54 protein-coding genes and 2 tRNA genes (2 of these 56 running past the window's edge) are annotated in these 55,907 nt (G+C 62.5%); 16 read left to right on the forward strand and 40 right to left on the reverse strand.

The genetic code is table 11. From position 1 onward, the window contains the following. From nagZ to NKI46_RS09840, 4 genes are all read right to left on the reverse strand, one after another. On the reverse strand, window positions 1-941 hold the 5' portion of the coding sequence (gene nagZ, locus NKI46_RS09825; protein WP_352745977.1) for a beta-N-acetylhexosaminidase. 79 nt of this gene lie to the left of the window's left edge; the window shows 941 of its 1,020 coding nt (coding positions 1-941); its start codon is at window positions 939-941; its stop codon lies off the left edge, out of view. A 133-nt stretch (window positions 942-1,074) separates the two neighbouring features. Beyond that, on the reverse strand, window positions 1,075-4,488 hold the full coding sequence (locus tag NKI46_RS09830) for an SPOR domain-containing protein (protein ID WP_352745980.1): 3,414 nt from the start codon (window positions 4,486-4,488) through the stop codon (window positions 1,075-1,077). 103 nt (window positions 4,489-4,591) lie between these two features. Then, on the reverse strand, window positions 4,592-6,355 hold the full coding sequence (argS, locus tag NKI46_RS09835) for an arginine--tRNA ligase (protein WP_352745983.1): 1,764 nt from the start codon (window positions 6,353-6,355) through the stop codon (window positions 4,592-4,594). Between the two features lie 62 nt (window positions 6,356-6,417). Next, window positions 6,418-7,632 carry a deoxyguanosinetriphosphate triphosphohydrolase gene (locus NKI46_RS09840; RefSeq protein ID WP_023716245.1) on the reverse strand — a complete coding sequence of 405 codons (1,215 nt, stop codon included), beginning with the start codon at window positions 7,630-7,632 and terminating at the stop codon, window positions 6,418-6,420. Between the two features lie 76 nt (window positions 7,633-7,708). Between NKI46_RS09840 and erpA the strand changes: the two genes are divergently transcribed. From erpA to NKI46_RS09860, 4 genes are all read left to right on the forward strand, one after another. Beyond that, complete coding sequence (gene erpA / locus NKI46_RS09845) at window positions 7,709-8,056, forward strand: iron-sulfur cluster insertion protein ErpA (protein ID WP_027050337.1); 348 nt, start codon at window positions 7,709-7,711, stop codon at window positions 8,054-8,056. A 4-nt stretch (window positions 8,057-8,060) separates the two neighbouring features. After that, window positions 8,061-8,453: a VOC family protein gene (locus tag NKI46_RS09850; RefSeq protein WP_023681658.1), complete on the forward strand. Its 393-nt coding sequence runs from the start codon at window positions 8,061-8,063 to the stop codon at window positions 8,451-8,453. A gap of 8 nt (window positions 8,454-8,461) precedes the next feature. Then, entirely contained in the window at window positions 8,462-9,256 is a 795-nt protein-coding gene (xth, locus tag NKI46_RS09855) for an exodeoxyribonuclease III (RefSeq protein WP_023688213.1), read from the forward strand. Window positions 9,257-9,372: 116 nt separating this feature from the next. After that, entirely contained in the window at window positions 9,373-9,627 is a 255-nt protein-coding gene (locus NKI46_RS09860; protein ID WP_352745986.1) for a hypothetical protein, read from the forward strand. A gap of 201 nt (window positions 9,628-9,828) precedes the next feature. On the opposite strand, the gene NKI46_RS09865 is transcribed toward NKI46_RS09860, so the two are convergent. The 5 genes from NKI46_RS09865 to NKI46_RS09885 all read right to left on the reverse strand — a co-directional run bounded on the left by NKI46_RS09865 (window position 9,829) and on the right by NKI46_RS09885 (window position 18,158). Beyond that, a complete protein-coding gene (locus NKI46_RS09865; RefSeq protein ID WP_023714413.1) occupies window positions 9,829-10,653 on the reverse strand; it encodes a tetratricopeptide repeat protein in 825 nt (274 codons plus the stop codon). Beyond that, the gene (gene ilvD, locus NKI46_RS09870) at window positions 10,640-12,364 is read right to left on the reverse strand and encodes a dihydroxy-acid dehydratase (protein ID WP_023706010.1); all 1,725 of its coding nucleotides are present in this window, start codon (window positions 12,362-12,364) and stop codon (window positions 10,640-10,642) included. Before ilvD ends, NKI46_RS09865 begins: the two co-directional genes overlap by 14 nt. A gap of 289 nt (window positions 12,365-12,653) precedes the next feature. Continuing rightward, entirely contained in the window at window positions 12,654-13,868 is a 1,215-nt protein-coding gene (locus NKI46_RS09875; protein ID WP_023701680.1) for an OmpP1/FadL family transporter, read from the reverse strand. A 358-nt stretch (window positions 13,869-14,226) separates the two neighbouring features. Beyond that, window positions 14,227-17,010: a valine--tRNA ligase gene (locus tag NKI46_RS09880; RefSeq protein WP_352745989.1), complete on the reverse strand. Its 2,784-nt coding sequence runs from the start codon at window positions 17,008-17,010 to the stop codon at window positions 14,227-14,229. A 266-nt stretch (window positions 17,011-17,276) separates the two neighbouring features. Continuing rightward, entirely contained in the window at window positions 17,277-18,158 is an 882-nt protein-coding gene (locus NKI46_RS09885) for a PopZ family protein (protein ID WP_023833794.1), read from the reverse strand. Between NKI46_RS09885 and NKI46_RS09890 the strand changes: the two genes are divergently transcribed. After that, complete coding sequence (locus NKI46_RS09890; RefSeq protein ID WP_196814986.1) at window positions 18,100-18,339, forward strand: hypothetical protein; 240 nt, start codon at window positions 18,100-18,102, stop codon at window positions 18,337-18,339. The genes NKI46_RS09885 and NKI46_RS09890 overlap by 59 nt on opposite strands. A 146-nt stretch (window positions 18,340-18,485) precedes the next feature. Here the strand turns inward: NKI46_RS09890 and NKI46_RS09895 are convergent, their stop codons facing one another. From NKI46_RS09895 to NKI46_RS09910, 4 genes are all read right to left on the reverse strand, one after another. Beyond that, window positions 18,486-19,871, reverse strand: coding sequence for a TolC family outer membrane protein (locus tag NKI46_RS09895; protein ID WP_023667706.1), 1,386 nt, complete (start codon window positions 19,869-19,871; stop codon window positions 18,486-18,488). Window positions 19,872-20,055: 184 nt separating this feature from the next. After that, window positions 20,056-20,730, reverse strand: coding sequence for a protein-L-isoaspartate O-methyltransferase family protein (locus tag NKI46_RS09900; protein ID WP_023744773.1), 675 nt, complete (start codon window positions 20,728-20,730; stop codon window positions 20,056-20,058). A gap of 110 nt (window positions 20,731-20,840) precedes the next feature. After that, window positions 20,841-20,914: transfer RNA gene (locus NKI46_RS09905), tRNA-Cys, on the reverse strand. A 334-nt stretch (window positions 20,915-21,248) separates the two neighbouring features. Next, the gene (locus tag NKI46_RS09910; RefSeq protein WP_031203994.1) at window positions 21,249-21,509 is read right to left on the reverse strand and encodes a PGPGW domain-containing protein; all 261 of its coding nucleotides are present in this window, start codon (window positions 21,507-21,509) and stop codon (window positions 21,249-21,251) included. 231 nt (window positions 21,510-21,740) lie between these two features. On the opposite strand from NKI46_RS09910, the gene NKI46_RS09915 reads away from it, so the two are divergent. The 5 genes from NKI46_RS09915 (at window position 21,741) to NKI46_RS09935 (ending at window position 23,420) form a co-directional block, all read left to right on the forward strand. Then, window positions 21,741-21,815, forward strand: a tRNA-Asn gene (locus NKI46_RS09915). A gap of 171 nt (window positions 21,816-21,986) precedes the next feature. Beyond that, window positions 21,987-22,313, forward strand: coding sequence for a DUF6338 family protein (locus NKI46_RS09920; protein ID WP_023739022.1), 327 nt, complete (start codon window positions 21,987-21,989; stop codon window positions 22,311-22,313). A 20-nt stretch (window positions 22,314-22,333) separates the two neighbouring features. Next, complete coding sequence (locus NKI46_RS09925) at window positions 22,334-22,603, forward strand: DUF6338 family protein (RefSeq protein WP_023739023.1); 270 nt, start codon at window positions 22,334-22,336, stop codon at window positions 22,601-22,603. Next, complete coding sequence (locus NKI46_RS09930) at window positions 22,596-22,757, forward strand: hypothetical protein (protein WP_023739024.1); 162 nt, start codon at window positions 22,596-22,598, stop codon at window positions 22,755-22,757. The genes NKI46_RS09925 and NKI46_RS09930 overlap by 8 nt, the downstream gene beginning before the upstream one ends. Before the next feature lie 108 nt (window positions 22,758-22,865). Next, window positions 22,866-23,420 (forward strand): DUF8453 domain-containing protein, encoded by a 555-nt coding sequence (locus NKI46_RS09935; protein WP_023749168.1) that lies wholly within the window; start codon window positions 22,866-22,868, stop codon window positions 23,418-23,420. Between the two features lie 48 nt (window positions 23,421-23,468). On the opposite strand, the gene NKI46_RS09940 is transcribed toward NKI46_RS09935, so the two are convergent. After that, window positions 23,469-23,744 (reverse strand): hypothetical protein, encoded by a 276-nt coding sequence (locus tag NKI46_RS09940; protein WP_023739026.1) that lies wholly within the window; start codon window positions 23,742-23,744, stop codon window positions 23,469-23,471. Between the two features lie 336 nt (window positions 23,745-24,080). Between NKI46_RS09940 and NKI46_RS09945 the strand changes: the two genes are divergently transcribed. Both NKI46_RS09945 and NKI46_RS09950 read left to right on the forward strand, forming a co-directional pair. Then, on the forward strand, window positions 24,081-24,395 hold the full coding sequence (locus tag NKI46_RS09945) for a hypothetical protein (protein ID WP_023739027.1): 315 nt from the start codon (window positions 24,081-24,083) through the stop codon (window positions 24,393-24,395). A 29-nt stretch (window positions 24,396-24,424) separates the two neighbouring features. Then, window positions 24,425-24,652, forward strand: coding sequence for a hypothetical protein (locus NKI46_RS09950; protein WP_023739028.1), 228 nt, complete (start codon window positions 24,425-24,427; stop codon window positions 24,650-24,652). 37 nt (window positions 24,653-24,689) lie between these two features. On the opposite strand, the gene NKI46_RS09955 is transcribed toward NKI46_RS09950, so the two are convergent. The 3 genes from NKI46_RS09955 to NKI46_RS09965 form a co-directional block, all read right to left on the reverse strand. Further along, window positions 24,690-25,757, reverse strand: a complete 1,068-nt coding sequence (locus NKI46_RS09955; RefSeq protein WP_352745993.1) for a glycosyltransferase family 2 protein — start codon at window positions 25,755-25,757, stop codon at window positions 24,690-24,692. Further along, window positions 25,751-26,296, reverse strand: a complete 546-nt coding sequence (locus tag NKI46_RS09960) for a cupin domain-containing protein (protein ID WP_023681672.1) — start codon at window positions 26,294-26,296, stop codon at window positions 25,751-25,753. The genes NKI46_RS09955 and NKI46_RS09960 overlap by 7 nt, the downstream gene beginning before the upstream one ends. A 202-nt stretch (window positions 26,297-26,498) precedes the next feature. After that, window positions 26,499-26,654, reverse strand: coding sequence for a glycosyl hydrolase 108 family protein (locus NKI46_RS09965; RefSeq protein ID WP_023739029.1), 156 nt, complete (start codon window positions 26,652-26,654; stop codon window positions 26,499-26,501). 95 nt (window positions 26,655-26,749) lie between these two features. Between NKI46_RS09965 and NKI46_RS09970 the strand changes: the two genes are divergently transcribed. Beyond that, a complete protein-coding gene (locus tag NKI46_RS09970; RefSeq protein WP_352459121.1) occupies window positions 26,750-27,763 on the forward strand; it encodes a class I SAM-dependent methyltransferase in 1,014 nt (337 codons plus the stop codon). A gap of 49 nt (window positions 27,764-27,812) precedes the next feature. Here the strand turns inward: NKI46_RS09970 and NKI46_RS09975 are convergent, their stop codons facing one another. The 4 genes from NKI46_RS09975 to NKI46_RS09990 all read right to left on the reverse strand — a co-directional run bounded on the left by NKI46_RS09975 (window position 27,813) and on the right by NKI46_RS09990 (window position 30,762). Next, on the reverse strand, window positions 27,813-28,055 hold the full coding sequence (locus NKI46_RS09975) for a hypothetical protein (protein WP_023818106.1): 243 nt from the start codon (window positions 28,053-28,055) through the stop codon (window positions 27,813-27,815). A 373-nt stretch (window positions 28,056-28,428) separates the two neighbouring features. Then, on the reverse strand, window positions 28,429-28,623 hold the full coding sequence (locus NKI46_RS09980) for a helix-turn-helix transcriptional regulator (protein WP_023739032.1): 195 nt from the start codon (window positions 28,621-28,623) through the stop codon (window positions 28,429-28,431). Between the two features lie 105 nt (window positions 28,624-28,728). Then, complete coding sequence (locus tag NKI46_RS09985; RefSeq protein WP_023749166.1) at window positions 28,729-29,247, reverse strand: hypothetical protein; 519 nt, start codon at window positions 29,245-29,247, stop codon at window positions 28,729-28,731. A 210-nt stretch (window positions 29,248-29,457) separates the two neighbouring features. Further along, on the reverse strand, window positions 29,458-30,762 hold the full coding sequence (locus tag NKI46_RS09990) for a site-specific integrase (protein ID WP_023739034.1): 1,305 nt from the start codon (window positions 30,760-30,762) through the stop codon (window positions 29,458-29,460). A gap of 414 nt (window positions 30,763-31,176) precedes the next feature. Between NKI46_RS09990 and NKI46_RS09995 the strand changes: the two genes are divergently transcribed. Next, window positions 31,177-32,184 carry a dihydroxyacetone kinase subunit DhaK gene (locus NKI46_RS09995; protein ID WP_352745997.1) on the forward strand — a complete coding sequence of 336 codons (1,008 nt, stop codon included), beginning with the start codon at window positions 31,177-31,179 and terminating at the stop codon, window positions 32,182-32,184. Window positions 32,185-32,210: 26 nt separating this feature from the next. Next, on the forward strand, window positions 32,211-32,852 hold the full coding sequence (dhaL, locus tag NKI46_RS10000; RefSeq protein ID WP_023706016.1) for a dihydroxyacetone kinase subunit DhaL: 642 nt from the start codon (window positions 32,211-32,213) through the stop codon (window positions 32,850-32,852). A 15-nt stretch (window positions 32,853-32,867) separates the two neighbouring features. On the opposite strand, the gene derI is transcribed toward dhaL, so the two are convergent. The 15 genes from derI to oiaX form a co-directional block, all read right to left on the reverse strand. Then, window positions 32,868-33,305 carry a D-erythrulose-4-phosphate isomerase gene (gene derI / locus NKI46_RS10005; protein ID WP_023672592.1) on the reverse strand — a complete coding sequence of 146 codons (438 nt, stop codon included), beginning with the start codon at window positions 33,303-33,305 and terminating at the stop codon, window positions 32,868-32,870. Between the two features lie 26 nt (window positions 33,306-33,331). Continuing rightward, window positions 33,332-34,099, reverse strand: a complete 768-nt coding sequence (locus NKI46_RS10010; RefSeq protein ID WP_023701685.1) for a triose-phosphate isomerase — start codon at window positions 34,097-34,099, stop codon at window positions 33,332-33,334. A gap of 75 nt (window positions 34,100-34,174) precedes the next feature. Beyond that, window positions 34,175-35,113: a sugar phosphate isomerase/epimerase family protein gene (locus NKI46_RS10015; RefSeq protein WP_352459159.1), complete on the reverse strand. Its 939-nt coding sequence runs from the start codon at window positions 35,111-35,113 to the stop codon at window positions 34,175-34,177. Continuing rightward, entirely contained in the window at window positions 35,113-36,630 is a 1,518-nt protein-coding gene (locus tag NKI46_RS10020) for a glycerol-3-phosphate dehydrogenase (protein ID WP_023739038.1), read from the reverse strand. Before NKI46_RS10020 ends, NKI46_RS10015 begins: the two co-directional genes overlap by 1 nt. After that, window positions 36,627-38,186, reverse strand: coding sequence for an FGGY-family carbohydrate kinase (locus NKI46_RS10025; protein ID WP_023739039.1), 1,560 nt, complete (start codon window positions 38,184-38,186; stop codon window positions 36,627-36,629). Before NKI46_RS10025 ends, NKI46_RS10020 begins: the two co-directional genes overlap by 4 nt. Window positions 38,187-38,295: 109 nt before the next feature. Next, window positions 38,296-39,237 (reverse strand): D-ribose ABC transporter substrate-binding protein, encoded by a 942-nt coding sequence (locus NKI46_RS10030; RefSeq protein WP_081725422.1) that lies wholly within the window; start codon window positions 39,235-39,237, stop codon window positions 38,296-38,298. A gap of 39 nt (window positions 39,238-39,276) precedes the next feature. Next, window positions 39,277-40,410: an ABC transporter permease gene (locus tag NKI46_RS10035; protein ID WP_023739040.1), complete on the reverse strand. Its 1,134-nt coding sequence runs from the start codon at window positions 40,408-40,410 to the stop codon at window positions 39,277-39,279. 23 nt (window positions 40,411-40,433) lie between these two features. After that, on the reverse strand, window positions 40,434-41,972 hold the full coding sequence (locus tag NKI46_RS10040; protein ID WP_023833798.1) for a sugar ABC transporter ATP-binding protein: 1,539 nt from the start codon (window positions 41,970-41,972) through the stop codon (window positions 40,434-40,436). Continuing rightward, complete coding sequence (locus NKI46_RS10045) at window positions 41,969-42,616, reverse strand: DUF2291 domain-containing protein (protein ID WP_023697633.1); 648 nt, start codon at window positions 42,614-42,616, stop codon at window positions 41,969-41,971. Before NKI46_RS10045 ends, NKI46_RS10040 begins: the two co-directional genes overlap by 4 nt. Window positions 42,617-42,649: 33 nt before the next feature. After that, window positions 42,650-43,663, reverse strand: coding sequence for a sugar-binding transcriptional regulator (locus NKI46_RS10050; RefSeq protein WP_352746002.1), 1,014 nt, complete (start codon window positions 43,661-43,663; stop codon window positions 42,650-42,652). A 317-nt stretch (window positions 43,664-43,980) separates the two neighbouring features. After that, the gene (locus NKI46_RS10055; protein WP_023739043.1) at window positions 43,981-45,693 is read right to left on the reverse strand and encodes a glycerol-3-phosphate dehydrogenase/oxidase; all 1,713 of its coding nucleotides are present in this window, start codon (window positions 45,691-45,693) and stop codon (window positions 43,981-43,983) included. Continuing rightward, window positions 45,690-46,466: a DeoR/GlpR family DNA-binding transcription regulator gene (locus NKI46_RS10060; RefSeq protein ID WP_023672603.1), complete on the reverse strand. Its 777-nt coding sequence runs from the start codon at window positions 46,464-46,466 to the stop codon at window positions 45,690-45,692. The genes NKI46_RS10055 and NKI46_RS10060 overlap by 4 nt, the downstream gene beginning before the upstream one ends. Beyond that, the gene (locus tag NKI46_RS10065; protein ID WP_352511735.1) at window positions 46,463-47,986 is read right to left on the reverse strand and encodes an FGGY-family carbohydrate kinase; all 1,524 of its coding nucleotides are present in this window, start codon (window positions 47,984-47,986) and stop codon (window positions 46,463-46,465) included. Before NKI46_RS10065 ends, NKI46_RS10060 begins: the two co-directional genes overlap by 4 nt. Window positions 47,987-48,219: 233 nt before the next feature. Next, window positions 48,220-49,554: a four-carbon acid sugar kinase family protein gene (locus NKI46_RS10070; protein WP_352746005.1), complete on the reverse strand. Its 1,335-nt coding sequence runs from the start codon at window positions 49,552-49,554 to the stop codon at window positions 48,220-48,222. A gap of 4 nt (window positions 49,555-49,558) precedes the next feature. After that, on the reverse strand, window positions 49,559-50,809 hold the full coding sequence (gene oiaX / locus NKI46_RS10075; RefSeq protein ID WP_023746788.1) for a 3-oxo-isoapionate-4-phosphate decarboxylase OiaX: 1,251 nt from the start codon (window positions 50,807-50,809) through the stop codon (window positions 49,559-49,561). 186 nt (window positions 50,810-50,995) lie between these two features. Here oiaX and NKI46_RS10080 point away from each other — a divergent pair, with 186 nt between their 5' ends. Next, window positions 50,996-51,709, forward strand: a complete 714-nt coding sequence (locus NKI46_RS10080) for a transcriptional regulator NanR (RefSeq protein WP_023672607.1) — start codon at window positions 50,996-50,998, stop codon at window positions 51,707-51,709. Between the two features lie 2 nt (window positions 51,710-51,711). Here the strand turns inward: NKI46_RS10080 and apnL are convergent, their stop codons facing one another. The 4 genes in view from apnL to NKI46_RS10100 are tightly spaced (at most 2 nt apart) and all read right to left on the reverse strand, a layout consistent with a single transcriptional unit that may run on beyond the window. Beyond that, complete coding sequence (gene apnL / locus NKI46_RS10085) at window positions 51,712-53,550, reverse strand: D-apionate lactonase (protein WP_352746009.1); 1,839 nt, start codon at window positions 53,548-53,550, stop codon at window positions 51,712-51,714. Beyond that, the gene (locus NKI46_RS10090) at window positions 53,547-54,581 is read right to left on the reverse strand and encodes a Gfo/Idh/MocA family protein (protein ID WP_023681700.1); all 1,035 of its coding nucleotides are present in this window, start codon (window positions 54,579-54,581) and stop codon (window positions 53,547-53,549) included. Before NKI46_RS10090 ends, apnL begins: the two co-directional genes overlap by 4 nt. Before the next feature lie 2 nt (window positions 54,582-54,583). Then, window positions 54,584-55,648 (reverse strand): ABC transporter permease, encoded by a 1,065-nt coding sequence (locus NKI46_RS10095; protein WP_352746012.1) that lies wholly within the window; start codon window positions 55,646-55,648, stop codon window positions 54,584-54,586. After that, a protein-coding gene (locus NKI46_RS10100; RefSeq protein WP_352746015.1) for a sugar ABC transporter ATP-binding protein crosses the window boundary here: on the reverse strand, window positions 55,645-55,907 show its 3' portion. The gene runs 1,285 nt beyond the window's last position; 263 of the gene's 1,548 nt are visible here — the last part of the coding sequence; the start codon falls outside the window, past its right edge — the gene reads right to left on this strand; its stop codon occupies window positions 55,645-55,647. The genes NKI46_RS10095 and NKI46_RS10100 overlap by 4 nt, the downstream gene beginning before the upstream one ends.

Genomic DNA, 55,907 nt, shown 5'->3' on the forward strand with positions numbered 1-55,907 from the left:
GTCAGCGCCCGCTTGGCGCGCTCCAGCGATGTCCCTTCAAGTCCCGTGGTTCGCGATGCGATGCCCGCCATCTCCTCGAAAACGCCATTGCAGTGAAGGACCAGATCGCAGCCCGCCGCAAGGATCGAGGCCGCCTTTGTCGGGAAATCCCCAGAAAGTGCCTTCATCGAGGTGTCGTCGCTCATCAACAGCCCGTCGAAGCCGATCTCGCGGCGGATGATCTCGTCGATGACCTTGCCTGACGTGGTCGCCGGGTTGTTCGGATCGATGGCGCTGTAGACGACATGCGCCGTCATCGCCATCGGCAGATGGCTAAGCTCGCGGAAAGGGGCGAAATCATGCCGCTGCAGGTCGCTCAGCGAGGCATCGACCACAGGCAGTTCGAAATGCGTGTCGGCAAAGGCGCGCCCGTGACCCGGAATGTGCTTCATGACCGGCAGCACGCCGCCCGACATCAGCCCTTCCGCCGCCGCGCGGCCGAGTTCGATGACCGGGCGCGGCTCCTTGCCATAGGCGCGCGCGCCGATGACGTCGCTGGCGCCCTCGATCGGCACGTCCAGCACCGGCAGGCAATCGGCAGAGATACCGTAGCGTAACAGGTCGAAGGCGTGCAGCCGCGCCATCAGCCAGGCAGCGCGGGTGCCGGCATCATGGTCCTTGCGCCACAATGCGCCGAGCGCGCCGCCGGCGGGATAGTTCGGCGCCAGCGGCGGCCGCAGGCGCTGCACCCGGCCACCTTCCTGGTCGATGAACACCAGCGCATCGGGGCGCCCGATACAGTCGCGCATTTCGGCGACCAGATCGCGGATCTGCTCGGTTTCGCCGATGTTGCGCGCAAACAGGATGAAGCCCCACGGGCATTCATTGCGATAGAAACGGATTTCTTCGCGGGTCAGCGATTTCCCGGCACAGCCGAGGATCATGGATTTTGATTCGGTCATTCCACCAGTTTAGGGCTTCGCGCCGGCAAAGGGAATCTCCCCGGACGGCAAGCGCCTCAACCTCTCGCCCATCCACATGAAAAAGCCGGCGCGACCCTTGGGAACGCACCGGCTCTGATAATTGGATCCGGCCTTACCGAGACACGAAGCAGTTGCCGCCGGCAGCCTTGTAGCTGGTGCACAGATTGATCGCATCGTTGCGCGATTGCGCAGGCACCCGGACACGGTAGAAGGTGCCCTTGCCGGCGATCTCCGCCTTGACGATGTTGGCGGTGCGACCGGCGAGCACATTTCCATAGCGGCGCTGCAGGTCGGCGTAGTTGGCCTGGGCGCTTTCGACCGTCGGCTGCGAAGCGATCTGCATCGACCACGAACCGCCCGATGTCGAAGCCGTCGCCGGGATGGAGGCAACCTGGTCGGGCTTGACCTCGCCGACCACGTCGACCGGCTGGTCGGACGGGCGCTGCGGCGCCACGGCAACCGTCTGCGGCGTGTTGGCGGACTGGGTCTCAGCCTTCGGCGCAGCCGCCGGCTTCACCGGCTTGACCGGCTTGGCGGTCTCGGCACTTGCCTGGTCGCTATTTGCCTGATCGGCAGGCGCCACGGTGCCGGTCTGCTCGGCATCGGCCGAAGGGGCGACGTGCTGCGGCGCCGGGTCAAGCGGCTCAGTCGCCGCAACCTGCGGCGCGGCCGGCGTCGAGTCCTCGCGTGCCACCAACGAGCCGTCGGGCTTGACCACCATGGTCCGCACCTTGCGCGGGGCAACGGCGACCGTATCGGGGTTCTTCTCGGCTTCCTGCAGCACCTGCGCAATGCGGTCCTCGGATTTTGGCGCCGGCGCGACAGCCGCGTCGGGGTTGCCGGCAGCGTCGGGGTTGACGGCAGCTTCGGGGTTGCCGGCAGCGTCGGGGCCTGGGGCAGTGTCGTCGGGCGACAGATCGACGACGCGGCTTTCAGGCTCCTGCGCCTTCACATCGACCGGCTCTTCGGTGTTGGTGACCAGCTTCTCCTGAACCGGCTCGGCCGGCTTGGTGCCCTTGGCGACCGCATCATAAACCTTGTTGTCCTGGTTCGGCACCACGGCGCCGCCCGGATTTTCGGGCTTGACCTTGATCGGCCTGTTGTCGGCTTTGACAATGACCGGCGCATCGCTGCCGCCCTTGCCGCCGAACGACAAGGCGAAGGCGCCAAGGCCGCCGGCAATCGCAACCGCAGCAACGACCCCCGCGACCAGCAGCCCGCTCCTGCGCGGCCGTGCGGCTTCCTGCTCGGCGAGGCCCGGCACCGCCATTGCCTCGTCCAGATCCGGATCGTAGTCGAGTTCGTCGACCGCGAAATCGTCGGCCTGCGAAACCGGCTGGCTGCCGGGCAGATCGTCCATGTCGAAGCCGCCGGCGGAATCGGCGTGGTGAGCTTGCGTGGCTGCAAGCACTTCGGCTGGCCGCGCAGCATAGGCGCGCTGGTCGAGCTCGTGGCCCGAACTGAAGCCGGAACTGTAGGAATCGTCATCATAGCCGGCACTGCGTGCGGCAGTGGGCGGCGCCACTTCCACCGCGTTCATCTCGTTGAGCATGCCGGCGAATTCGGCGTCGATGTCGTCGTAGGCGGCCGGCTCGTCTTGCTCGAAGCTGAGTTCTGGAATGTCGAGGTCGTCGGCAATCGCCACCACACGCTCCGGCACATCGACCGTCTCGACATCCGGCATCTCGTCATAGGCCTGAGGCGGCGCCTGGCGCGATGGCGTCGGCGCCACATAGGCAGCAGCTGCAACCGGCTGGTCGCGATAGCTTGGCGCTGCCGCCGGCGGCATGGACGGCTTTTCTGCAAAAGAAGGTTGCGGCTGCGCTGCAAAGGAAGGCTGGGCCGGGGTGGGAGTCACGCGGCTCCACGAACGCGCCGGCTCCGGCGGCGTCGAGCGCCAGTCGCCAGCGACCGGTGCTGCCGTGTCATTACCGAGATCGATGCCCTTGGCGAGCGCCGCATCGAAGGCATGATCATCGAACTCGATCTCGGGCTCATGGCCCTCGAGTTCGCCGGCAAGCAGATCGTCGAAATCGGCATCGTCCGCCTGGGCCTCCTGAGGAGCCGGCGCGTGTTCGTCCAGGTCCCAGTCGAGATTATCGACCGGAGCGACCGGCGTTGCGACGGACCGCTGCACCGGGGCAACCGCCTCATAAGTCCTGGTGGGCTCGATGGCGGCAGCCCTGGTGGGCTCGGTGACGACCGGAATCGGCGCGACTGGCGCCGGGCGTGGTGTGGTCATGGCGCCAAGCAACGCGTTGAGTTCATCTTCCAACGTCCGTTCGTCAGCGACCGGAGCGGCCGGGGTCGCCATATTGGTAGGCGCCACATAGGCTGGTGCGACCGGAGTTGGCTGAACCAGAGCGGGTGCGGTCTCGGCCACCGGCTCGTGATCGGCAAGCGCATCATCGATGCTCAGATCGAAATCGTCGAATGCTTCGTGCGCAGTCTCATGAGAGGGGCTGGCCTCCACGGTCCAGGCCGGCGTCTCGTCCACTTCCGGCGCATCCATCTCAACCGGCGCGCTGACCTGCAGATCGCTGACATCCAGATCGCGCTCTTCCGGATCCTCGGCCTCAACAGGCTGAGCCTCGAAAGCCTGAGGCTCGAAATGCTCGGCTGCAAAATCCTGGGCTGCAAAATCCTGAGCTGCAAAGTCCATGTCGACATCGGCCATCGCGTCATCGAAATGACCCGCAAAATCCTCGTCGGCAACAGCGTAGTCGGCGGCGCCGACGGCGTCGAAGGTATGGATCGGCGCCTCGGCTACTGGCGCGGCATACTGGTCCTGCGCCGGCGCAGGACCGTCCAGCGTCAGCTCGTCTTCCAGCGACATCGAGACGGCATTGTCGAAATCATCGTCGAACGCGACATAGTCGGCGGGCGCAGCAGCAACCTGGGCGACATCTGCGGCATGGGCGACGGTCGCATCGTCATCGAGCAGCAACCCCTGCTCGAGCGAAGCGGCAAGCTCGTCATCCATCGGCAGGTCGTCTTCGAGCGGCGATACGTTTTCCAGCGAGCTGGCGACGGCATTGTCGAAATCATCGTCGAATGCAGCTTCGTCGAATGCGGGCTCGGCAAACGAAGGTTCCGCAAACGAGGGTTCAACGGGAGCAGCCGCAGCCTGCGGGGCAGCGCCGAAATCCAGATCGGCGGCATCGTCGAAGACGAAATCATATTCCAGCGAAGCAGCCAGCGCATCGTCCATCGCGGCATCGGTGGTTTCGAAAGCCGGCTCGCGAATCTCGGCAGCAGGTTCGTAGGGCTCAGCGGCAGGCTGGTGAACCTCGGGAGCTGGCTGGCTGGCCTCCATGGAACCGACTTCATCGCCGAATTCGCCCATCAACTCCTTCTCGAGGTCGATGTCGAAATCGCCCTCGTCTGCAGCCGTCTCGACGGCTGGCGCCTGCGGCTTGACCGGCTGGCGCGGATCGAAACCCATGATCCTGGTCAGTTCAGCGAACGGATCATCTTCGGCGATGTCGTTGTTGTCGGCTACTCTCAGCTGGGTTCTGTCTGCCATTATTGTTCCCGAACTCGCACTCATTCGGACGCCATGGACGTCGCGTAGGGTTGGCCCTTACCAGCGCAATGTGGGCAAATGGTGACAGGTGTTTTAGTTAAACCTAACGCATCTCAGTGGGCGCATCAGCCCCAATCAGCGTCAGGCCGGAAGTCAAAACATCCGAAACAGCCTGCACCAGCCCTAGTCTGGCATGAGTCAATTGTCGGTCGTTAACCTTAACAAAACGTAAGTCGGGATTCTCGGTGCCCCGATTCCAGTGTCCATGGAAGGTGGAAGCCAGATCGTAGAGGTAGAATGCCAGCCGGTGCGGCTCCAGCGCAAGGGCCGCGGATTCGATCAGCCTTGGATATTCAGCCAGCTTCCGGATCAGGCCGATCTCGCCCTCGTCGGTGAGCGACGCCGAGGCCGCGGCCAGGCTGTTGCGGTCGAAATTGGCCTCGCCCAGTTGCTCGCTCGCCTGCCGGAACACCGAATGACAGCGCGCCGAAGCGTACTGCACGTAGAACACGGGATTGTCCTTGGACTGTTCGGTGACCTTGGCGAAATCGAAGTCGAGCGGCGCGTCGCTCTTGCGGTAGAGCATCATGAAGCGGATCGCATCGCGGCCCACCTCCTCCACCGCTTCGCGCAACGTCACGAAGTCGCCCGACCGCTTCGACATCCGAACCGGTTCGCCATCGCGAAACAGCTTCACCAGATTGCACAGGAGCACCGTTAGTTGCAGCTTCAGATCATCGCCTGCAATCGCCCGCGCCAGCGCTTCCAGCCGCTTGACGTAGCCGCCATGGTCGGCGCCCAGCACATAGATCAGGCCGACGAAACCGCGGTCGACCTTGTCCTTGAGATAGGCGACGTCGGCGGCGAAATAGGTGAACGAGCCGTCGGACTTGACCAGCGCCCGGTCCATGTCGTCGCCGACCGCCGTCGAGCGGAACAGCGTCTGCTCGCGGTCTTCCCAGTCGTCCGGCTTCTCGCCCTTGGGCGGCGGCAGCTTGCCCTTGTAGATATGGCCCTTCAGCGTCAGATCGTTGATCGCCGAGCGGATTTTTTTGGCATTGTCGGCATGCAGCGTGCGCTCGGAGAAGAAAACGTCGTGATGCACATTGAGCAACGCCAGATCCTCGCGGATCATCACCATCATGGCGTCGATCGTGCGGTCCTTGACGATTGCCAGCGACTCATCGTCGGGCATCTGCAAGAGCTTGCGGCCAAATTCGGCAGCCAGCGCCTGACCGACCGGCACAAGGTAATCGCCGGGATAGAGACCGGCCGGTATCTCGCCAATGTCGTCGCCCAGCGCTTCGCGGTAGCGCAGGAAGGCCGAACGCCCGAGCACGTCGATCTGCGCGCCGGCGTCGTTGATGATGTATTCCTTGGTGACGTCATAGCCGGCGAAGGCCATCAGATTTGCGAGCGTGTCGCCGACAACCGCGCCCCGGCAATGGCCGACATGCATCGGCCCGGTCGGATTGGCCGAGACATATTCGACATTGGTCTTCTTGCCGCCACCGACGGTCGAGCGGCCGTAGTTTTGCCCCTCGCCCAGCAGCGCAGTCAGATGTGCCTGCCAGAAAGCGTCCTTGAGCCGGAGATTGACGAAGCCGGGACCGGCGACGTCGGCTTCGGCAACATCGGCGTCGCTGCGCAGCACTTCCACCAGCCGCTCGGCCAGCGCGCGCGGGTTCTGCCCGGTGGGCTTGGCCAGTACCATCGCCGCATTGGTGGCGAGATCGCCATGGCTGGCGTCGCGCGGCGGCTCGACGGCGATGCGCGACAGGTCGGGCGAAACGCCATTACTGTCTTTCAAATCAAGCGCTTCGACGGCTTTTGTGATTCGCGCGCTGAAATCGGCGAAGATGTTCATGGGTCTTGCTCTGGCGGACTGTGCAGGGGAACCGGCTCATTGGCCGGCAAATCGCGCCCGCCCTAGCTTAAATCGGGCGTATGGTCAAACAGACGGCGGTGTTCCTTCAAGGCGTAGGTATCCGTCATCCCCGCCAGGAAATCGGCGACGCTGCGCGCCTTGATGCGGTCCTCCGCCCGGTCGAGCCCCTCCCGCCAGCCGTCCGGCATGGCGCGCGGATCGGCGAAATAGACATCGAACAGGTCGCGCACGATCTGCTCGGCCTCAGTGCGAACGCGCATCACCTCGTCATGCCGGTAGAGATGCTTGTAGAGAAAGGTCTTCAATTCCTTCTCGGTCGCCGCCACGTCAGCGGAAAAGGTCACCATCGTTTCGCCCGCCGCCCGCACCGCTTCGGCGCTGTCAGGCTTGATGCGCTCAAGATTGGCGGTGGTGGAAACAATGACGTCCTCGACCATCATCGTGATCTGCCGGCGCATCAGCTCATGGCCGGTGCGCACATCGTCCAGGCCCGGATAGCGCGCGCGCACGCTTGCCAGGATCGATCCCGGCAGCGCCACCGTTTCCAGCATGTCCAAGGTCAGGAAGCCGGAGCGCAGGCCGTCGTCGATGTCATGGGTGTTGTAGGCGATATCGTCGGCGATCGCAGCACATTGCGCCTCGATGCCGGCGAAATGGTCGAGTTCGAGGTCGTGCAGCTCGGAATAGTCGCGGATCGCCTGCGGCACCGGGCCTTTGAGCCCTTTTCCCTTGGCATCTGTCAGCGGCCCATTGTGCTTGACCAGCCCTTCCAGCGTTTCCCAGGTCAGGTTTAGCCCGTCGAACTCGGCATAGCGCCGCTCCAGCCGCGTCACCACGCGCAGCGACTGCGCATTGTGGTCGAAGCCGCCCCATTGGGCCATCCGCTCGTTCAGCGCGTCCTCGCCGGTATGGCCGAACGGCGTGTGACCGAAATCGTGCACCAAGGCGACCGCCTCGGCCAGATCCTCGTCGCCGCGCAGCGCTCGCGCCAGAGCCCGCGCAATCTGCGCGACCTCGATCGAATGCGTCAGCCGGGTGCGATAGTGGTCGCCTTCATGGGCGACGAACACCTGCGTCTTGTGCTTCAGGCGGCGGAAGGCGGTGGAATGGATGATGCGGTCGCGGTCGCGCTGGAATGGCGTGCGAGTCGGGCTCTCGACCTCGTCATAGAGCCGCCCGCGCGACCTGGCTGGGTCGCTGGCATAGGCCGCGCGCGGCCGATAGCCGAACCCAATGTCGCCAAGCTCATTTGTCATGGCTGATGCCGCCGCAGTTGACTTGCCCCTTCCCGCTTCATACCTATCATGTGAAACCGAAAGCAAGGTGACGCCCATGGGCGCTGATGCCAAGACTGCCATGAAAGTCGAGATGACCGAGTCCGCCGCCAGGCGGATCGCGAAAATCGTCTCTGGCGAGGCCGGCAAGACGGCGCTGCGCGTCTCCGTCGAAGGCGGCGGCTGCTCCGGCTTTTCCTACAAGTTCGACCTGGTCGATACGCGCAACGACGACGACGTCGCCATCGAAAAGGACGGCGCCACCGTGCTGATCGACGATTTGTCGCTGGTCTATATGGGCGGCTCGGTGATCGACTTCGTCGACGATCTGATGGGCCAGTCGTTCCAGATCCGCAACCCCAATGCAGTCGCCTCCTGCGGCTGCGGCACCAGTTTCTCCATCTAGGCAGATGTCCGGCGTCGGCGCGGTCCGTCAGGTCGCACTGTCGGCCGGGCGCGACCTCGACGTCACGCTGGCCTTCTGGCACGATGTGCTCGGCCTCAGCGTTCATGCCCGCTACGATCCGCCGGGCATCGCCTTCATCATGGCCGGTGATATCAGGTTGCTGTTCACCGATGGCGTTCCGGCCGGCACCGTCTATCTCGATATAGCCGGGCTCGAAGCCTTCCACGCCGAGGCGAAAGCGTCCGGCGTTCCCTTCACCGCACCGCCGGCGCTCGTCCACAACGACACCGAAGGCACGTTCGGAACGGCGGGGGAAAGCGAGTGGATGGCCTTTCTAAAGGACCCGGCAGGCAATACGATCGGGCTTGTCGAACGTCTTTCGCCCGAACATCCCTGAGGCCGCCCATGAAAATCGTCACCTGGAACATAAACGGCATTCGCGCCCGCATCGGCAACCTCACCCACTGGCTGAGCGAAAGCCAGCCCGACATCGTCTGCCTGCAGGAGATCAAATCGGTCGACGAGCAGTTCCCGCGCGCCGAGATCGAGGCGCTTGGCTACAACGTGGAAACCCATGGCCAGAAGGGCTTTAACGGCGTCGCCCTGCTGTCGAAACTTCCGTTCGACGAGGTTATCAGAGGCCTGCCAGGCGACGAGACTGATGAGCAGGCGCGCTTCATCGAGGGCGTGTTCTCGACCGACCAGGGCGCGCTGCGCGTCGCCTCGCTCTATCTGCCCAACGGCAACCCGGTCGATGACGAGAAGAAGTTTCCCTACAAGCTGGCCTGGATGGAACGGCTGCATCGCTGGGCCGAGCAGCGGCTGCTTCTGGAGGAGGCGCTGGTGCTGGCCGGCGACTACAATGTCATCCCCGAGCCGGTCGATGCGCGCTTCCCCGAGAACTGGCTTGGCGATGCGCTGTTCCAGCCGCAGACCCGGCAGGCCTTCCGGCGGCTGAAGAATCTCGGCTTTACAGAGGCGGTGCGCGCCGTCACCGATGCGGCCGACGTCTACACCTTCTGGGACTACCAGGCCGGCGCCTGGCAGAAGAACAACGGCATCCGCATCGACCATCTGCTGTTGTCGCCCGAAGCGGCCAACCGCTTTTCCTCGGCCTCGATCGAAAAGCATGTGCGCGCCTGGGAAAAACCTTCCGACCACGTGCCGGTGGCGATCGATCTGGCGCTGCTGCCGGCCTGATATCAGCCGAAACCCTGATATCGCCACAATCGCGCCATTCAGTCAGAGATCAGCATGGCGGCTGGGGTTCCATGGCACTACGATTCCTCCTTTGCCCGATCGGCCTGGCATTTGCCATGGCCTCCCCTGCAGCGGCACTTGCCGACCAGCAGTGCCTGGCCAATGGCAAGTCCTACCAGGTCGGCCAGGTCACCTGCCTGACGGTTTCAGACCAGAGCCATATGGCCCGCTGCGACCTGGTGCTCAACAACACCTCATGGACCAAGATCGACGACAGCTGCCCCGACACCACGATTAAGCCGCATCTGCACGTCACGCCGATCTCGATGCCGGTGTACAGAGCGGTGCCGGCGGAACTCACCGAGAACTGATGGATGTGAGCTAATCTCCCCCCTTGAGGGGGAGATGGCCGGCAGGCCAGAGGGGGGCGCGAAGAAAGGCGACCTTTCGGTCAAACAAGCTCACCCTTTCAGTCCAACCCGGGCAAACTTTAGTCAACTGAAATGCCAGCGGGACAGCGCCCCCCTCTGCCCTGCCGGGCATCTCCCCCTCAAGGGGGGAGATTGGCAATTTCACTGGTCGTCACCACCCTTGGTGAGAAGATCGTCGGCAAGCGAAATCGCCGTGCGGCGGTCGGCTTCGCCGGCGGCGGCAAATGCCTCTTCCTGCATGCCGCGGATCCACGGCTGGTCGCTCGGCGAGGCGCGTTCGAGCGCGGCGGTCATCATGGCCAGCCCGCGCACGATCTTGCCGCTCTGGAACAGAAGATTGCCGAGCGTCGCCTGGGCGCCGGCATGGCCTTTTTCGGCGGCGAGTTGGAACCAGCGGCCGGCCTGCTTGACGCTGGCCTTGACGCCGCCCTCGCCCTTCAAAAACATCTGGCCCATCTCGAACTGGGCGTTCGGGTTGCGGTAGTTGGCGGCCGCGCGCATGTAATATTCCTGCGCCGCGACCTCGTTTTCCTCGACCGGGCTGCCGGGGATACCTGTCCGGAGATAGTCGCCCAGCGCCACCAGCGCGTCGGAGACATAGCTTTCCTCCGGCGATCCCGGCTCGACATCCTGATCGACGATCTCGGAGAAGAATTTGAAGGCCGCATAGTCGTCGCGCGTCACGCCGTCGCCTTCGGCGTACATGCGCGCGAGCTTCCAGGTGGCGCCGATCTGGCCGTTCTCGGCGGCGTATTTATAGGCCTCGACCGCCTGTTCCTTGTGGCCGCTCTTGTAAGCGGAGAAGCCGAACTGGAACACGGCCCATGGGCTCGATTGCGGCTTCACGCCGGTCTTGTCGTCGAACACCTTGTCGTCGAAGGCCATGGCCTGGCCCACGGCGCCAAAGATCGCAACAGCGACCAGTGCCGGAAGGACAGACGACCTCAACAACTCAGATATCCGCATAGCAATGTGTTTCTTTGGCACCGCCCGGATGGGTGACCGCGCCGTCGCGGGCAGGCCCTACCGTTTGTGCGTATTTCCAGATCGCGCCCGACTGATAGTCGGTCGTGCGCGCCTTCCAGGCCTTCGCCCGCGTTGCCAGTTCGGCCTCGGACAGGTCGACCTCGATCGTGCCTTTGGTTGCATCGATCGAAATCACATCGCCGTCTTTCAAGAGCCCGATCGGGCCGCCAACGGCAGCTTCGGGCCCGACATGACCGATGCAGAAACCGCGCGTCGCGCCCGAGAAACGACCGTCGGTGATGAGAGCGACCTTGCCGCCCATGCCCTGGCCGTAGAGCGCCGCCGTCGTCGACAGCATCTCGCGCATGCCCGGGCCGCCGCGCGGACCTTCGTAACGGATGACGAGAACCTCGCCTTCCCGGTAGTTGCGGTGCGTGACCGCCTCGAAACATTCCTCTTCCGAATCGAAACACCGTGCCGGACCTGAGAATTTCAGCTCCGTCATGCCCGCGACCTTCACGATCGCGCCTTCGGGGGCAAGGTTGCCCTTCAAGCCCACGACACCGCCGGTTTGGGTGATTGGTCGGTTGGCGGGACGGACCACATCCTGGCTATCATTCCAGGCAACATGCTCCATGTTTTCGGCCAAAGTACGGCCAGTCACGGTCATGCAGTCGCCATGGAGATAGCCGTGGTCGAGCAGCGTCTTCATCAACAGCGGAATGCCGCCGGCCTCGAACATGTCCTTGGCGACATATTTGCCGCCCGGCTTGAGGTCGGCGATGTAGGGCGTCTTCTCGAAAATCGCGGCAACGTCGAACAGGTCGAACTTGATGCCTGCCTCATGCGCGATCGCCGGCAGGTGCAAAGCCGCATTGGTCGAGCCGCCGGTGGCCGAGACCACGGTCGCCGCATTCTCCAGCGCCTTCAGCGTGACGACGTCGCGCGGCCGGATGTTCTTGGCGATCAGCTCCATGATCTTTTCGCCGGAGGCGAAATTGAAGCGGTCGCGCATCTCGTAGGGCGCCGGCGCGCCGCAGGAGTACGGCAGCGCCAGGCCGATCGCCTCGGCGACGGTGGCCATAGTGTTGGCTGTGAACTGGGCCCCGCAGGAGCCGGCGGACGGACACGCCGCCTGCTCGATCTCGAGCAGTTCGGCATCGCTGACCGTGCCGACCGAATGCTGGCCGACCGCCTCGAACACGTCCTGCACGGTGATCTGGCGGCCGCGATAGGAGCCCGGCAGGATCGAGCCGCCATAGATGAAGATCGACGGCACGTTGAGCCGCACCATGGCCATCATCATGCCGGGCAGCGACTTGTCGCAGCCGGCAAGGCCGACCAGCGCATCGTAGCAATGTCCGCGCATGGTGAGTTCGACCGAATCGGCGATGACATCGCGCGACACCAGCGACGACTTCATGCCCTGGTGGCCCATGGCGATGCCGTCGGTGACGGTGATGGTGCAGAATTCGCGCGGCGTGCCGTTGGCGGCCGCGACGCCTTTCTTGACCACTTGCGCCTGGCGCATCAGCGAGATGTTGCAAGGCGCCGCCTCGTTCCAGCAGGAGGCAACGCCGACCAGCGGCTGCGCGATCTCGGCGGCAGACAGGCCCATGGCATAGAGATACGAACGGTGCGGCGCACGCGCCGGACCGACGGTCACATGGCGGCTAGGCAGCTTGGCCTTGGAAATGACTTTGGCGTCCATTCTCTTCCTTGCCGCGGGCGGTGCGGCCTGCCTCATCGCCGAGCCTTGTGGCGCGTGTCCCGAGACGAATTCGAGGTGCGCCGGGTTTATGGCGGGAAATGGGCAATTTCTTCGGGCGAGGCTGTAGCGCGGGGGTTGGTCGGGAACTGTTGCCAAAACGTCACAATTGCGAGAGGTGAAAGTGATGCGACGGATTTGCAACACCAAGTTTTCCGTCATCGCTCGATGGTCCACCCACAAAACAAAAAGGCCGGGCTATACCCGGCCTTTCGTTATAATTTTCAGAGCCTTAGAACTTGATCTTGACGCCGCCCGAAATTGCCGTGACCAGATCGTTGCCGAAGTCGTAGCTGACGTCGGTACCGGCCTCATAGCCATTCTCGTCAGTCAACGTGCCTGAGTGACCACTGGTCAGTACACCAACCGCGCCGGCCAACCGCACTTCGATGTTGGCGGTTGGCGTGTAAGCGACGCCGCCACCGAGCGTCCAGGTATCGGTCTGCGAGCCAACACCGTGCGACGTGCCGCGATCCCAAGATAGCTGGGCGGCACCACTCCACTGCTCATTGAACTTGTGGCCGATGCCGGAGGTCACCGTCCAGCCATCGCGGTACATCAGGTCGAGCGAGGTTAGCCTAACTGGAAATGGGGAAATCGTCGTGCAAGGTGCAAGGCCCTTGGTTGCTTGCGAGCAGATCGGAATGCTCTGCAGCACACTCCAGTTGACCCATTTGATCGAGCCGAAAGCGAGCCAGCCAGGCGCGATGCCTGACTGAAGCTTCAATTCCACCGAATCCGGCATAGACGCGGAACCGTAGATGTCAGGTTTACCCTGGCCGACTTGCGATAGGTCGAGCGTACCCTCAAGATTGTCCAACTTGACCTGCGAGTTATAAACGAGGCTGGCACGCAGCGCGATTTCGGGGATCTCATAAGCAAGGCCGGCGCGCCAGCCCCAGCCGGTACCCTTTAGGTCAACGCGACCAACGGCGCCAGGCGCCAGCGGCGTGATGAAGCTTTCCTTGAAACCATAGACTTCTTGGTAAAAGACACCGCCGATAAAACGTAGCTGGCCCTTGCCGGCATCCATTTTGTAGGAGCAGGTGGCTGCGTAATTATTGCTCTTGATATCGGTTTCGATGTTGGAGAAAGAGCCGTTCCAGATGCCAGGATTCGTATGCGCGCCCCAAGGCTGCGAATAGTCAGCCATGCAGTCGACGTCTTTAACCACCTCGGCCTTGAAGCCTATGCGCGGCACCCAGTAGCCTTCGCTGTCATCAGCTGTGCTTTTGAAGTTGAGCGTCGCGTTGCCGTCGACGGCATTCTTGAGCTTGCGCTCAGGCATCACGTAGGTCGCCTCGGCTTCGGTGGCGAAGCGCGCCGGATCGAACAGAAGGTCGATGTCGTAGCCACCGCGCTCGATGCCGCCGGCATGTACGGAACCGATCAAGCCCAGCGAAAAACACCCCGCCCCCAGCAGTGTTTTAAAACGCAGATTGTTCATGGATATCCTCCCCGAAATACTAGTGGGTCAAGCTAGAACCAATTCGGGTTAACGGCGCAACAATGAATTCACATAGCGTACATGTACACCTGAGCCGGCTGCCTTTCCGGCACAGCGGCTGGTTCCGAAGCAAGGCCGAAAAACGACTTTCCGGGGGCAGATCAGCGAAAGAATTCTGTGAAACCCGTCACAAAAAGCTCAAACAAGCCCTTTCGGAGCTATTTGGCCCGATTGTTACATTATGGCAACAATGGGGCTGAAACTTTCCGTTTACGTCAATATTAACCTTACGGAATGCCTGTTGTTCGAGCAAAAGAACCGCCGCCAAGCACTTGCCGGCGCCTTGCGAATCCAGCGCTCAACCAGCGTCGCGCACCCTGGTCAACGCCACCGAAAGCTTCTCCTGCTGATCGCGGTATTCGTCGAGTTTTTCGCGCTCGGCCGCGACGATCTCTTCCGGCGCGCTGGCGACGAACCGTTCATTCGACAGCTTCTTGTGCAACCGCGCGATTTCCTCGGTCACCTTGGCCAGTTCTTTCTGCAGCCGCGCCGCCTCGGCGGAGAGATCGATCAGGCTGCCGAGCGGCAGGCAGACCGTCGCCTCGTTGACCACGATCTGGGCCGAGCCCTTGGGTGCCGCGTCCTCCAGCGAGATATCGCCGACCCGCGCCAGCCGCTTGATGGCGGACGCATGGCGGTCGAGCCTCTGCCGGGTCTCGACGCTGGCGCCAACCACCACCAACGGTGCGATCGCCGCCGGCGGCACGTTCATTTCGGAGCGCACGGAGCGGATGCCGGACACCAGATCGACCAGCCAGTTGATGTCGGCGGCCGCGTCCGCGTCCTCGAAGTCCGGCGACGGCCAGGCGGCGTGGCAAAGCAGCGTTGCGCGCGTCCGGCCCTCGCCCGCCGTCTGCGCCCACAACTCCTCGGTCATGAACGGCATCATCGGGTGAAGCAGCTTGTAGATCTCGTCGAGCACGAAGGCGACGCAGGCGCGGCTTTCGGCTTTGGCCGCCTCGTCAGTGCCCATGAACACCGGCTTGAGCAGTTCGAGATACCAGTCGCAAAACAGGTTCCAGACGAAGCGGTAGGCAGCCCCTGCCGCCTCGTTGAAGCGGTATGAGGTGATGCCCTCGGTGATCGCGTGCGACGCCCGGGTCAATTCGGTCAGGATCCAGCGGTTGACCGGCAACTTGGCGTCGTTCAGCCAAAAATCGTCATTGCGCGCGACCTCGTTCATCTCGGCAAAGCGTGTCGCGTTCCACAGCTTGGTGCCGAAATTGCGGTAGCCGGCGATGCGCGCCGGATCGAGTTTTACGTCGCGCCCCTGCGCCGCCATCACCGTCAGCGTGAAGCGCAGTGCGTCAGCACCAAACTCGTCGATGAGGTCGAGCGGATCGATGACGTTGCCTTTCGACTTCGACATCTTCTGCCCGTTCTTGTCGCGCACCAGCGCATGCACATAGACGGTGTGGAACGGCTCCTCGTGCATGAAATGCAGGCCCATCATCATCATCCGGGCGACCCAGAAGAAGATGATGTCGAAACCGGTCACCAGCACGTCGGTCTGGTAATAGGTTTTCAGCTCCGGCGTGTGATCCGGCCAGCCCAGTGTCGAGAACGGCCAAAGCGCCGACGAGAACCAGGTGTCGAGCACGTCCTCGTCGCGGGTCAGGATCTCGCCCGGCTTGAAGGTCTCGAGCTTGTCCTCGACCCAGGCCTTCCATGGACCTTCCAGCGCCAGATAATATTCGATCGCGGCGCCCAGCGCCTCTTCCTCGGTCTTCTCGACGAAGACCCGGCCGTCCGGCCCGTACCAGGCCGGGATCTGGTGACCCCACCATAGCTGGCGTGAAATACACCAGGGCTGGATGTTCTCCATCCAGTCGAAATAGGTCTTTTCCCAGTTCTTGGGCACGAAGTTGGTACGGCCTTCGCGCACCGATGCGATCGCCGGCTTGGCCAGCTCGGCGGCGTTTGCATACCACTGCTCGGTCAGAAACGGCTCGATCGGCACGCCGCCGCGGTCGCCATGCGGCACGGCGTGGCGATGCGGCTCGATCTTGTCGAGGAAGCCGCCGGCCTCCATCAGCTCGACGATTTTCTTGCGCGCGACGAAACGGTCGAGACCGTCGAGCTCGTCCCAGACGGCCTGGCGCTCCGGCGTCACGTCGAGCCCGGCGAGAAAATCCTCGTTATCCCTGAGCGTTATTGCCGCCTCGATGGTCAGGATGTTGATCGCCGGCAGCTTGTGGCGCTTGCCAACCTCGAAATCGTTGAAGTCGTGCGCCGGCGTGATCTTGACGGCGCCGGAACCCTTTTCCGGGTCGGAATACTCGTCAGCCACAACCGGAATTTTCCGGCCGACGATCGGCAACACGACATTCTTGCCGACCAGATGCCGGTAGCGCTCGTCGTCCGGGTGCACGGCGACTGCCGTATCGCCCAGCATCGTCTCGGGCCGTGTCGTCGCCACGGTGATGAATGTCCCAGGATTTTCCGGATCGAAAATCTCGCCCTCGATCGGATAGCGGAAGTGCCAGAGATTGCCATTGACCTCCTGCGGCTCGACCTCCAGGTCGGAGATCGCCGTCAACAGCTTCGGGTCCCAGTTCACAAGGCGCTTGTCCTTGTAGATCAGCCCTTCCTTGTAGAGGCTGACAAAAACTTCGAGCACGGCCTTGGACAGGCCTTCATCCATGGTGAAGCGTTCGCGCGACCAGTCCGCCGAGGCGCCGAGCCGCTTCAGCTGGTTGAAAATGGCGCCGCCGGACTCGGCCTTCCACTCCCAGACCTTGTCGATGAACTGTTCGCGGGTGAGATCGCGGCGATGTATCTGCTTTTCCATCAGCTGGCGTTCGACCACCATCTGCGTGGCGATGCCGGCATGATCCATGCCGGGCTGCCACAGCACGTTTTTGCCGCGCATGCGCTCGAAGCGCACGAGTATGTCCTGCAGCGTGTTGTTGAGTGCATGGCCCATATGCAGCGAGCCGGTGACGTTGGGCGGCGGGATGACGATGGTGAAGGCCTCCGCCCCCTCCTCGGCGCCGGCGCCGGCGCGAAATGCGTCCGCCTCTTCCCAGATTTTGGCGATCCTGGGCTCGACGGTCTTGGCGTCGTAGGTCTTTTCAAGCATGGGAAAATGGTCCGCGCGGTCGGGAGTTTTGCTGACCCGGTGTAAATCGGAAGGTTTTGGCCAAGTCAACCGCGAGGGCGGCCTCAGTCCTTCAACGCAAATAGGCGGGGCCCTGGTCATTTCAACGGGAAGGCCATGCCTGCACCTTCATCGTCAGCGATCCCGACGGTAACCTGATCGTGTTCGCGACATCGGCCGGAAGCTGACCTGCAGCGAAAGCGTCGCCCGAAGGCGGCGCCTTAATCCGGAACGGGCTATGGTGATGTCTACTGCGCGCCGCGCGCGACGCGCTCGATTTCTTCGCGTACCAGGCGCTCGACCAGCGTCGGCAGATTGTTGTCCAGCCAGTCCTGCAACATCGGCCGCAGCATCTCCTCGGCCATCTCGTCGACGGTCTTCTTGCTGCGGCTGGCGAAGGCGTCGGAGAGCTCGCCGAAGGCGGCTGCGACCTGCCGTCCCGTATGTTCCGAAACGATCGCCGACCGAACCGGAGTTGTATCGGCCGGGCGCGCGTGCTCGCTGCGCGAAGGATGAGCCTCGAAAGCCGGCTCGGCAGCGAGATCGTCTTCGAAAGCCTCGACCTCCGCGATTGCTGCCTGCCGATTTTCAGTCTCTGGCTGCCTGATCTCCGGCTGCCGTACTGTCTCAGCCGGTTTTGTCTGATTGCCAACCGCCGCGATTTCGCGGCGCCAATCCGTGACGATCGAGTCGGTGGTTTCCGCCTTTGCCCGCACTGCAGCTTCTGCCCTGACGGCGGGAGCAGGCTCGCTGGCTATCCTGGCGCTCACTTCCGCCAGGGTCATCGGAGCATGCGCGGGTGGCGCGGCGGTCGTGGCATTTGCCGCAATGGCAGGCTTCACTGGCGACGGCTCGGAGCGCGGCTCCGGCCGCGCAACCACCGGCTCGGCCAGTTGGGCCTGCACCTCGGCCAGCGTCACCGGCTTCTTGCTTTCGGTCGAGCTGTGCAATTCGCTGCGGAATGCCTCGACATCCGAAACAGGCCCGGCGGCCGGCACAAGGTCCTGGCGCAACTCATCGGCGTCGCCCGGCAGCTTGCGGCCGGTGTCGCTGTCTTCGATGATCCTCCTGATGGAAGCCAGTATTTCTTCCATGGAAGGTTCGCGCTGTGCGCTGCTTGCCGTCGCCATCGTCACATCCGCCGCCCCCGCGCATGATCCCGAAAATCGATTTTCGATTTTCGAAGAGGATCAGGCGCAAATCAAAGTTCTACAGCGTCCTTTGCGCATCCATCGGACGCGTGGCGCTGTAGTGACCCGTTCCTGGATTCCTGTCCGGCAAAGCCGGATACGAATCATGGCGACAGCGTAGCCGACGGATCGCCATCCGAGAATCCCCAATCTCGGAAGACGCCGGATTTCAACAATTTAGGCTACAAAAGACAAACGCCGCGCATCCATGGGAAGCGCGGCGTGAAATGCTTCAACCCTGGCGGGATTTGAGCCGCCCAGGTGGGCTCAACGACCGTCCGGCGTACGCAGCCCGATCCATTTGTCCTTGACGGCTCTGTAGTGCTCTTCAGGCTTGTACTTCACCACATTCAACGCCAGGCGATCGGCCGACAGGCGGCCCATGGCCGACAGGATGGCGTAGCTGGCTACAACCACATCGCGCTCGGAGCTGGCGAGGTCGATCTTTGCCGAGATGACGGCGTTCTGGGCATTCAACACGTCGAGCGTGGTGCGCTGTCCGACATTGCGCTCCTCGATGACGCCGTTGAGGGCCAACTGTGCGGCCGCGATCACCTGCCGATTAGCGTCGACGCTTTCCCGCGCTGCGATGTATTGCGTCCATGCCGAGGTCACGGCCTGGCGCACCGAGTCACGGCTGACATCCACCTCGATGCGAGCCTGGCTGAGCGATTCCTTCGACTGACGAACGAGTGCGGAGGTACGGCCGCCCGAATAGATCGGAACGGTCAGCGTCGCGCCGACCGTGGCGGCATTGGAGTCGCCGTCCGAATTCCCCGCGCCAGGTACAGTATTTTGATAGGCATGGGAAAGGCCGGCACTGGCAGTCAACTGCGGCAGCAACGCACCTTCCTGCGTCTTTACATCAAATCCCGCTGCATCGACGGAATGTAGGGCGGCCAGGATGGCCGGATGCTCGTTCGATGCAATGCCGATCGCCGCCTCGAGACTCCTCGGCAACAGCTTCGCCAACGGCGACGCGGCCTTGAGCTTGCCCGGCTCGTCACCGACGATCTGATGATAGGTTGCTGCACTGGCCAGAGCCTGCGCACGGGCAGCACTCAATTGCGCCACCGCGGCCGAACGAGACGCGTCGGCCTGCGCCACATCGGTGCGCGTGCCCTCGCCGACCTCGAAGCGCGAGCGTGCCGCGCGCGCCTGCTCGGTCAGGAACTGCAGATTCTGTTCGGTCAGCACCGCCACCTGGCGGTCGCGAATCACGTCCATATAGGCGCTCGCCGCGTTGAACAGCGTGTTCTCTTCGGTGTTGCGCAGGCCCTCGACCGAGGCCCTCACCTGTGCAGCGGCCGACGCGACCCTGTTCTTGGTCTGGAAGCCGTCGAACAGCGTCTGGTCAATCCGAACGCCGAAGCTGCCGGTGGTCAATGCCAGGCTCGCGTTCCTGCCGTTTAGGTGCCTGGAGGTGTAATCGATGTCAGCCGAACCAGTGATCACCGGGCGATAGCCCGACTTGGCGATCGCCACGCCCTCATCGGTGACGCGCACGCCGGCACGGGCCGAATTCAGCGAGGAATTGTTCTGGTAGGCCTTGGAAAGCGCGCCGAGAATGGTTTCCGCCGAGGCGGCTATCGGCGAAAGCGCTGTCGCGGAAATGAGGACGGTAACAAACAGACTCTTGGCTAAGGACGGCACTTTATATCCCTCATTCGTTTTGCACGGGAACCACGCCACGCCAGCCCATCCCTAGGGATCGGCCAGCGCCGCGTCGATCTATCGTTCCCCCGCTGACAGCTCCCGAAACCCCGGTTAACCAATCAGCAACGATTGTTCAATCGTAAGCCAACATGACAGAGTCTTTGCTGCAAGGCAAAATCACTTAGAACTCGAAGGCATGAATGCGTTCAAATCCGGGTAGTGGCTTAATTGCCGCATTAAATGCCCGTCTTCCGGTTACAACCCCCCCTGCGTTGAAAAAGAGCCGGGCTACGCCCGCATTGCCCTGCCCTTCCACAGCCACCAGCCGGCCGCCTTCGGCAAGCTGGTCAAGCAGCGCCGCAGGCACTTTCTCGACGCTGCCGCCGATGAGAATCACATTGTAGGGCGCCTTGGCGGCATGACCTTGCGGCAGTGGGCCGGTGACCACCGTGACGTTATCGCAGCCCTGCGCCGAAAGCGCCGCTTTGGCTGCTTCCGCCAGTGCTGTATCGCTTTCCAGCGCCACGACGGATTTGGCCAACCTGGACAGCAGCGCCGCGGAATACCCGGTGCCGCAGCCGACATCGAGCACCGAATCGCCAGCGTCGATCTCGGCCAACTGCAAAAGCTTGGCCAATGGCGACGGCTCCATGAGGTAGCGCGCACCGCTGCCATTGGTGCCGTCGGAGATGCGGATATCCTCGTCAATATAGGCGAGAGCCTGTTGGCCGGCCCCGACAAAGGCCTCGCGCGGCACGGCAAGCATGGCATCGAGCAATGCTGCGTCGGTCACATCCGTGGTGCGGACCTGGCCGTCGACCATCTTGACGCGAAGTTCGGAAAAATCAGCGCTCATGTCCCAACCAATCCGTCAAAAAGCCAATGCGCTGAAATGCGCTTGTCGCGCCGACACTGCGGCGCATTCGCCCGGAACTCAAGCCCCCGACATGCGGGAGCTGAAGCGACTGGAGGCCTCGCCCGGAATCGAACCGGGGTGCAAGGATTTGCAGTCCTCTGCGTAACCACTCCGCCACGAGGCCTCATCGCTCCCGGCGAGCGAACTCAATATGGTGGCAGCGAAAGGTCGTCAAGCGTGCGCGCGGCATTCCGGCGTGCTTTCCTCATCAGCCTCCGCAACGTGGTTCCCGAGCGGTTTCAGCGGCTGGCGCCGGCATATTGGCCGCTCGTCAAGCATGGCTGCGCGACCGGCGAAACTCGAACCCGCAGCTTTACGCAGCGGGTGCAAACCGGCTTTCACCGCATATCGCGCGCGGCTGGCACCAGCAGTTGCCGTTCTCAAGGAGATCTTGAGGGGGAAATCTGCGACGGGCTGGAAAAGCGAAGCGGCCGCTCCGGGATCGCGCGCCATCGCTTTCAACTTGGCCGGCGACGCCGTTCCCACCAGACGACGAACCGGCGCCGCAGGCGGCGCACCGCGGCAAATTCGTAGGAAAGCACCAAAAGGCCGAGCGGAATCATCCAAAAGCCGAGAATCGGCAGGAAGCCGAGAAGGCCGAAAAACACCAGAACGATACCGATGGCGATCCTCAGCCCGCGCGAGCGCGGCATGGTGAACTCGCGCCCGAACACCGAGATTTTCCGCGCCGGTGCCTGGTTTTCGTCTGCTGCAGTCATGTCGAAAGTCGATCCGGTTGCCTTCGATAAAGCCATATGCGCTAAAGGCTGCAATCGCCGTTCAGGTTCCGCCGACCAAGGTCCGACGGCGCCCAAGACGGCTCATATGTGGTGTCATCCGGCGATTGCCAGAAACCATTGGGTGAAAATGCGCTAAAAAATGCGAAATGCTTCTTTGCAAAGCCGAAAAGGGTTTGCTATAGGCTGCGCCACTCACATGAGAGCCTCTATTCCCCGGTAGCTCAGTGGTAGAGCAACCGGCTGTTAACCGGTTGGTCGCTGGTTCGAATCCGGCCCGGGGAGCCAACATTTCCAAACACTTACTGAAGTTAGCGGCTCGACCGATTTGGCAACCCAAGATCCAGGGCAACAATTGGGGCAACAATCTTCCCTGTGATTAATCACGAAGGCTCATTGAACTCCTGCAATTTCGCGCGCGAAAGTCCGCCGCCCGACAAACAGGAGTGATTCGCGACAATGGGGTTCGAGGTGGAAGACCTGTCTAAGGTCGCCAATGGCCTCGCCCTGCTCGTCCCGGGTTTGCTCATTCTCTACGTGCGTGCACAATTCCTCACTGGACGCACCCCCTCTCATACCGAAGCCCTGCTCTCCTACTTGGTAGTGACCGTCATTTATTATGCGGCGGTCCTGCCGCTGTTCGCCCTAGGCATTCATAAGGACTCAGCGCCGTGGTGGGTCTGGATTGGATGGGCCGGCCTGATCATCATCGTGCCCATGGCCATCGGCCTTCTACTCGGACTAGGGCACAAAAGGGATGGTATGGAACAATTTGTGAGAAACTGAACCTTGAGGTCGTCCACACCATGCCGACCGCATGGGACTGGAAGTTTGCCCAGCGGACCGAGCATTGGCTCATCATCACGTTGAAAGACGGCACTGTCTTCCATGGATATTACGGGCGCCGGTCGTTCGCTTCCTCCGACAACGACCGCGACATTTACGTCGAGCAAATTTTCAGTCGGGGCAGAGGCGGCAGCTGGGTGCCAATGCCAAATGGCCTTTGGGTCCAGGCATCAGAGGTGAGCACCCTTGAGTTCTTAGACATTGATCGAACGGAGGAAGGAAATGACTGACAAGAAAGGGACGACCAAGACGGTACAACAGGCTGCCGTCAAGAAGGGCTACTCCCCGACCAAAAGCAATGTGCAGGGCGGGTATAAGCCGGTTTCTGGCGGCGGCGCGCCGAAGGTGACGCCCACCACCAGCAGTGGCGGGAAAAAGAAATAGGCGCAAGCGTTTCGGGTACGAAATGATACACCCGGCCGCCAGGGAAAGGCAGCGGCGATGCGGGTGAATTGGTTCTTGCTACTGTTGAGGTTACGGAAAAGGGCAATAATGGGCGTATACGCAGACTTGCTCAATCTTGCAGTCGCAGCCGTTGCACTGGTTGTCTCGGCGGTGGCCTTAGGTTTTTCCATCTTCTTTTGGTACCGTCAGTTTCGGCCGATTGTAACGGCAATGGTTGAGACGCACCACGGCGGCACTGAAGGGATCGCGTATGACCTGGTCATCCTTAACTCCGGATCGATCCCTGCAAAGAACATAAGGCTCCTTGTTACCGATCAGGCAGCGCTGCGGGCGGCGTTGGGCGCCGGCGCCAATGACGAGAACAAGGGCCGATGGTTGGCTTGTTTCGAGCCTTCCAGCGTGATCCGTCTCCTCCAGAACGGTGCTAGGACCTCATGTTCCTTTGGTCTAACCCATAGAGATCCGCGTCAGAGCTTTTGGATTGCACAGGCCGAGTTCCTAATTCAGATCGAGTATGAAGGTTGGTTCGGAGAAAAATATAGAAGAGACCGGCCGAACATGTTGCAGATCGCCGATTCTGAAAGTTTTACAGGCGGAATGTGGGGACCGGTCAAGACAGTCGCAGTAAGCCGGCGCGCCTAAAAGGCCCGCCACCGTGAGGCAGCGGGCCAAATGTAACATTGTTACGGTTCAAGCACCTTCGTGCGCTCGGCCGCCGCCTTCCCCGCCGCCCCATATGAAGCCGGGCCAGTCACAGTCTACGGCGTCTTGCTCATACTCGTTATCGTCGTGCGGCTCGTCGTTGATGTCGCCGCCGTGCTCGTTCTCCTCCTCGCGCTCGCCGTCCTGGGCGTGCAACTCCAGTTGGCTGCCATATCCCCATCCGAGGCTTTCCTCGAGGTCAGGATCCGGGCTCATGGCGTCGAGCAGGTCAATCAGCCGCTCGATCGAGGTGGCGATTGCCACGGCGCATTTCAGGTTGATGGATGGTCATGATGTAGGCTCTCTGAGGGTGAGAACATGGCCAGAGACCATGCGCGAACGGCCTTTCCCTTTCGGGTCTTGTATAGCCGCCGCTCTCCCCGCATAGTGCTGCCGTTCGCTCCGACGGCTAAGTCGGCTCGTTCTACCCGTTGGCAATATCAATCCTTGCAGGGATCGCCCCGCCAACGCTCTGGGTGCAAATAGCCCGGCAGGGCCATCCGCGGGAGTTCTCACGCTCCGCCGATGATGATGCGCCGACATCCTTAAAAATTCAAGCACGCCCTTGCGGGGGCGCAGCTTGCGCGCGATGCTTCAGCCATGAAAGCGATGCTTTGTTCGTTGGTGATGGGTGCGACGATCTGCACCGCGGGCGCCGAAACTACTAAGCGGGAGGCGTTCGAAGCCTGCCTTGGCGCCGGGATCGACCGGTTCAAAGGCCTCTGCGAGCCGGCCGACCTACTGGCCAGGGCAATCCTCTTCGAGTGCAACCCGCAACTCACCGACCTCCTGATATCGATGCCGCTGGGGCCTAGCAATGATAGAGTCGCTTTGGCAGAGAAGCACCGGCGGGACAAAACCGAAGAGGTCTTAACCCTCTTGCTAGAGCACCGGCTGCAACATCCCTGTCGGTAGCAACAGTCCGCGAAAAGGGGAATTATCCCATGGTCGATGATGTATATCTGCAAGCCTACCGAGACGGCGGCTTGAATGCCGTCAACGATCTTCTCAAGGAGCATTTCCCGACCGACCGCGATCGGGTGATGGTCATGGAGGGTCTTCAGGACACCGGCTATTGGGCGATCACCTGGCATGAGAAGAAACACCCGGACGGCGGAATGTACCGCGATTTCGGACGTGTGAAGGCGTACCTCGGCGACGGGGACGAATAGGATTATCCGGCCGCTTCATGCCCTTTGGCGCCGGCTCCTATCGGCCGATATGCCTTCGCAATTGCCTTAAAGGGGCAGTCCAACGCCAACTCTTCGAGCGCTTGAGCGCCTCCATCTCCATCTTCATAGCGTCCCTTTCAATCGCGAGAGCCTGTACTTCTACCGCAAGCGCCTCGGCTCGGCCGTCATCTGGGGCAGCGGGGGGAGGAGGTGGTGTGGGCGGCGAGTCGGGTGTAGCCAGGTTTTCGAGACGGTCGAGCGCAAGTCGGTTCACGGCGTCGGCTGCGGCTTCCCGAATGAGCGCGGTCCAGCCATCGGGATCGACACACATGATGTCCCAGAAGACCTTTTGTTCCAGGTGTCCTGTCGGAATGGCGACCCGTAGCGGCGCCGGAAACCAGATCGACGTCTCACACGCTTTGATGAAGCCCGTCAGCCTCGCGAATCCGGAGTCTCTGAAGTTTTTCCACTTAGCGGAGAAATGCAGGCACGTAGGAAGGCGAAGGTAGCGCACGGCGGCGAAGCCCTTTGTGAGCACGATCCGACGCCAGATCTCCCAGTCTCCCGCCCCGTTCACATCTTCTGGCCACACCGTCCGCTCTGCAAGAGCGCTGGCGCGATATACGACGCCTGAGGCCGCTATCGTGTTCCCTCTCGCCATGAATTGGCGCCGCTCTTCGGGAAAAAACAGGTTGGTAAGATCAGGACCGCAAATGCCGTCGGTCGAGACCCAGAGGACCTGGCCGTAGACAAGTGCCACCGACGGATCGACGAACTGGCCGCGCATGAGTGCAAGATGATCCGGCATCATCAGGTCATCGTCGGCGGCGAAGGCTATCAATTCCCCGCGTGACGATCGAAGCGCCAGATTTCGATTGGCATAGCCAAAGTGAGGCGCCTTGGGGAAATCAAACCAACGAATGCGCGGGTCGGAAAAGCTTTTCACGACCGCTTCGGTCTCCGGTGCTGCACCGTCGCCAACGACCAGAAGCTCGAACGATTGCTCCGTCTGCGCCAGCACCGACTGGATCGCATAGGCAAGAGAGTCGGGACGATTATGGGTCGGCATCAGAACGCTGAAGAGCGGCGGAGCGTCGTCTACCATCCCTTGAGGCCGCCAAAGTCGACCGGGATCAAATCGGTATCCAGCGGCAGCCGGTATTTGTCGGGATTGGCGTGGTCATATTGCATTGTAGGAAAATTGATTGCTCTAACGTCCCTCGCGCCGATGTTGTGGTCCGCGTGCCAGACGAATCTGGGGATGTTCATCAGGCGTGGCCGGGCTGAAGACAGAACAATCCGAAATACCTGTCCGCAGGTGCTCGACTCGGGCCTTGGGTCATACAGGACGACCTCCATCTCGCCATCGACAACGAAGTATCGATCCTCGTGAAGCTTATGCAGCGCCCAACCCTTCACCGTTCTCGGTCGTATGGTAAACATGTAGCAAAAAACAAGCGGATCGGGATGCCAATTCCAGCGAGGGTCGTAGACCTCGGTGACGCTTCCCCTGTCGTCGAGGTGAGCGGTCATGTCGTGAAACGTCACGCCGTCGGGGACCTTGCCGATCGGCTCGCCGGATCGAACCGTCTCCTGATCCTTCTGGGCCCCTGCCAATGTCTTATCGAGAATGCTCTGCGTCATAGGACTCATCCAATCTAACTAGCTTTGGCAGCGCTCCTCATGCCCTTCTTTTAACTGTCTTTCAACGGCAGCGTGGAAGGCCACGCAATCAAAGAGGACGGCACTGTAGCCAATTTCTCCGATTGGAGAGTGGAGCGGAACTGCCGTTTGACTTTCGGTTCGACGACATCACCCGGCTGCGCCAACCGCTGCCGGCGTCTTGCTATACCGCAAGCGCAAGGCCCTTGCGCTTGCGGTAGCCGTCATAAACACGCTGGGTCACGCCCTTCATGGTCGGGCCGTCGGCAGGATGGTTGGAGTAGCCGCGTTCGTGCACCAGCACGAGGTCAAGGCTTTGCTTCTCGCGAGAAACAGCCATGCGAGTTCCTTTCCGCCAACTGGCGGGCTGGACGAAGCGCGCGCGAGCAAATATCAGACGGCCGGGCGGGGTATTACTTTGCGGAGGAAACAACTTTGGACCGTCTCGAACAGTTGCGGAGAAATATCGACAAAACCAGCATGTCGATAATTGAAATCGGGCCGTTCTTCAGCCCGATCGCTCCGAGGGCGGACGGCTGGGATACGACAATAGTGGACTTCCAGGACGGCGATGCTTTGCGCGAGATGGCCCGTGGTCACACGGCCGAAGTCATCCGCAACAAGGTTGACGAGATTGAAAATGTCGACATCGTCTGGACCGGCCAGCCCTTGGACGAAGCCGCCCTGGCCGTCCGGTCGGATGGTTTTGATTGCCTCATCGCCAGCCACGTGATCGAGCATACGCCGGACCTTATTCGCTTCCTGCAGCAATGCTCCCGCCTGTTGAAGCCGGACGGCATCATTTCGCTGGCCGTTCCCGATATGCGAAAATGCTTCGACCTGCTCAAGTCTCCCACCAGCCTGCGCGAAATTCTCACCGCCTACCGGGAAGGCCGCATCAGGCATTCACCGGAAGCGCTGTTTGAGGGGCGATGCTCGGCGGCGACACGGGGCGGAAAGTCGGCGTGGATCAAAGGCGATCACTCGCCGCTCGGCTACGCCCACAGCCTTGAAGCGGCATGGACGGAATATCAGGGCGACCTTAAAGGCGACATGTCCGACAGCAGGCCCTATGTCGACAACCACGCATGGTTCTTCACGCCGGCGATGTTCGAGCTGGCGATTTTCGAGTTGAACGCGCTCAAGCTTGTCAACTTTAAGATCGCCTTCATCGAAGAGAATATCGGTTCGGAGTTCGTGGTGCAGCTGCGCCGCAGCGACACCCATGCGGCGCTTTCCAACGACGCCCTAAACGCCGTCCGCATCAAGCTCGCTCTGCGGCATCACGCGGAATTCGATGCCGAAGTCGGGCCGGATTATCGCGAAATCCAGCCGGTGAAGATCGAGCGGGAAATCGTCAAGGTGCCGGCCGCCAGAGACACCATCCCCACGCGGGAACTGGTTAGCCTGCTGGCAACACGCATCCGGCGCAGGGTCGGCCTGGACTAGTTGATCAGGCCGTGCGTCCGCAGAGCGTCTTCTAGCGTCTATTTCGGGTTCATCGGGAACCAGGCGTCGAGGTTTTCCCCGGCTGCCTTGCAAACCGGATGGCACGTTCCGGGTTCTCCCGGATCGCCTTCGAAATCGCGTCGACGCTTCGAATTTTGCCCTTCACAGGGGTCAGCGTGTCGGCACCGCCGAGCGCCTGGGCGAACATGTCGACAAGCTCCTGCCGGCGGCGCCACTCGCGCGTGCGGCGGTCCAGCATGCCTTGAGCAAGGCCGCCATGCTTGCGGGCCATGTCAGGCGCTTGAGCGGGGTTGATGGCTAGCACTTTCGTTGCCCTTGCGTTGCCCCAGATAAATTATCGACGCAGACGATGCGGCAAGAATGGCTGATTTGCAAGGGTTCGACGGGTGAGAACAACCGGTTTGAAGCCGGATGGGCGCTAGTGTGCGCTATTTTTTGACGCTTAGCAGCGGGTGAGAAAAAGTCGCGTTCCGAGCAGGAGCATTGGGCGGTTTTCTCAGAACTCAGTTTCAATGCAAACAGGGGCAATGAGGAGCCTCGCGCGCGGTGGGGGATAATTGGCCGGCTGATGCGCTCCCGGCTGTCAGATCGCAGCCAGGCTGCAGCCTCATCGATAGCGGCGCTATGTTCGTGATCAGTGGTCATTAGGCCACCGCGTCTCGCTGGTCGACGCGGGCCTTCACCCAAGCATCTAAATCAGCCTCGACAAAGGCGCGCCGACGGGGCGAAAGGAACACCGGCTTAGGAAACCGGTGCTCCTTGATCATGCGGTCGATGTAATTTCGAGAGTACACGATCCCCTTTGAGGGGCGTTCACTGAAGGCGACAAGAGTTTGCATTGGAGTGCCTTACGTTGCTATCGAAGGCCTCATAGCGTAGTCATTTCAGCGTCGGGAAATACACTTCTTTGAAGAAATTTTGTGCGAACAAACCCGCGTGCTGGTTTAGAGCGCAATCAGCACTGGCAAATCAGGATAGCTTGCTTTTCTCTTCATCCCTATAAGCGATGATGCGAGTGACGATCGACTTGCGAGGCGGCGCGGCGCCAAGGAATAGCTTGGCACCGGTCTCAATGAAATTGGCAGTAGGGCTGCCGGCGCTCCCCGATATCTTATATGAGCAATCGGCACTTTAAACGCCGCGCACCAGAGCCGAGCAAGGCCACGTATGAGCCCATCGATCTCGGGCTGCTCGTTTTTCGTCGGTCGACCTTCCAACCATTTTTCCATGCCGTCAGCCATAGCGGTCACGCTCGCAAGCAGGCGGTGAAGCACCCGTTTAGCGATCTCGACGTCACCCTCGGTGAACTCAGCCGGAACGAGGCATGCGTTTAGTTCTTCTTCCGACATGGGGACCGGAGCTGCGTCGTCCCAACTATCAGGCAGGCGCACACCCGCCCCAAACTCGGTAGCCGTCGACAACTCGAGCTTTTGGCTATCCGAATACTGCACGGTGGACGACACCGCCTCCTGGAGCCTTTTCCATTCATCGACGGTCCCTTGATGTGTCCTTTTTCCGCCGCTCGGCCGACCAATGAAACGTATTTGCAATGTCGTGCAGCTTCGTTCTCAGCCAATCGCCATGAGGCATGGAAAACCCTTGGGATTCCAGCATTGAAAGGATCTCTCGTTCGGCTCGCTCCGAGAAATCGTGCGGATAGTTGAAATTGAGGGTCATTGACCGGCCGCCTTTATCTGGATGACATTGTTGGCCGTCTTGCGGCCTGTCAGCGCCACAAGCGCGCCCTCCCAGCGCGTCAGGGCGTCTCGCTTCACCTTGAGGCGGTCAGACTGGTTGTACGTCCTGACTAGCGCCGTAGGCACATGCCCGATGACAGCCTCGGCAACCTCGCCCATCACGTCGAGCTCGGACAGCCGGGTGCGAACCGTCCGGCGGATGTCATGATTGACCCACGCCGGCAGCTTGGCCTCTTGATCGTCTTTCCGAAGCGCTGCGAGCATGGCGGCGTCAATCCGCAGCTTGACCTTATGGCCGATCGTCACCGGTCCCGCGCCGTCGAGCGAGCAAAGCCAGTTGCATTTCTTTAACCGCGGCAACTTGGCGATGATGCCGAGCGCTTCGTCAGTGAGAGGCACAACGTGATCGCGGCCGGACTTGAAGCGCGCCGCCGGCACAGTCAGCGTCTTGCGGTCAACGTCGACTTCGGTCCATGACGCCTGGGCGATATCGTTGAGGCGCTGGCCGGTCAGCAGCAGCAGCCGATAGACGGCGCTGTAGACGTCGCCAGCGGCCGTGGCAGTCCAGAGCGCCCCAATCTCAGCATCGGTCAGGACGCGGTCCCTTGATCCCTTCTCGCCGATGGTGGTGCGCACCTTCTTTGCCCGGAAGGGTGAGGCGGTGATCAGGTCGTCATCGACACACCAGCCGAAGAACGTCCCGATCTTCTGGGCGATGTTGAGCGCCTGCCGCTGCGCGCCGCGCGCATAGATCGGTTCGACCACTTCCATGATGTCGGCATTGGTGAGGGTGGCGACGTCCCTGCCCTTCCACTTCGGCAGGCATTCCCGGTTGAGGTCGCGCTCGTCCTCGTCGGCCTTGCGGATGCCATCGCGGCGCCGGGCTTTGATGAACCGTTCAAGGATGGTTTCGAAAGACCGGTCACGGCTCTCTGTCGCTGCCCTCGCCGCCGCCTGCCGCTCCTCGTCAGCCTGGACCTTCGGGTCAATGCCGCGATCAATGAGCGCTGCCCACTGCCTCGCCTTGGTGCGTGCCGCTTCAAGCGACATGACGTCGTACTCTCCCAGCGCGCGGCGGGCTGGCTGAGTTGCAACACCGAAACGGGCGATGTAGACAAAGCTGACTTGTCCGGCCTTAAGCTTTGAACCGTTGGACGGCTCCTTGTCGGTTACGCGGACGCCCATGCTCGGGACTTGGGCATCCATGATCACGTATCGCTTGCCAGGAGCAGCCGGCTTCAAAGCCTTCAGGCGGTTGTCGGTCAGGGTCTCGCGGGGCATTAGGGCTCTCCGGGGCAACGTCGGGGCAACAGGATGCAACTGCTGCCTATGTTGCCCTGTGTGCTCTAATGTGCAACAGGAAAGCTGAAATCGTTATGAAACAAGGGGTTTTTCAGGAGTGGAACAACCGGGATATGGCGCTGGTGGGCTATCCCGAGAGCGGCTGTTAACCGGTTGGTCGCTGGTTCGAATCCGGCCCGGGGAGCCACCGCCTTTTCTAAGCCGTGGTGCGATCTTGTACACTACAGCGCCATTGTCCGCGCACTTCGGTCCGCTTAGCTTCTGCCAGAACGGCTTTAACAGCTACGAAGCCGATCGAGGCAGTTTGGTGGGCATCGCGCCCCTGCCCTCGCCCGAAGGCAGCCTGATAACGCCCGGTATCATCTATGAAAATACCAAATCGGGAGGACGTTGGTGCAAACCAAGAAGATCATCAATGACGGCAATCGGGCCGTCGACGAGATGCTGGAAGGCATCCTGGCTGCGCATCCCCGCCATCTCAAAGCCGTTGACGGAAGCCCGCGCTCGATCATCGCCCGCGATGGACCGCGCCAAGGCAAGGTAGGCCTCGTCGTTGGTGGCGGCTCGGGCCACGAGCCGAGTTTTCTCGGCTTCGTCGGCAAGGGGCTGGCCGACGCGGCGGCGATCGGCAATGTCTTCGCCTCTCCGCCGCCCGACCCGATCCTCGAATGCGCCAAGGCGGCGAGCGGCGGCGCCGGTGTGCTGTTCATGTACGGCAACTATGCCGGCGACGTCATGAATTTCGACATGGCGGCCGAGATGGCCGCGATGGACGACATCGAGGTGCGCACGGTGCTGAGCACCGACGACGTCGCTTCCGCGCCCGTTGGCGACAGGCACAAGCGGCGCGGTGTCGCAGGGAACTTCTTCATCTTCAAGGCGGCAGGCGCCGCCTGCGACCGCATGTTGTCTTTCGATGAATGCGAACGCATTGCCGGGAAAGCCAACGACCACACCTTTACCATGGGCGTCGCATTGGCGCCCTGTTCGTTGCCGCAAACCCGCCGGCCGAATTTCGAAATCGGACCCGACGAGATGGAGATCGGCATGGGCATCCATGGCGAACCCGGCATCGCACGCGGAAAACTCAAAACGGCCGACGAGATCACTGACGAAATGCTGGACAGGATTCTCGCCGAGATGGCGCCGGCACGCGGCGAGAAGGTCGCCGTGCTGGTCAATTCGCTGGGTTCGACGCCGCTGATGGAACTCTACATCATGAACCGGCGCGTGAAGCAGAGGCTTGACGATATCGGTGTATCCATTCACGCAAGCTGGGTCGGCAATTACTGCACCTCGCTCGAAATGGCCGGCGCTTCGATTACGCTGCACCACCTCGACGACGAGTTGCAAACGATGCTCGACCACCCTTGCGACTGCGCCATGTTTCGCGCCGGGTAAACTTGGCGAACGGCAAGGAACAAGAGATGACGACAATCGACACCACCCGCCTTGCCGCGATGTTCGCGGCCATCGCCGACGCTATGTCAGCCGACCGGGATCGGTTGTGCGCGCTTGACGGGGTGATCGGCGATGCCGACCACGGCATTGCGATGGAGCTTGGATTTTCCGCGGCACGCGATGCGGTGGCCGCATTGGATACCGGCACCACCGATCCGACCATCTTGCTGAACACGGCGGCGAAGTCGTTCCTCAATGCCGTCGGCGCCTCCTCGGGCCCGCTCTATGCCACGGCATTCATGCGCGGCGCGGCCGCCGTCAAGGGCAAGGCGACGCTCGACGACGCCGACGCGGTCGCTATGTTCCAAGCGATGGCCAGAGGCATTCAGGATCGCGGCAAGGCCGAGCCTGGCGAAAAGACGATGATCGATGCGTGGGCGCCGGCCGCGACGGCTGCGGGCGAGGCACTGGCCGCCGGCAAGGGGCTGGCCGGCAGCCTCGCGGCTGCAGCCGAGGCGGCAAAGGCCGGCGCGGAGGCCACCAAGGCGATGATCGCCACCAAGGGCCGGGCCTCCCGCCTCGGCGAACGCTCGCTTGGCCATATGGATCCAGGCGCGGCGTCCGCCGTAACCGTCATCGAGGCGATGCGGATCGCCTTGACCGGCTAGGTCGGGAGCGGATCCTCAGCGCTTCGCGTCGAGCTTGTCGACAGCCTGCACGTTAGCGGCAGAGGGACCGTTCGGATCGAACTCCGAGGCCAGCCAGGCGTCGGCGATCGATTTGGCCAGTTCGGGGCCGATGACGCGCGCACCCATGGTGATGATCTGGGCATTGTTGGATTTCGCAGCGCGTTCCGCCGAATAGGTGTCGTGGGTTAGCGCGGCACGGATTCCGGGCACCTTGTTGGCCGAGATGCTGACGCCGATGCCGGTGCCGCAAAACAGGATGGCGCGGTCGTAATTGCCGTCGACAATTTCGTGGCCGACCGCAGCGGCAATATCGGCGTAGAATCCGGCCTGGCTGAGATCGACGACCTGCAGTTCTGGCTTGGTGGCGAGATGCTTGGCGATGACATCGAGCAGCGGCTTGCCGGCGCTGTCGGCTCCGAGTGCGATCTTCATGGCAATTAACTCCTTCGTTTTCGTGGTCAGCGCGCGATGGCGGCCGACGCCTTTTTGAGAATGTCGATATAGCCTTCCGCTTGCCATGCCGAGCGGCCGATGAACAGCCCATCGATATGCGGCTGGCCGATCAGTTCGGCCGCGTTGCCGGGATTGACGCTGCCGCCGTAGAGCACAAGCGGGGCGGTCGGCAACCGGGTTGCTGCGACCTGCTTGATCAGCGCCTGCTGCTTGTCGGCATAGTCGGCGCTGGCCGGAATGCCTTTCTCGCCGATCGCCCACACCGGTTCATAGGCAAAGAGTATCTCTGCCGACAACTCATTGTTTGCGAGACCCTGCAGCGCGCCCAAAACCTGCGCGGTCAGGATTTCGTCGGCGCGGCCGCCCTCGCGCTCGGCCAGCGTCTCGCCGACACAAATCAAGGGTACGAAGCCGTGCTTGACTGCCGCTGCGGTTTTCAGTCCCACGATCTTGTCCGTCTCGCCAAAATGCTCACGGCGCTCGCTATGGCCGAGTTCGATCAGGTCGAGCCCACAATCCCTCAGCATCACCGGCGAAATCTCGCCCGTCCAGGCACCGGCATCGGCCCAATGCATGTTCTGGGCGCCGACCTTGACGCGGGTGTTGGCGAGCGCCGCCTTGACCTGCCGCACCGCGGTGAAGGGGGGAATGACGAAAGGCTGTATCGCCGGATCGAAGCCCGGCACGAACGCCGCCAATGCCTCGGCGAACTGCAGCGCCTCCGCCAGCGTCTTGTTCATCTTCCAGCTCGTGCCGACCCAATATGGGGCCATTCTTCTCTCCTTCGATCCGAAATTCGAATGATGCGTGTTTCCGGGTCTGCGCCGCCTTCGGGCCGGCGGTTTGCCTCAAGCGCGAGGCTTGAGACTTTCGCGGCCGCTGTCGATGTAAGGCGCCCAGAAATCCACCGACTCACGGATCATTGCAATAACCTGATGATCGACCGGTTCCCTCTCCCGGAAGGAAAGTTCAAGGCAGATTTCATTGTCGGTTCCGCCACCCGCCCGCACGGCGTCGAGCAGCTTCTGCGGGATGATGCGGCCATCCTTGTTGTAGGCGGCGGTGAACGGCCAGTGCCCGCCCTTGTTCATCGACGATTGCTTGATGTGGATGATCGGCGATTGCAACGGGAACGCTTTCGCCCAGGCATAGGGATCAGTGTCGTCAGGATTGGGCGAGGTCACGTCGCCATGGTCGATGTCGACCATCATCTGCATCGGGATCGGCAGCTTGGCCGCATCGACGGCGCCTTGCAATTCGACGCAGCTTTCGATCGTGTGGCCAAACTCGCGGCCGACCGACATCGGTTCCCAGAAAAGGTAGGTCAGGCCCGCCGCCTTGGCGTGCTCGGCCACTTCGCGCCAGCATTCGAGCGCGATGTCGAGAAGCGCCGCGCGCCGCTGCGGATCGTCAAAATCCTTGTAGGTGAATATGGCGAACTGCGTGCCCATGCCCGACGCGCCGAGTTCGGCGGAGATGTCGGCGAAGGTCTTGAACCAATCGACATAATAGCGGCGCACATCCGCGTCCGGATGGCCGAAATGATTGAGCCGGCCATAGGGACCGGTCATACCCGAAGTGATCCGCACGCCGGTCCGCGCCAGGGCGCTGTTGAACAGGCGAACGAACTTGGCGATCGTTGCCGCCGGCCAGCCCGGATTGACGAATTCATGCGTCAGCTGCACGTCGCGGATGCCGATGCCATAGGCAATGGCGTCGATCAGATCGTCGGGATCGGCGAAGCGATTGACCAGCGGGTTGGTGTTCAGCGAAAGCGTGAAGGTCATCAGTTCACCGCCGCCATTGTCTTTGTGCACCAGTCTTCGAATGTTTTCCGCTCGGCCGCATTGATATGCAGCCCGTGTTTGGTCCGGCGCTCGAGAACGTCGGCGGCGGTCATCGCCCATTCGGTCTCGAACAGGAAGACAGCTTCGAGCTCGTAGAAATCCGGGCCGAAACGACGGCCGAGATCCGCTTCGTCTTTGACCCCTTTCAGCAAAGCGCGTGTGCGCGTGCCGTAGCTTCGAGCATAGTGCTTCACCAGCGACGGGCTAAGCCACGAAAACTCGGCGTGCAGATCACCCAGGAACTGCTCGAAATCCGCGTTGGGCAGGTCGCCTCCCGGCAGGGGAATTTTGGCCGTCCAGGCCTTCTTCATGGTCGGAAAGAAGGGCTGTATTTTTTCGAGCGCATGTTCGGACAGTTTGCGGAAGGTGGTGATCTTGCCGCCGAACACAGAAAGCAGCGGCGCGCCACCGTTCGGGGCGTCGAGTTCGAAGATGTAGTCGCGCGTCACCGCGCTCGGGTTGTCGGCATTGTCGTCATAGAGCGGACGCACGCCCGAGAAACTGTAGACCACGTCTTGCGCGGTCAGCTGCCGCTTGAAGTAGCGATTGACCACCTTGATCAGATAATTGATCTCGCTTGCCTCGGCGGCCACTTCTTCGGGCCGACCTTCATAAGGAATGTCGGTGGTGCCGATCAGCGCCAGATCGTTCTCATACGGGTTGACGAAGATCACCCGCTTGTCGTTGTTCTGGATGAGATAGGCCTGCCGTCCCTCCCAGAATTTCGGCACGACGATATGGCTTCCTTTCACCAAGCGAACGTTGCGGGTGGAATTCTGTCCAGCGACGCGGCTGACGATGTCATTCACCCATGGCCCGGCCGCGTTGACCAACCCGCGTGCGCGGGCCCTCGTCACAGCACCCGTGCGGCCATCCTGCATGTCGATCGACCACAGGCCGCCTTCGCGCCTGGCGGCAATACAGGCCGTGCGCGTGAAGACTTTTGCGCCACGCTGACTGGCGTCGAGCGCATTGAGCAACACCAGCCGTGCATCATCGACCCAGCAGTCCGAATATTCGAAGCCTCGTTTGAATTCATCCTTGATCGGCGCTCCTTCCGGCGCGGTTCTCAAATTCAGCGTCCTCGTTCCCGGCAGGCGCTTGCGGCCGCCAAGATGGTCGTAGAGAAACAGCCCGAGCCGGACCAGCCATGCCGGCCTGTCTTCGGGGCTGTGCGGCAGCACGAAGCGCATCGGCCAGATGATGTGCGGCGCCGCCTCAAGCAGCACCTCGCGCTCGATCAGCGCCTCGCGCACCAGCCGGAACTCGTAGTACTCGAGATAGCGCAGGCCCCCATGCACCAGCTTGCCGGAACGCGAGCTGGTGCCTTGCGCCAGATCGTCCTTCTCGCACAGGATGACCGACAGCCCGCGACCCGCGGCATCGCGCGCTATACCGGCGCCGTTGACGCCACCGCCGATCACGAAGAGATCGACAATATCCGTTGTATCGCTCAAGACTTAGCTCCTGTGCGGTGCGCCATCGATTTCCACACCGGATGCAGCGCCTGACGCGCCGCGACAAAGGACGGAAACAGCGCATCGTAGGTTTGCGAAAGCGCCTCGTCATAGGCGTCGCATTCGCCCAGCAGCGGCGTCACCCACTCGGCGCAGCAAACATCCATCGAGCGATAGACGCCAAGCCCGACCGCGGCCATCATCGCCGCACCCGCGGCGCCGGCTTCCTGGCGGCTGCTGGTCCTGACTTGCGCGCGGGTCGCCGCAGCGATGATACGGCGCAGCGACGGGCTGCGCGCGGCGCCGCCAGACAGGCGGATTTCGCTGGGCATGCTGCCCATTGCCTGGTAGCAATCGCGGGCCGCGAAGGCCAATCCTTCGAGAACTGCGCGCGCCAGATCGCCAAAACCGTGCTTGACGGAAAGCCCGATGAAGCCGGCGCGCGCGTCTGGATCGACGAACGGTCCGCGTTCGCCGGCAAGCGAGATGTAGGGCTGATAGACCAGCGACCCCGGTTCCGATCCTTCGACCCAGACATCGAGCGCTTTCAGCAATTCGTCGCGCGAAGGCTTGGCGCCGCTGGCGGTCAGCACGTCGCGCGCCAGGCCAAGCAGCCAGTCGATGTTGAGCGTCGCCGCCATGTTGGATTGCAGTTGCGCATACGCGCCAGGAACCGGCATGGCGATCGTGTAGCCTGATGCATCGTCGTTGAGAACGACGTCGTCGGCAGTGCGCGCCAGGCGTGTGTGGATGCCGGTCGAGCCGATTACCGTGCAGCCGACATTGCCGCTTGGATCATAGAGGCCGGCGCCAAGCGCGGTGCTGACCATGTCGACATAGCCCAGCACCACCGGCGTGCCCTCAAGCAGGCCGGTCTCATTTGCTGCCGACGCAGAAAGCGGATGATGGTCGGTCGTGCCTTCGAGCATTGGCGGCAGCAGCCGGCGGTGCGACGTCAGATCGAGAATGTCGAGCACCTCGTCGGAATAGCTGCGCGAGCGGAAATCGCCGAAGGTGAATGTTCCCTCCGAAGGATCGGTGGCGAGCTCGCCGGTCATCTTGAAATAGAGCCAATCCTTGCAGTGAAAGGCATTGGCGGCGCGCTCCAGGATTTCCGGGCTGTTTTTCTTCAGCCAGCTGAGCTGAGCGCCCTGCTGGCAGGCGTTGAGCCCGGTGCCGGTGATCGCGAACCGCGTGCGATCCCGGGGATCGCCGCGCATCTCGTCCACCAGATGTCCGGCGCGCGCATCGAGCCAGAGCCAGGCGCGCCCGACCGGCATGCCGTCGCCATCGATCAGCCAGGTGCCGTCGCCCTGCCCGGTGACCGCGACGGCCGCGGTTCGCCGCGCGAGGTCTGGAATTTTCGTCGCCAGATCGAGAACGGTCAGCACCATGTCGCGCCAGGTCTGATTAAGGTCCTGCTCGGCGCCGCCGCCTTCCAGCGTGACGAAGCTGTTGGTCACCGACGCCATGGCAAGCTGCCGCCCCGACAGATCGAAAGCGACCGATTTGATCACGGACGTTCCCGCGTCGATCCCGATCAGCAGGTCTTTCATGCCGCACGTTCCGGATGGTTATGAAGGCAATTCACAAGGAGCAGTCTTTATTGTCTGGAGCCGTGGAAGAGCCAGGGAGTGTCCGCAAAGGACACCCCCTGAGCACGTTTTATTCCGACAGCACGAAGGGTGCGGTGTACTTGTCCACATTGTCCTTGGTGATGAGCAGGCAATCGAACAGCTGCTTCTCGCTGGTGGCGCCAGTAGCGCCCGACTTGATGAACGAGTCGGCCTGCTGCACAGCCTTGGCCGAGAAGATGGCCACCGGCTGAAGCACGGTGTACTGCAGTTCGCCGGACTTGATGGCCGCAACCGCATCCGGGGAACCGTCAAAGCCGCCGACCTTGATGCCGGCGAGCTTGCCAGCTTCCTTCAGCGCCGCAACCGCGCCAAGCGCCATTTCATCGTTGCCGCTAATCACGGCGATGATGTCGGGATTGGCTTGCAGCATGCTCTGCATCTTGTCGTGTCCCTGGGTACGATCCCAGTTGGCGACCTGCGAAGCGGCCTTTTCGAGATCCGGATACTGGCTCAGCACGGTCGCGTAGCCGTTCGAGCGCGTGGCCGCGTTGTTGTCCGACGGGGCGCCGAGCAGTTCGACATACTTGCCCTTTTCACCGACCGCCTGCACCCACTGCTGGGCACCGAGAGCCGCACCCTGGGCGTTGTTGGAGACGAGCTGGCCCTTGGCAAGACCTTCCTGGTTGATCTCGGCATTGACGAGGAAAACCGGGATGTTGGCGGCAATCGCCTTCTTCACCGCGCCGACCGAACCATCGGCATTGGCCGGGTCGAGGATGATCGCCACCGACTTGTTGGTGATGGCGGTGTCGATCAGATTGCTTTCGGTATTGGTGTCGCCCTTGTGGGCGGCGACGTTGGCTGTATAGCCAAGCTTTTCGGCTTCGGCCTTGGCGACGTTGCCTTCGGTCAGCCAGTAGGGGTTGGCCGGATCGTTGACGATGATCGAGATCAGGCCTGCGGCCGATGCGGCTGCGCTAAACCCGACCACCATCGCGGCGGCAAGCAAACTTCTAAGCACGATTTTCATGTACATTCCTCCAATGATTTTACGCGGTCTTGCTGCCAGTCAGCTGGCAGTCTTCCCTTGGGCAGGATTGGCCGGTTCGGCCTTCCCCCGTTTCTGAGAAGTCGGTTGGCCGCCCGTCGAAGCTGGAAGCTTGCTACGGCGGCGATACTGAACGGCATTGAGGAGCACGGCGAGCACGATGACGGCGCCGGTGAACACTGTCTGCCAGTAGGATGAGATGCCGATGATCACCAGACCATCGGACAGGAAGCCGATGACGAAGGCTCCGAGCAAGGTGCCGCGAATGTTGCCGCGCCCGCCGGTGAGTGCGGCGCCGCCGATGACCACGGCGGCAATGGCCGTCAGTTCGTAGGTGGTGCCGGCGGTCGGCCCGGCCGAGGTCAGCTGCGAGGACAGGATCAGGCCGGCAATGGCGGCGCAGATGCCCGACAGCACATAGACCGAAATCTGCACGGTCTTGACCGGAACGCCGGAGAGTTCGGCGGCGCGCTCATTGCCGCCCGAGGCGTAGAGCCAGCGTCCAAAGGCGGTGCGGTTCAGGACGATGCTGCCGATCAGCGCGATGACCGCCAGCACCACCACGCCGGTCGGCACGCCGAACAGGCGGTTGAAGCCGAGAGCATCGAAACCGGTGTTGCCCAACTCCGGCTTGCCGCCGAGATTGTTGTAGGTCAGGCCGCTGGTCATCAGCAGTGCCAGGCCGCGCGCCATGTACATGACGCCGAGCGTGGCGACGAAGGCCGGAACCTTGAACCGCGCGATCAGCACGCCGTTGATAAGCCCGACGGCCGCACCCAGCATACAGGCCAGCACCGCGACCACCCAGACCGGCGGGTAGAGAACGACGCCAACCCAGGTCAGCGTCACGCCCTGCATCAGAAACCCGGCGACGACGCCGGCAAGCCCGAGCGTCGACCCCACCGACAGATCGATGCCGCCATTGAGGATGACGAGCAGCATGCCGACGGCGAGAATCCCGAAGATGGCGACATGCGAGGCCATGGTCAGGAAATTCGCCACCGAAAGGTAATAGGGCGACAGGATCGAGAAGACGACGATGATGACGATCAGGGCAAAGAAGGCCCGGCCTTCGAGCAGCAGCTTGGCCACGTCGAAGCCCTCGCCGCCCGCATTGGGGCTGGACTGTTTGCTGGCCTGGCTGACATCGCTCATGATCGGGGCTCCGGAATCTACGATCAGGCGACCACGGCTTCGCCGGAGGCGGCCATGATCTGCTCTTTGGTGGCGTTGGCGCCGAATTCGGCGGAAATCTTGCCGCGCCGCATGACGACTATGCGGTGGGCGATGCTGAGGCACTCATTGACCTCCGAGGTCGAGAAGACGACCGCCAGGCCTTGCGCGGCACGCTCGCTGAGCAAGCGAAAGACTTCGGCCTTCGCGCCGACGTCGATGCCGCGGCTCGGCTCGTCGAGAAGGATGACCTTGGGATTCGTCGTCAGCATCTTGCCTATGACGACCTTCTGCTGGTTGCCGCCCGACAGCGATCCGATCATGGCGTTTCCGCCCGCGGTCTTGATGGTCACCTTGCGGATCGAATCGTCGATCAGTGCGCGCTCCCTCTGCCGGGAGAGGAAGAGCCCCTTGGCGAATGCCTCGATGCTGGCAAGCGACAGGTTGCGGCCGACGGTCATGGTCTGAACCAGGCCATCGCGCTGGCGATCCTCGGGGACCAGAACCAGACCTCGGGCGATGCGCTGGGCAATGGTCAGTCCCGAAACGTCCTCACCCTCCAGCAGCGCCCGCCCGCCCGCCATGGGCACACGGCCGGCGACGGCCTCCAGCAATTCCGTGCGGCCCGCGCCCATCAGCCCATAGATGCAGACGATCTCGCCCGCTTTGACATCCAGCGACAGATGATCGACGACGTAGCCTGAACCCGAAGCGTCGGTGACGCTGACATCCTCGATCGACAGCGCCACCGCGCCGAACTCGTGGCCGGTCGGCGGCGAGCCGAGATCGAAATTCTCGCCCACCATGTTGCGGACGATCCATTCGAGGTCGATGTCCTTGGCCTCGGCCGTCGCCGTGATCGCCCCGTCACGCAGCACGACGGCGTAGTCGGTGATCTGCAGCGCCTCTTCGAGGTGATGCGAGATGTAGACGATGGAGACGCCGCGGCTGGTCAGGTCGCGGATCACCTTGAACAGCACTTCGACCTCCGTGGCGCTCAGCGCGGAGGTCGGCTCGTCCATGATCAGGATGCGGGAATCGACCGACAGCGCGCGTGCGATCTCGACGATCTGCTGCTGCCCCAGGCGCAGGTCCTCGACCAGGGTCATCGGATCGATGTCTTCTTCGAGGTCGGCCATCAGCGCCCGCGCCTGGCGCGCCTCCTCGGCGAAGTCGAGGCCGGTTCTGGTGCGCAGTTCGCGGCCCATGAAGATGTTGTCGCGAACGCTCAGGTTCGGCGCCAGGCTGAGCTCCTGGTGGATGATCGAAATGCCGCGATCGCGCGCGTCCGAAGACGAGGCAAAGCTGACGAGATTGCCGTCGAGCACGATGTCGCCGGATGTCGGCGTCACCACGCCGGACAGGATCTTCATCAGCGTCGATTTGCCGGCGCCATTCTCTCCGAACAGGGTGGTGACCTTGCCGCGATGGATGTCGAAGTTGACGCCCTTGAGCGCGTGGACGCCGCCATACGACATGACGACATTGCGCGCCGAAAGCACGGCATCGCCAGTCGCGGGTTCTGTGCCGGCAGTCATTGTCATTTGACGTCCAGCCTCACCGGTGTGACCAGCCAGCTCTTCGGATTGACCAGCTTGAAGACGCCGACCACCGCTATTGTCTTGCCGGTCAAGGCGCTGGTATCGACTTTCGCCAGCACCTCCTTCTTCATCTCGTTGTTCAGCGCCGAGCCGGCGTCCTGATACTCGATCTGATTGGTGAACTGACCAAAGGTGATCTTGCCGGTGGCGTCGCGAAGCTCGGTTCCGTTGATCGCCGGCCCAGTCTGCACGCGGACCGTCAAAGTGTCGGGCAAACCGTCGACGGCGACCTTGTAGATGCCCGATTTTCCCTCGCCGACGACGCCGGTGAACTTGACCGAAATGACCGGTCCGACACCCGCCGGCACGCCATATTCCTTTTCGGCCGTCGCCCTGTCCTTGGCGATCGCCGTCGCCACCGTCGCGGCGTCGGCGGCACGCGCTTCGACATCGGCTTGCACCTTGGGGAATTCAGATTTGCCGTAGTCGGCTGCCGAAAACACGGCGTTGCGAACATCGCCGGCAGAGCCGATCTTGATCACCTTGGTGTCGAGCGCCATGGCGCCGAGCAGAACCAGAGCCGCGGCGCCGGCAAGCACCCGGCGCAGGCCGGGCGAAGCTTGCCGGGCGGTGGCTTTCGCGCTCATGATGCAACCACCAGCGGTGCGGATTGTGCGTTGTCACGCATTCGAAGTTCCTCCGTTCACGCGGCGCTTCGCGGCCCCGGCTGCATCGTCGAGCTCGACCAGGGCGCGGGCCGTGCATTCGTCGGTGATCAGGCTGCTGAGATAACGGCTTTCGAGTACTGCCTTGATGGCGCGCACCTTCACCTTGCCGCCGGCAACGGCAACGATCCTGCGGCCCTTCAACTGATCGCGCGGAAGCGCCAGTATTCTTTCCGACAGGGCCGTTTCGACCGGACGCCCCTTGTCGTCGAAGAAATGCGCCAGCAATTCACCAACGCCGCCGTCACGCTTGACCTCGTCGATTTCGGAAGGCTCGATCATGCCGGTGGCGACCAGAGACGCCTCCCGCTCGGCCGTGCCTATTCCGACGAACATCAGGTCGGACCGGCTGGCGAGAGCGAACACATCGCTGATGCCGCGCTGGCCAAGCAGCACTTCGCGGTCCTCGGCGGTATTGGCGACAAAAGGCACCGGCATGACGAAAGCCTGCGCGCCGGTCCGCTCTGCCAGGCGATGCATGACGTCGTGCGGGTTGGCGGCGAATTTGCGCGTCACGCCGCCAAGCAGCGAGACGAAACGGATGTGAGCAGCAGTTGCGCGCGTCAGATATTCGACGCTGGCGGCAAGCGTGCGGCCATGGCCGACGCCGATCAGCATGTCTTCGCCGCGATCGATTTCGCGCTTCAGGAACTGGGCGCCGGCAATGCCCAGCCCCTTGAGCGGCAGTTCGTCCTGATCGAGATCGGGAACCACCTCGCAATAGTGGAGCCCATAGGCGGCGATCAGGCGCTGTTCCAGGTCGACGCATTCGGCGACGTCGCCGTCGATGAAGACCCTGACCAGACCTTCCTGGTTGGCCTTGGTGATCAGCCTATGCGCCTTGAGACTGGTCAGGCCAAGCCGCTTGGCCACCTGGGCCTGGGTCAGACCACCGGCATAGTGCAGCCAGGCCGCGCGCGTGGCGAGACTGGACTCATGGCCGCGGTTCGCGGATCCGCCGGAATTCAAGCCATTCCCTCCCCAGGGTGATAATATTATCTTTGTGTGCAAAAATTTTCATACCTTTGTATCGCTGTCAATCCCTCCGCAGATGGTAGCCTCCAGCCGACGTTCGGCAGCCAACGCGCCTATTAGAAGGTAAGCATATAATATGACCATATGGCAGCGTTATATTAACGTCAATTTGTGTTATCCATCCCGGTGGTGGCACCCGTAGGCGCGGGCAAAATCCTGGGTTTAAGATGGGAAGTTTGGAGCAACACGGCCCAACGAGGGCAAACCGATGGGTTGCCTCAGGAAAGCTATCGGCGTCAGCGATCAAGCGATCAGTCCAGCCGCATCAGGTTCCTGCCCTCGAGCTCGACAACAGCGGCTTCGACCTCCCGCGCGAGGCGCTCGGTGCTCCACCCCAACACCCGCCCGGCGATCGCGGCAATCTCCGTCAGGTCGCGGCTCGTCAACGAGCCGCCTATCGCCAACGTGCTGCGGCGCATGACGACATCGGCCAGATGTTCGACGAATTCGTTGCGCACGATGTAGTCGATTTCCGCCTTGCCGTAGCCGTCCGAGTCCGGCAGACGACCCTCATCATTCGACCCGTGCCTGGCGATCTCAACGGCTCTGGTCCCATAGCGCGACAGCAATTGGTCGAGGCGCCCTTCCCCGGCGCCTGCTGCCTGCTGTGCCTCAGCCAGCCAGTTCGCGCGCGCCGCGGCGTTGGCCGGAAAATCCCGGCCACCCCCGATCGGCATCGATCGTGTCGACACCTTGCGGCTGCGCTGCAAGCGCTTGAGTACGGTATCAGTGACTTCCTCGGCAAAGCCGCGGAACGTCGTCCATTTGCCGCCGACCAGCGAAATGACTGCAAAGGGCCTGTTGCCGTCCGGCTCGGCGACCGGCGCCGAATGATCGCGGCTGATCAGTCCGGGCGTCGCTGCTTCAGACGTCGGCAGCGGCCGGATGCCGCTATAGGCGTAGACGATCTGGTCGCGCTCGAACGCCATGCCCGGCAGCAGCGTTCGCACGCTGTCGAGCAGATAGTCGGCTTCTTCGGGTTCGCAGCGGACCGCGTCCGGATTGTCGGCCTTGATGTCGGTCGAGCCGACCAGCGCCAGGCCGAGATAGTCGTAGACCAGGCAGATGCGGCCGTCATCGGCCTCGAAATAGAGCATGCGCCCGGCGAGGCTTTTGACCAGTTCGTCATGCCTTAACAGGATATGCGAGCCCTTGGTGCCGCCGATCATCTTCGATGGAGCACCAAGCAGCGCGTTGACGTCGTCGATCCACGGACCGGCGGCGTTCACCACCAGCTTCGGCCGCACCGAAAAGGCCGCGCCGTTTTCCGGCTGGAAGGTGAGCACGCCATTGGCTGAAGCCGCCAGTGTCGTGTAGTTGGCACCGGCAGACGCCGCGTGAGCCTGCAAGCCGTCGAGGATCAGTTCCAGCACCAGCCTTTCCGGGTGACTTATCTTGGCGTCGTAGTAGGTGCCGGTGGCGACGATCGCCGGATTGAGCGCCGGCATCTCAACAAGCGCCTGCCGCCGCCCGACCATGCGGTGGCGCGGCATGACCTGGTTTCGTGAACCGTAGAAATCGTAGATCATCAAGCCGATCTTGATCAGTATGGCGCCGCGGCTGCGCGGCGCGCTGGTCGAGCCGAACAGCGTTCGCAACGCCGCGAGCATGCCCTTGCTCCACGAGAAGATCGGGATGACGGTCGGCAGCGGGCTGACATAGTGCGGCGCGTTTTGAAGAAGCAGATTGCGTTCGAGCGTCGACTGCGCCACCAGCCCGAACTCGCCGGTCTCGAGATATTTCAAGCCGCCGTGGATGAGCCTCGACGGCGCGGCACTGGTGCCCGAGCCGAAATCCGCCTTTTCGACGATCAGGCAGCTGACACCTTGCGCGCACAGATCGCGAAACAGCCCAGCCCCGTTGATGCCGGCGCCAAGAATGACGACGTCGACTTCGCCGGTCCCGGCCATCGCGGCGAGACGCCCTGCGGGATTGTCCGCCCCGGCTCCATCTGCTGGGTTCATGGCGCCTTCGTCTTGACGATGCGCAACTTCACCCCCGCCCGTTCGAGGCTCTGCGCCTGCGCATCGCCCAGGCCCTCGGTCACCAGCACGGCGTCGAAACTGGTCAGATCGTCGAAGACATGCAGCGCGATCCGGTCGAATTTTGCGTGGTCGACCAAAAGGATGCGCTTCACGGAGGCGGTCATCATCGCCTGCTTGACCCGCACGACATTCGGATCCTGGATGAAAGCAGTGGTTCCGGTGACGGCCGAAGCCGAACAGATCAGCACATTGGCGCGCAACTGCGCCACGGCGTTCTCGCAGACAATGCCGATATAGGCATTGTAAGTGGGATGATACTGGCCGCCGAGGCAGATGAAATCGATATCGTCCACATTGATCAATTGGCCCGCCGTCGAGACGCTGTTGGAAATGACGGTCAGCGGCTTGACGTCGAGCAGCAGCGTCGCGACCGCGTTTGCCGTCGATGAATCGTCCAGCATCACCACCTGGCCGGCCTCGATATAATCCAGTGCCGCCCGCGCCAGTGCATCCTTCTCGGCTCGATTGACGGTCACCCGGTAGCGGAAAGCGCTCTCGTAGAGGCCGGAAGGCTGGACCGTCACCGCACCGTGCAGCTTGCGGAGCACGCCCTGCTGCGCCAGCCGGTCGATATGCCGGTGGATGGTCATGCGCGACACGCCGAAATGCTCGACCAGATCATCGATGCGCACCTGGCCGAGCTTGATCACATAATCGGCGATCTCTTCGCGTCGTTCGTCGGCCTTGATCATGCGTTTACCCCCGCCAGCCTTTCGATATCAGGCCAATGCGACTTCAGCTGCTCGGCTATGCGGCAGTAGAGCGAAAACCGCTCATTGAACACAGCACTGGAGGCGGGCACGGTTTGGTACGTCCGCTCCGTCATGCCGACCTGCCTGGCGCCCTCTTGCGGCGTCTTGAACAAGCCGACCGCAGCACCTGCGCAAAGCGCGGCACCGAGGGCCGCGGTCTCATCCGTCGAGGTGACGGTGACCGGGGCGTTCAGCACGTCGGCAAACATCTGGACGAAAGCAGGATTGCGCGAACCGCCGCCGGTCAGGCGGATCTCGCTGACGGCAAAGCCGTCGCGCAAAGCCTCGACATGGGTGCGGTGATTGAAGGCGATGCCTTCCAGAACCGCCTTCAGCATGTCGCCGCGATTGTGCCAGCCATGCAGGCCGACAAAGCTGCCGCTGGCCAAATCGCCATAGGGAGAGCCGAACAGATAGGGATGAAACAGGATGGTCGAAGGCTTCTTCAACGCCGCGTCGATCTCTCCCGCCAGCAATTCGTGGAGCGAGCCGCCATCCGCGTTTGTCCTGTCTTGCTCCAAGCGACAGAAAGTGTCGAGAAACCAGTCGTAGTTCGCGGTCGAGGCCGGCGAGATCGACATGTTGTTCCAACGCCCCGCATCGATGGCGTTGCGGCAGAACCAACGTCGGTCGACGCGCGGTTGCGAAGAGACGACTTCGTTGATGGAATACGTGCCGGCGACGATGGCGAGCACGCCGTCTTCATGGCCGCCCATGCCAAGCGCCGAGGCGGCCACGTCGTGCAGGCCGCAGGCGACCGGTGTTCCCCTGCGAAGGCCGGTCCTTTCGGCGGCATCGGCTGTGACTTGACCGGCGATGTCAGCGGAATGCGCCACCGGCGGCAGCGCGTTGAACAGATCCTCCAACCCGAAGATGCGCAGCGCTTCAGGCGCATAGGCTTGCGTGCGAAAATCCGTGAATGAAGTGCTGGCCTCCGTGCGGTCGGTCCCGATCGTGCCGGTCAGGCAAAAGCGCAGCCAGTCCTTGCAGGCCAGCACATGGCCGATGCGGCCATAGCGATCAGGATCGTTCTGCTTAAGCCACGCCAGCAGCGCCGACGGCGCCGAAACATGCGGCGTCTGGCCTGTCGTCGCCAGTGCATCGGTGAAAACGGTACCGGCGGACCACCTTTCGACAATGTCGCCGGCGCGGCTGTCGAGCGACAGGATGCCTGGTCCCAAAGGCTGACGATCATGATCGAGCAGATAGAGACCATCGCCATGCGCGGTCGCCGCCACCGCCTTGATGTCTTCCGCCGGCCTGCCGGAGAGCGCGATCGCCTCCTTGATGGCGTCGGCTGTTGCTTGCCACAGGCCTGACATGTCGCGCTCCACCCAGCGCGCGTGGGGCATCGATTGCGGCACCCGGCGACGGGCCACGGACAATTGCGTGCCGTCGGCATCGAAGATGACCGCCTTGGTGACCGTGAGGCCGTTATCGATTCCGAGCAGGCTGGGCATGATCACCGCCTCTTTCAGCAACTGGCGATTGCTACAGGGCGATCCTGCAGTCTGATGCAAGGGCGAAACACATGGCGACAACCCCGATTGAGCAAGGGGGACAAACGGCAAAAGCACCTCGCCGCAACAAAGAACTCATATCTTTATGTGAATTTAACGTCAACATACGCGACAAAAAGGCTTCGGCGCCAGGGAGCCACGGATGGATCTCGCGGTTGCCAGGCGACGCGTAATCAGCTGCTAAGGCCGTCACGGATGGCGCTGAAATAGCGGTCGGTTCCAACCTGCCCGCCCTTGAGTGCCACCTCCAGCCCATCGATCGCCTTGACGCGCGAGTGAGCGACGCAAAGCGGCGAGCCCGGCGACGCCGGCAACGGCATCCGCACGGTCAGCGCATCGACACCCATCTGGCCGAGCGCGTGGCTCGACGTATCGCCGCCGGCAACGACCACGCGCTGCAACTTCTGCTCGATGGTCAGCGCGCGAAGCAGTTCGCCGAGGCCCCGCCCGAGCTTGTGGCGGGCGCCTTCCTGGCGGTCGATTTCGCCCCCCCTGTCGGCCGTGGGTCCAAGGGCCGTGTAGAGAACGACGCTGCGCCCGGCTTCCAGGCTGGCGCGACCGGCTAGCGCTGCGCGTGCGATCGCATCTCCGGAAGCTTCGGAGATCAGTTCGACGGGATCGACCTCGATGCCGTCGAAGCCGTCAGTCAAAGCGTGACGGATCTGTCGTTCGGTCGTCGACGAACAACTGCCCGAGACGACCGCGATCCGGTCGGCGGCACCCGGCGGCGAAAATTCTGGTTCAGCTCTGACTGTCCCGTTCGACACCCATTCGGCCAGCAGCGCATATTCGATCCCCGACGAGCCGACGACGAACGAACCGCCCGGCTTGCGGGCGCGCCATATCTCCTTGCCGGCAAGCGCCTGCGTCTCGAGGCTGTCGACATCGACAAGTACGATGTCGGTGCCCTTTGCGAGCAAGCGGTCGAAGGCTTCCGAGCGCGACGCCGACTGCAACGTCGCGAGATCGACCAGCCCCGATGTGAGCTCCGTCTGCCGCGACAGATGGATCAGCAGGTCGGATTCATCCATCGGCGTCGTCGGGTGGCGGCTCATCACCGGATGGCGGTCGATGCGGAAATACTTGTCACGATAGGCGGCGAACAGATGTCCAAAGGCGGTGTAACGCTTGAGCTGCGGCGCCCCAACCAGCAGCGGCACGCTGTCCTGAGCGAAAACCGAGCGGCCGATCTCGATGGCGCGACCGATGCTGCCGATCGTCGGACTGGAATCGAAGGTCGAGCAGACCTTGTAGTGACAGAGAGCTGCGTTGAGCGTCTTCAGCCAGACGAAGGCACTCTTGAGATGGGTGTCCATCCATTGCGGGGTTTCGCTGCGGCTGGTGCCGGCCAGGCCAACGGCTCGGCAATGTGCGAACTGCGCAAGCATGGCCGCGTCCGGCTGGCGCATGAACAGCACGGTCGGCACGCCGCCGAGTTCGAGCGCTTCCATGACGTCGGTCGAACCGGTGAGGTCATCGCCATAATAGCTGAGAAGCAGATCTTGCATCGCTTCAGGCCGCTTTGCCGTCGCCGAATTTTTCGATCGACCGCGCCAGTTCGGGATGGCTCAAGGCGAAATCCGCCAGCGGAATGCCGTCGACCGCAGCTTGCCAGGCCTGCTGCACGGCACGCACCCCGGCGCCCGGCCCGTCCGGATGGCTGACGATGCCGCCGCCGCACAGATAGAGCAGATCGACCGTCCGGCCGGTCCGTTCATAGGTCTCGGGCGCCTGCCCGCCCCATTGGCCGGAACCGGCGACCGGCAGAGCGCAATCCTCAGGCGCAAAGATCGGGGTCGTTACCGCCTTGAAGGACTCGACGAAAGACGCGTCCGGCTCCCAGTATTTCGATTGGATGCCGTTGATCTGGAACTGGTCGACGCCGAGCAGCCGCCAGAACTGTTGCCAGACCTTGAAGTTCATACCGAGGCCGGGATGGCGGGTGAGGATGTCCCAGCCGTTGCGATGAGCGTGAAGCACCAGGCTGGAGCGTTTTCTCAAGAAGGCCAGGCCACCGAAACCGACGGAGTTGATGTTGACCACCGCGCAATTTCCGCCGGCCTTGGCCACCAGATCGTGATTGCGCATCATCTCGTCCGGGTCGGCATGCGAGATGCCGAAGGCATACATCACCTTCTTGCCGGTCCTCTGCTCGTGGTCGAGGATCAGCGGCATGATTGCCTTTACCCGCTCCGCCAGCGGCGAATAGGCTGGGCTCATCAGCTTCTCATCGTCCTTGATGAAATCGACACCGGCGGCGATCAGCTCGCCCACCATCGCGGCGGTCTCGGGGGGCCGCAGCCCCAGCGCCGGCTTGACGATGGTGCCGATGATCGGCCGATCCGTGACACCTGTCAGCCTGCGGCTGCCGGCGACGCCGAATTGCGGCCCTGGATGCGCGCCGCGGAATTGCTCCGGCAGCTTCATGTCGACAACGCGAATGCCGGACAGGCCCTTGATCGAATAGGCGCCGCCGATGGCAATGGTCATCAGAGCCGACAGGTCGTGGCCGATGGCATCGAATGGAAAGGCGATGTCGACATCCGCGCGCTTGAACGGCCCGTTACCGGCCTCGGGAATGGAGGGGCGAAGTGCGTCCGGCAGGTGCCGGATGGCCAGGACGCGCGCGGCCACCCGGGCCTTTAGTTCCTCGGTTTCGCCGGGCAGCGCGACGAAGGTTCCGGTCGACTGGTCGCTCGCGATCTTGGCTGCCAGCGCCTCGATGCTGCCTGATGTTTCGATGCGGTAGGTGAGCGTGATCATGGTTCGTTGTCTGAGGGGCGGAAGGTTCGAAAAGAGTTCCTTGACCGTCGAAATCTGGTATAATGAGTACATAAGCTTTGCAAGCGATATCCTGTCTTGCGGCTATCGCCGATGGGGGCGACGGCCATTCCGGGAATGGCTGTGGCAATGCTAGATAGAGACAGGTCAAGGGAGTGATTCGCGACGATGAACCGTTCGGAGCCGATCGTCCGGCGCAAACTTTCCGACGAAGTGTTTTTGCGGCTGAAGCGCCTGATCACCAGCGGAGAATTGACGCCGGGCGACGACATGCCGTCGGAGCGCGAGTTGATGGAGCGCTTCGAGGTCGGCCGTCCCGCGATCCGCGAGGCGATGCAGGCACTGAGCAATATGGGCCTCGTCGCGATCTCGCATGGGGAACGCGCCAAGGTGCTGCAGCTGACCGCCAAGTCGATCATCAAGCAGGTCGATGGCGCAGCCAAGATCATCCTGTCGTCGTCGAAGGACACGTTGGAACACCTGAAAACGGCGCGCATCTTCTTCGAGCGCGGTATGGTCAGGGAAGCCGCCGAAAACGCCACTGCCGAGGACGTTGAGCAGCTGCGGGCCACAATTGCCGAACAGCGTGGCTTTCGCGGCGATTCCGAAGCCTTCATCTCCGCCGACATGAAGTTTCACACCCAGATCGCGGCGATCTCGGGCAACCCGATCTATATCGCCGTCAGCGAGGCGATGCTCGGTTGGCTGAAGGAATATCACACCGAAATGCTGATCTGGACCGGCAAGGAACAGTTCACGCTGACCGAGCATGAAGAGATCATCGGCCGCATTGAGAAGAAGGATGCCGACGGCGCCGAGAAGGCGATGATCAAGCACCTCGAGCGATCGCGCGCGCTTTATGTGATGAACTCCGGCAACTGATTTCAGCTGATCCGCGTGATCGCGTAAGGGGTCATCACCAGTTGGCCTCGGCCAAACGCTGAGATGTCGACCGTCACGTCGTCCGCCGTCAGGTTCGCCAGCCACGCCACGGTCTTGCCCGAAGCGGAGCGGCCGGCCAGCGCCAGCACCTTGGTCTCGTCGCTCGTCCTTGCCGCAACATGGGCAAGGCCGGCCAGTTCGCAAAGCCCCTTGATGGCATCGAAGATCGGCCGAGGCGATCCTTCCGCGACGGGTTCGCCGGATGCTGCCAGCACGCCGAAGGGCCCGGCGAAGCCGGACAGCGTGAGCAGTTCCAGCCCGGCCGGCGCGACACGCGCGGCATAGCCGATCGCCCATGCGGCTGCGAACAGGCCGGCATGGCGAGGGTCGCGATCGGCCATGGCGATGCGCTGTCCCCCGGGATTGCCCTTGGTCGCGCCGCCATAGGGGTTCTGGCGCATGGCGATCGTCGATGGACCGATGCGGTAAGGCTTTTCCCCAAAGATCGCCCGCGCCGACGCGGTTATGGAGGGCAGCGCCTCCAGCGACTGCATGACGCTGAGATCGTCGGCGGCGTGCACGATCGGGCACGTGCAGTGAGTGACGAAATCGAGCAGGCCCCCCGGCACGCGCTTGCGGTTGAGCTCGGTGAAATAGCTGAACATGCCGCCGCCAAGCCGGATATCGGGAAAGGCGCGCCGCGCCGCGTCATAGACGTCTTCGAGCGGCGGACAGTCCGGCCACGCACTGCCCGGCGGTGTCGACTGCCGGTCGACCGAAGGCGAGACGGCAATGGCCGAAAGCTTCAACCCGGCTTGACGCACCATGTCGGCAACGCCTGACAGCTCGGGATCGAGGTCGCCCGCGCAGGCAACGACGCATTCCAGCGTCGTCTGCACCGGATAGGCGGCGGTGAGCCTTGCATAAGACTGCAATGCTTCGAGACCGTGGCCGCGCGTCGGATCGTAGTGGAAGACAAGTTGCTGCGGGCCGAGCTCGGTCAATGTCGAAAGATTTGCGAGCGCTGCTTCGACCTCATCCGGGTAGATGATCACGCCGAGATCCGGCAGCCTCTGCCCGGTCTCGCCGAGTTCGACGCTGACCGGTTCGGCGGCAGATGCTGCGGCCGGCATTCCCCCCTCGCCGGTGATGCGCAGGCTGACCGTCTGGCTTACAGTTTGGCCGGCCGGCAGTACATAGGGCCAAGGCAGCGCGAGTGGCCGCACATAGGTCTTGTAGGACGCGTCCGACCAGTTACGCTGGTCCTCCATCTCGAAAGTGTCGCCCTCCATCCGGCATTCGGCAGTAATGCCCGGCCGGACTTCATGGGTGATCGCGCGCAAATCCTTGAAAGGCTGCCAGGGATCGATCAACAGCGGCAGTTTCGTCGCCACGACGCTGCCGTCGGTATGCTCGACCGTGACCGGGCTGCCGGCGAGGCCGGCGATCGGATGCAGGACGCAAAAACCGCAGCGATTGGTCTCGAAATCGCTTTCAGGGACCGCGCTGACGTCGAACACCAGGTGACCGTTGGCGGAGCCCTTGATCGTAGCGCGAAAGTCGAGCCGGCTTCCGCCCGGTGCTAAGCAAGTTGCGGAGTAGCTGACGGAGAAGCTGTCGGCGTTCTGATCGACGGCAAGGTCCGTCAGCGCCGGTTCATAGGTGCCCCAGTCGCGGTCGCGCACGATGTAGGCGATGGCGCGCAGCACTTCGATGCCGCCGTAACGGATGGTGCGCAGGCTGCCGTTGACAAAGTCGGCGCTGAGCAAGCCCGCACTCAGCCTAACCGGCTCGGCCTCGACCACGCGTGTGCCGTATAGGAGGAAGGCGTCGGCTGTCATGTCAGCAAGCCATCCAGGTGGACAGGTTCGTGGCTCGCGGCGCCCAGATAGGCCGCCTCGACCAGCGCGAATGTCTTGAGATTGTCGGCGCCCGAGGTCGCCGGCTCGGTTCCCTTTGCCAGGCAGTCGACCCAGTGCTGCTGGATGGCGACGACGCTCTCCTGGATGTTGTGCCATGGGCGCGATGCCCAGGCGAGTACGGGCGGCGAAACGTCGGTGATCTTCGTGCCGCTCCTGCCGGTGACGGTGAGCCGATATCCCTGCGCCAAGCGGATCGTGCCGTCGCTGCCGTCGATCTCGATCAGCGTTTCGGGAAACGGTTCGGTGGCGAGCTTCGTCGCGTAGCTACAGTCGACCACTGACGTCGCCCCGCTCTTGTGGTCCATCAGCATCGTCGCGACATCTTCGCCCGCGATGCCGGGGTTGATGCGCGCGGTTCGCGTCGTGATCGTCGACACGTCGCCCAGTAGAAAACGGGCGATGTCGAGACTGTGGATACCGAGGTCCTCGATGATGAAGCGCTTTCCCTTGGCGAGATAGGGCTGGCCGGAAAACACGTCATAGGCAGAGCGGAAGGAGATGCGCCCGAAGAACGGCGTGCCGATCTCGCCGCTGTCGAGCACGGCACGCACCGCCTGGATCGCCGACTGCCAGCGAAAATTCTCATGCACCATCAGCGGTACGCCGGCTTCCACGCAGGCCCTCACCATCGCCTTGGCGTCGGCAAGCGTCGGCGCGAACGGCTTTTGGCAAATCACCGGCACACGGTGCAGCGCCGCCATCTCGACCAGCGGACGATGGCTGGGAACGGTAGTGGCGATATCGACGAAGTCGAGGCTTTCGCTTGCAAACATCTCTGCCGCGTCGGTGTAGCGCTTCGCAATGCCGAACTGGTCGCCGATGATGCGCAGCCGCTCCGGGTCGCGGTCGCAAATGGCGACCATCGCGGCGCCTTCAATGTCGCGCCAGGCATGCATCTGGTTGATGGCAAAGAAGCCGCAGCCGATGAGCCCTCCCCGCAACTCCGCCATGCTCAGCCTGCCTTTGCCATCTGCATCAACGTCACCCGGCTCTGCAGCCGGCGCTGCGCCTGGTCGACGACGACGGCGACGATGATGACAAGGCCCTTGATCACCATCTGCCAGAAGGAACTCACGCCCATCATCACCAACCCGTCCGAAAGAATGCCGATGACGAAGGCGCCGACAATGGTGCCGCCGATCGTGCCGCGCCCACCTGACATCGAGGTGCCGCCGAGCACTGCCGCCGCGATGGCGTTGAGCTCGAAACTTTCGCCCGTTGCCGGGTGCGAGGCCATCAGTTCGGACGAGATGATCAAACCGACGATCGCCGCGCAAAAGCCGGAGAACATGTAGACGAACATTTTCACCACGTTGACACGAACGCCCGAAATTCGCGACGCCCGTTCATTGCCGCCGACGGCGAAGATGTGGCGGCCGAGCGGCGTGTATTTGGCGAGATATGCCGCCGCCAGCGCAACGACGATCAGGATCCAGATCGCCACCGGCAGGCCGAGCAGCCGCCCGGCGCCGAGGAAACCAAACCCGGTGGTGCCAAGCTCCGGCTTGCCGACCAGGTTGGGGAAGGTGCGGCCGTCCGACGACAGCAACGCCAGGCCGCGCGCGACATAGAGCACGCCAAGCGTGGCGATGAACGGCGCGACGTTCAGCCTGGTGATCAGCAATCCGTTGACGGCGCCGATCAATATGCCGACCGCCAGCGTGATCAGCGCGATCTCGACCACGTTGAAATAGACGGTGTAGCCGAATTGCAGGTCGATGCCGTTGAGCACGAGGTAGCCGGCGACCATTCCGCACAGGCCGACGATCGAGCCGACCGACAGGTCGATGCCGCCGGTGATGATGACGAAGGTCATGCCCATGGCGAGGAAGGCGTTCAGCGCCACATGTTTCGACATCAGGACCAGGTTGGCGGTCGACAGGAAATTCGGCGCCGCGATCGAGAAGAAGACCAAGACGGCGATCAGCGCGATGAAGGTCCTCGCCTTCATCAGCGTCAGCAGCAGCGAGCCGCTCGAGACGGAGGGGGCAGCCGCCTTGGCCGGGATGTCAGTCATGGGTTCTCCGTGTGCGGGGCCAGTCCGTGGCCAAGTGCCGAGGCGGCGACAAGGGCTGCCTCCGTCGCCTCGGCGCGATCGAACATGCCGGTCAGTTTTCCGTTGCTCATCACCGCGATGCGATCGGACAGCGCCATCACCTCATCGAGATCGGAGGTGGCGAACAGAATGCCGAGCCCGTCTCGCGACAGTTTGCGCATGGTGCGAAAGACGTCGGCCTTGGCGCCGACATCGATGCCGCGGCTGGGCTCGTCCATCA

It is taken from the genome of Mesorhizobium sp. M0615, assembly GCF_040320805.1.
GTDB lineage: Bacteria > Pseudomonadota > Alphaproteobacteria > Rhizobiales > Rhizobiaceae > Mesorhizobium.

What these genes read in the sequence shown, in the direction of transcription:
- erpA (WP_027050337.1), top strand. Translation starts at nt 7,709, where the DNA reads ATGGGCGCTGATGCCAAGACTGCCATGAAAGTCGAGATGACCGAGTCC.
- NKI46_RS09850 (WP_023681658.1), top strand. Translation starts at nt 8,061, where the DNA reads ATGTCCGGCGTCGGCGCGGTCCGTCAGGTCGCACTGTCGGCCGGGCGC.
- NKI46_RS09945 (WP_023739027.1), top strand. Translation starts at nt 24,081, where the DNA reads ATGAAAGCGATGCTTTGTTCGTTGGTGATGGGTGCGACGATCTGCACC.
- NKI46_RS09920 (WP_023739022.1), top strand. Translation starts at nt 21,987, where the DNA reads ATGGGGTTCGAGGTGGAAGACCTGTCTAAGGTCGCCAATGGCCTCGCC.
- NKI46_RS09975 (WP_023818106.1), bottom strand. Translation starts at nt 28,055, where the DNA reads ATGGCCCGCAAGCATGGCGGCCTTGCTCAAGGCATGCTGGACCGCCGC.
- NKI46_RS10015 (WP_352459159.1), bottom strand. Translation starts at nt 35,113, where the DNA reads ATGACCTTCACGCTTTCGCTGAACACCAACCCGCTGGTCAATCGCTTC.
- NKI46_RS09930 (WP_023739024.1), top strand. Translation starts at nt 22,596, where the DNA reads ATGACTGACAAGAAAGGGACGACCAAGACGGTACAACAGGCTGCCGTC.
- NKI46_RS09885 (WP_023833794.1), bottom strand. Translation starts at nt 18,158, where the DNA reads ATGGCGACGGCAAGCAGCGCACAGCGCGAACCTTCCATGGAAGAAATA.
- NKI46_RS09860 (WP_352745986.1), top strand. Translation starts at nt 9,373, where the DNA reads ATGGCCTCCCCTGCAGCGGCACTTGCCGACCAGCAGTGCCTGGCCAAT.
- NKI46_RS09900 (WP_023744773.1), bottom strand. Translation starts at nt 20,730, where the DNA reads ATGAGCGCTGATTTTTCCGAACTTCGCGTCAAGATGGTCGACGGCCAG.
- NKI46_RS10045 (WP_023697633.1), bottom strand. Translation starts at nt 42,616, where the DNA reads ATGAGCGCGAAAGCCACCGCCCGGCAAGCTTCGCCCGGCCTGCGCCGG.
- argS (WP_352745983.1), bottom strand. Translation starts at nt 6,355, where the DNA reads ATGAACATCTTCGCCGATTTCAGCGCGCGAATCACAAAAGCCGTCGAA.
- NKI46_RS09910 (WP_031203994.1), bottom strand. Translation starts at nt 21,509, where the DNA reads ATGACTGCAGCAGACGAAAACCAGGCACCGGCGCGGAAAATCTCGGTG.
- NKI46_RS10090 (WP_023681700.1), bottom strand. Translation starts at nt 54,581, where the DNA reads ATGGCGGAGTTGCGGGGAGGGCTCATCGGCTGCGGCTTCTTTGCCATC.
- NKI46_RS09830 (WP_352745980.1), bottom strand. Translation starts at nt 4,488, where the DNA reads ATGGCAGACAGAACCCAGCTGAGAGTAGCCGACAACAACGACATCGCC.
- NKI46_RS09865 (WP_023714413.1), bottom strand. Translation starts at nt 10,653, where the DNA reads ATGCGGATATCTGAGTTGTTGAGGTCGTCTGTCCTTCCGGCACTGGTC.
- NKI46_RS09875 (WP_023701680.1), bottom strand. Translation starts at nt 13,868, where the DNA reads ATGAACAATCTGCGTTTTAAAACACTGCTGGGGGCGGGGTGTTTTTCG.
- NKI46_RS10040 (WP_023833798.1), bottom strand. Translation starts at nt 41,972, where the DNA reads ATGACAATGACTGCCGGCACAGAACCCGCGACTGGCGATGCCGTGCTT.
- NKI46_RS09980 (WP_023739032.1), bottom strand. Translation starts at nt 28,623, where the DNA reads ATGCAAACTCTTGTCGCCTTCAGTGAACGCCCCTCAAAGGGGATCGTG.
- NKI46_RS09880 (WP_352745989.1), bottom strand. Translation starts at nt 17,010, where the DNA reads ATGCTTGAAAAGACCTACGACGCCAAGACCGTCGAGCCCAGGATCGCC.
- NKI46_RS10095 (WP_352746012.1), bottom strand. Translation starts at nt 55,648, where the DNA reads ATGACTGACATCCCGGCCAAGGCGGCTGCCCCCTCCGTCTCGAGCGGC.
- NKI46_RS09955 (WP_352745993.1), bottom strand. Translation starts at nt 25,757, where the DNA reads ATGGTAGACGACGCTCCGCCGCTCTTCAGCGTTCTGATGCCGACCCAT.
- NKI46_RS10060 (WP_023672603.1), bottom strand. Translation starts at nt 46,466, where the DNA reads ATGATCAAGGCCGACGAACGACGCGAAGAGATCGCCGATTATGTGATC.
- NKI46_RS10025 (WP_023739039.1), bottom strand. Translation starts at nt 38,186, where the DNA reads ATGAAAGACCTGCTGATCGGGATCGACGCGGGAACGTCCGTGATCAAA.
- apnL (WP_352746009.1), bottom strand. Translation starts at nt 53,550, where the DNA reads ATGACAGCCGACGCCTTCCTCCTATACGGCACACGCGTGGTCGAGGCC.
- xth (WP_023688213.1), top strand. Translation starts at nt 8,462, where the DNA reads ATGAAAATCGTCACCTGGAACATAAACGGCATTCGCGCCCGCATCGGC.
- derI (WP_023672592.1), bottom strand. Translation starts at nt 33,305, where the DNA reads ATGAAGATCGCACTCGGAGCCGACAGCGCCGGCAAGCCGCTGCTCGAT.
- NKI46_RS10080 (WP_023672607.1), top strand. Translation starts at nt 50,996, where the DNA reads ATGAACCGTTCGGAGCCGATCGTCCGGCGCAAACTTTCCGACGAAGTG.
- NKI46_RS09925 (WP_023739023.1), top strand. Translation starts at nt 22,334, where the DNA reads ATGCCGACCGCATGGGACTGGAAGTTTGCCCAGCGGACCGAGCATTGG.
- NKI46_RS09935 (WP_023749168.1), top strand. Translation starts at nt 22,866, where the DNA reads ATGGGCGTATACGCAGACTTGCTCAATCTTGCAGTCGCAGCCGTTGCA.
- NKI46_RS09950 (WP_023739028.1), top strand. Translation starts at nt 24,425, where the DNA reads ATGGTCGATGATGTATATCTGCAAGCCTACCGAGACGGCGGCTTGAAT.
- NKI46_RS10030 (WP_081725422.1), bottom strand. Translation starts at nt 39,237, where the DNA reads ATGAAAATCGTGCTTAGAAGTTTGCTTGCCGCCGCGATGGTGGTCGGG.
- NKI46_RS10065 (WP_352511735.1), bottom strand. Translation starts at nt 47,986, where the DNA reads ATGCCCAGCCTGCTCGGAATCGATAACGGCCTCACGGTCACCAAGGCG.
- NKI46_RS09965 (WP_023739029.1), bottom strand. Translation starts at nt 26,654, where the DNA reads ATGGCTGTTTCTCGCGAGAAGCAAAGCCTTGACCTCGTGCTGGTGCAC.
- NKI46_RS09840 (WP_023716245.1), bottom strand. Translation starts at nt 7,632, where the DNA reads ATGACAAATGAGCTTGGCGACATTGGGTTCGGCTATCGGCCGCGCGCG.
- oiaX (WP_023746788.1), bottom strand. Translation starts at nt 50,809, where the DNA reads ATGATCACGCTCACCTACCGCATCGAAACATCAGGCAGCATCGAGGCG.
- NKI46_RS10070 (WP_352746005.1), bottom strand. Translation starts at nt 49,554, where the DNA reads ATGCAAGATCTGCTTCTCAGCTATTATGGCGATGACCTCACCGGTTCG.
- ilvD (WP_023706010.1), bottom strand. Translation starts at nt 12,364, where the DNA reads ATGGACGCCAAAGTCATTTCCAAGGCCAAGCTGCCTAGCCGCCATGTG.
- dhaL (WP_023706016.1), top strand. Translation starts at nt 32,211, where the DNA reads ATGACGACAATCGACACCACCCGCCTTGCCGCGATGTTCGCGGCCATC.
- NKI46_RS10035 (WP_023739040.1), bottom strand. Translation starts at nt 40,410, where the DNA reads ATGAGCGATGTCAGCCAGGCCAGCAAACAGTCCAGCCCCAATGCGGGC.
- NKI46_RS09890 (WP_196814986.1), top strand. Translation starts at nt 18,100, where the DNA reads ATGGAAGCCAGTATTTCTTCCATGGAAGGTTCGCGCTGTGCGCTGCTT.
- NKI46_RS09990 (WP_023739034.1), bottom strand. Translation starts at nt 30,762, where the DNA reads ATGCCCCGCGAGACCCTGACCGACAACCGCCTGAAGGCTTTGAAGCCG.
- NKI46_RS10010 (WP_023701685.1), bottom strand. Translation starts at nt 34,099, where the DNA reads ATGGCCCCATATTGGGTCGGCACGAGCTGGAAGATGAACAAGACGCTG.
- NKI46_RS10055 (WP_023739043.1), bottom strand. Translation starts at nt 45,693, where the DNA reads ATGAACCCAGCAGATGGAGCCGGGGCGGACAATCCCGCAGGGCGTCTC.
- NKI46_RS09960 (WP_023681672.1), bottom strand. Translation starts at nt 26,296, where the DNA reads ATGACGCAGAGCATTCTCGATAAGACATTGGCAGGGGCCCAGAAGGAT.